Origin of the sequence: Micromonospora antibiotica, assembly GCF_017599305.1 — a bacterium.
GTDB classification, from domain to species: domain Bacteria; phylum Actinomycetota; class Actinomycetes; order Mycobacteriales; family Micromonosporaceae; genus Micromonospora; species Micromonospora antibiotica.
The window spans coordinates 1-57,671 of sequence record NZ_JAGFWR010000017.1 but is presented as its reverse complement, the minus strand read 5'-3'; the positions used below and the strand labels follow the sequence as shown (position 1 = coordinate 57,671).

Sequence of the window (57,671 nt, the reverse complement as noted above, 5' to 3'; positions counted from 1 at the left end):
TGGGTCCAGACCAGACCGTGCCCGGCGGCGGCCTCCGGTTCGAGCCGGGACCGGCCCAGCACCTCACCGAAGAGCCGGACCGCGCCGAACGGCCGGGTGTCGAAGACCTCGCGGGAGATGTCACCGGGGCGCAGGCCGGTGGCGAGCAGCCGGGCGGCGAGCCGGTGCACCTCCGGCGTCGTCGCCGCGTACCGGAACGAGCCGGTGTCGGTGGTCAACGCGACGTAGAGGCCGGCCGCGATCTCCGCGTCCAACGGCACGTCGAGCCGGGTGAGCAACTGCTCGGCCACGACCGAGGTGGCCGCAGCCGTCGGGTCCACCAGGTGCACCGCACCGAAGCCGGTGTTCGAGGCGTGATGGTCGAGGACCACCGAGGTGCCGGCGGTGTCGAGCCGGTCCACCAGGTCACCGAGCCGCGACTCACTCGCGGCGTCGAAACAGACCACCAGATCCGGATCCGGGTACGCCTCGGCGGCCGGCACCAGCAGGTCGATCCCGGGCAGCCAGCGGAACGGCTCCGGCACCTCGGGCGGCCCCGGGAAGGTGGCCTGCAACCGGTGTACGCCGAGCCGGCGCAGACCCAGCCCGAAGCCGAGCATGCTGCCCAGCGCGTCGCCGTCCGGGTTGATGTGACAGATCAGCAGCACCCGGGCGTCGGCCGGCAGGCCGCGTACCGCAGCGACGGCGGCAGCCCAGTCGTCCTCGCCGGGGCCGGCGGACGGCGACCCGACGCGGAGCTCACCGGCCGTGTCCGGGGCGGCCGTCACCGCCGGTCCGTCGTCGAGGCGTCGGCGTCGGCGGCTTCGTCGTCGACGTCATCGTCCTCGTCGTCGACCCGGTAGGGCTGGGCGTCACCGGCATACTTCGCCTGGGCGGCCAACCGCTGCACCTCGGCGTCGGCGTGCCGGGCCTGGGCGAGCAGGTCGTCGATCTGCTTGACCTGGTCCTGCACGTCGTCGAGGACGAAGGTCAGCGAGGGCGAGTGACGCAGCCCCAGGGCCTTCCCGACGGTGCTGCGCAACATCCCCTTCGCGCTCTCCAGCGCGGCGGCGGTGCTGGCCTGGGCCGTCGCGTCACCGAGCACGGTGTAGAAGACGGTGGCGTCGCGCAGGTCCGCGGTGATCCGGGCGTCGGTGATGGTGATCATCCCGAGCCGGGGGTCCTTGATCTGGCTCCGCACCACCGAAGCGACCAGCTCGCGAATCCGCTCGGCGTGCCGGCGAACCTTGGCCGGATCAGACATGTCCCCCACCTCCAGGGCGTTCCCACCGCAGCCGGATCGGCGACGCCGAAGCCCACCGAACCCAACCACCCCAACATCTCGAACACTACCCGCGCCCCACCCCCACCCGCCCGCCCCACCCCGCCCGACCCCTCTCCCCACCCCGTCCCCGCCCCACCCCCACCCGTCCCCGCCCCGGTGATCAAGAGGTTTGCGTCAGCCTGGAGATCAAAGCTGACGCAAACCTCTTGATCACCGGGGGCAGGCGGAGCTGGAGGGAGCCCGGGCGGGGGTGGGGAGCCCCGGGCGGGAGGGAGGGGTGGGTCAGTCTTCGGGGGTGTGGAGGGTGCGGCGGACGGAGAGGAGGTCCAGTTCGGGGCGGGCGGCGACGAGGCGTTCGCAGGAATCGAGCACCTCGCGGACGTGGGCCGCCTCGGCAGCCACCACGGCCACCCCGATCTCGGCCCGACCGTGCAGGTCGAGCGCGCCCACCTCGGCCGCCGACACGTCGAAGCGGCGCAGCGCGGCCACGATGGGCCGGACGTAGGAGCGCTTGGCCTTGAGCGAACGGGAGTCGCCGGGCAGGAGCAGGTCGAAGAGTGCGGTTCCGGTATACATCGCCCAGGACGTTACGGAAGCCCCCTGGACATGCTCAAGGGGTTTACGCCGGGTGGCGTAAACCCCTTGAGCGCTGTTGTCAGCCTCGGATCAGGCGCGCGGCTTCTCCCGCATCTCGAAGGTTTCGATGGTGTCGCCGACCTGGACGTTGTTGAAACCGGCCAGCGTCAGACCACACTCGAAGCCCTCGCGGACCTCCGTCGCGTCGTCCTTGAACCGCTTGAGCGAGCTGATCGTGAGGTTGTCCGCCACGACCGCCCCGTCCCGCAGCAGCCGCGCCTTGGCGTTGCGGCGGATGATGCCGGACCGGACGATACAACCGGAGATGTTGCCGATCTTGGACGAGCGGAAGACGTCGCGGATCTCCGCGCTGCCCAGCTCGACCTCTTCGTACTCCGGCTTGAGCAGCCCCTTGAGCGCGGCGTCGATCTCCTCGATGGCCTGGTAGATGACCGTGTAGTACCGGATCTCCACGCCCTCGCGGTCGGCGATCTCGCGGACCTTGTTGGCGGCCCGCACGTTGAAGCCGATGATCGTGACCGCCTCGGACGAGGCGCTCGCGAGCATGACGTCGCTCTCGGTGATCGCACCCACACCCCGGTGGATGATCCTGAGCTGGACCTCCTCGGGGATGTCGAGGTTGAACAGCGCGTCCTCGAGGGCCTCCACGGAACCGGAGACGTCGCCCTTGAGCACCAGGTTGAGCGAGGTCTTCTCGCCCTCCTTGAGCTGCTCCATGAGCGTCTCGAGGGTGGCCCGGCCGCGGGAGTTGGCGAAGGACGCCGCCCGCCGTCGTGCCTGCCGCTGCTCGGCGATCTGCCGCACCGTGCGGTCGTCCTCGGCGGCCAGGAAGGTGTCACCCGCACCCGGCACCGCGGTCAGACCGAGCACCAGGACCGGACGGGCCGGACCGGCCTCGGCGACCTGGTTGCCGTTCTCGTCGAGCATGGCGCGGACCCGGCCGTGGGCCCCACCGGCGACGATCGAGTCGCCCGCCCGCAGGGTGCCCTTCTGCACCAGCACCGTCGCCACCGCACCGCGACCCTTGTCCAGGTGCGCCTCGATGGCCACACCCTGCGCCGGTCCGTCGATCGGAGCGGTCAGCTCCAGCGACGCGTCGGCGGTCAGCAGGACCGCCTCCAGCAGCTCGTCGATGCCGATGCCCGGCTTGGCCGCCACGTTGACGAACATGGTGTCGCCGCCGTATTCCTCGGCGACGAGACCGTATTCGGTCAGCTGCTGGCGGACCTTGTCCGGGTTGGCCTCCGGCTTGTCGACCTTGTTGACCGCGACCACGATCGGCACGTCGGCCGCCTTGGCGTGGTTGAGCGCCTCGATGGTCTGCGGCATGACGCCGTCGTCGGCCGCCACCACCAGCACCACGATGTCGGTGACCTGGGCACCACGGGCACGCATGGCGGTGAACGCCTCGTGGCCCGGGGTGTCGATGAAGGTCACCGCGCGGTCGATGCCCTCGTGCGGAACGTGGACCTGGTATGCGCCGATGTGCTGGGTGATGCCACCCGCCTCGCCGGCCACCACGTTCGCCTTGCGGATCGCGTCGAGCAGCTTGGTCTTACCGTGGTCGACGTGACCCATGACGGTCACCACCGGCGCACGGCTGACCAGCCGGTCCTCCGCGACCTCGGCGTCGAGGTCGATGTTGAACTGCGCGAGCAGCTCGCGGTCCTCGTCCTCCGGGCTGACGATCTGCACGTCGAAGCCGAGGTGCTCACCGATCAGCAACAGGGTCTCGTCCGAGCAGGACTGGGTCGCGGTGACCATCTCGCCCAGGTTGAACATCTCCTGGACCAGCGAACCCGGGTTGGCGTTGATCTTGTCGGCGAAGTCCGACAGCGAAGCGCCACGGGAGAGCCGGACGACCTGACCCTGACCCCGGGGGGCACCCGAGCTCATAGTCGGAGCCGACAGGTTGTCGAACTCCTGTCTGCGCTGCTTCTTGGACTTGCGACCACGGGTCGGCCGACCACCGGGACGCCCGAAGGCACCCGCGGCGCCGCCGCCACGGCCACGACCGCCGCCACCGGGACGACCACCGCCACCGGCCGGGGCACCCGGGCGGAAACCGCCACCGGGAGCACCACCGCCGCCACCGGGGCCACCACGGTAGCCACCGCCGCCGGCACCAGCGCCGCCACCGGGACCACCACGGAAGCCGCCACCGCCGCCACCGCCACCGGGACGGAAGCCACCGCCACCGCCACCGGGACGACCGGCACCGCCGCCGGGGCCACCACGACCGCCACCGGGGCCGCCGGGGCGACCCGTGGTGGGCCGCTGGCTCGGCATCGAGGCCGGGCTGGGACGCGGCGGCATCGAGGCCGGGCTCGGACGCGGCGGCATGCCGGCCGGACTCGGCCGGGGACCGCCACCACCGGCGGCCGGGGGCCGCTGCTGCTGGCCACCCTGGATGCCGAACGGGTTGTTACCGGCACCGCGCGCCGGCGGACGACCGCCGGGACGGGCACCCGGGCCGGCCGGAGGGCCACCCGGACGACCGGCGGCCGGGGTACCCGGACGGGGCGGTACGGCGTTCGGACCGGGACGCGGACCCGGACGGGGACCACCCTCGGTCGGGGGCTCCCGTCGGACGTTGTCCCGCTGCTGCTGCCGGGCGGCCTGGGCGGCCTTGACCGCCGCCTCCTGCTCGGCCTTCAGCGCGGCGGCGCGCGCTTCGGCGGCCGCCACCTCGATGTCGTGTGCGCTCGCCGGCTTGGCGACCGGAGTCACCGGCTGCGGCGGGCCGGGGACCGGGCCCTTGGGCTTCGGTCCAGGGGTCGGCGCGGTCGGCCGCCGGGGCGGCATCGGCCGGGCCGAGACCCGGGGGGCGCCCGGGGTCGGGGACGGCGTCGGGGTCGGTGCCGGGCTCGGGGCCGCCGCCGGAGCGGACGGTGCCGACGAACCACCGGCGGACGCGACGAATGCGCCACGCAGACGTCGGGCGACGGGCGCCTCGACGGTGCTGGACGCGGACTTCACGAACTCGCCCATTTCCTTCAGCTTGGCGAGCACTGTCTTGCTTTCGACCCCGAGCTCCTTAGCAAGCTCGTGTACGCGGGCCTTACCTGCCACTGCACTCCTCACTCCGAGGTCGTGCGGGCAGCACCCGCAGCGACCTCACTCGTGCACTTGAAGCCTGGTCATTTCAGGGACTTCATCGTGTGCTCATGTCGGTCGTCCTACCTTGCTAGCGACCCTCGCCCGGTCGGGTTGACCGGACGTAGTGGTTGACGCATCGACGTGCTCCGCGACGGCACCGTGGTCAGGGACCTCGGTGAGTCGCAGCGCCCGCCCGAAGACGCGACGCCGCACCGCCAGCGCGAAGCAGGCCGGATCCGGGTGCATGTTCGCTCCCCGACCCGGCAGACTGCGGCTCGGATCAGGTCGGAGACTGTGACCATCCTCGTCACCGACCGCGACGATCCGCAGCAGTTCGCTGGCCGGCGCACGTTTCCGGCAACCCACACAGGTGCGTTCCGGATGCGCGCGTCGTACCACTGGAAGAAGTCTACCCCTAGCCGCCCGAGATCGCTCCGCCCGGCTCCGAGACGGACTCGGCACCGCCCCGGCCGCCGGGCCCCGCCTGCTCCGCGTCCGACCGGATGTCGATCCGCCAACCGGTCAAACGCGCAGCAAGCCGGGCGTTCTGCCCCTCCCGCCCGATGGCGAGGGAGAGCTGGAAGTCCGGGACGGTCACCCGGGCCGTCCGGGTGGCCAGGTCGACCACCTCGACCCGCAGCGCCTTGGCCGGCGAGAGCGCGTTGCCGACGAACGCCGCCGGGTCGTCCGACCAGTCGATGATGTCGATCTTTTCGCCGTGCAGCTCGCTCATCACGGCGCGGACCCGCTGGCCCATCGGGCCGATGCAGGCGCCCTTGGCGTTCACGCCCTGCACGGTGGAGCGCACGGCGATCTTGGTGCGGTGACCTGCCTCACGGGCGATCGCCCCGATCTCCACCGTGCCGTCGGCGATCTCCGGCACCTCCAGCGCGAAGAGCTTCTTCACCAGCGCCGGATGGGACCGCGACAGGGTGATCTGCGGCCCACGCATCCCCTTGGTCACGTGCACCACCACGCAGCGGATCCGCTCGCCGTGGTGGTAACGCTCGCCGGGCACCTGCTCGGACTGCGGCAGCACACCCTCCAGCTTGCCGAGGTCGACGCTGACGATGCCCTTCTCGCTGCGCGCCTCGTGCGCCTGCACCACGCCGGTGACCAGGTCACCGTCGCGGCCGACGTACTCACCGAAGTGCACCTCGTCGGTGGCCTCCCGCAACCGCTGGAGGATCACCTGCTTGGCGGTCATCGCCGCGATCCGGCCGAAGTCGTGCGGGGTGTCGTCCCACTCCCGCACCACGCTGCCGTCGTCGTCCAGCTCCTGGGCGTAGACCTGGGCGGCCCCGTTCTTACGGTCGATCTCCACCCGGGCGTGCGACTCGGCGCCGTCGGTGTGCCGGTAGGCGGTCAGCAACGCGGTCTCGATCGCCGCGAGGATCGTGTCGAACGGGATCTCCCGCTCGCGCTCCAGTGCGCGCAGCGCCGCGAGGTCGATGTTCACCTCTCCTCGTCCTCCACATCATCGTCGTCATCGTCGGCGGCGTGTTCGTCGTCGCCGATCTCGTCGTCTTCGTCGGCGCCGTCGAACTCGTCCGCCTCGTCGATCTCGTCGAGGCGGTTGAACTCGACCTGCACCCGGCCGGGGCCGAGCTCGGCGTAGCGGTGTTCCACCCGGCCGGCTTCGGTCTCCAGCACCACACGCTCGTCGTCGGCCGCCACCACCCGGCCGGTGACCTGACGGTCCACCGTGGGCTGCGCGTCGGGCCGCTCGACCCGGACGGTCACCTTCACCAGCCGGCCGGCGTTGCGTCGCCAGTGCCGGGGCAGGGTCAACGGGCGGTCCACCCCGGGGGAGCTGACCTCCAGCTGGTACTCCCCCGCCACGATGTCCCCGCCGGACTCCTCGGCCGCGTCCAGCGCCGCCGAGACCACCCGGGAGACGTCCGCGACGGCGTCCAGGTTGATCCCGCCGTCGGCGTCCACGATCACCCGGACCACGTGCCGCCGGCCGGCCCGGGACACGGAGACGTCCTCCAGGTCGTAGCCCGCCTCCGTGACCACCGGGGCGATCACGTCGCGCAATCTGGTACGCCGGGCGGCCAGGTCGCCCCGGGATGCGCCCGCACGGTCCCCGCCCCGGGCGCCGTCGGTGCGACGGGATCGTCCCGCCGGCGCCGTCGGCCGGGTGGCACGGCCACGCTGCGTCATCTGGGCACCCTCCTGCTGGTCGGCTGCGGTCGTCGGACCGGCACGCCGGGACGCCACCGGGGCGGCAGCGCCGGTGGCTGCGCAGAGCGTAACGCGCCGCCGGGACGGCGGCCCCGGCGGCGCACCGACGGCGGTCGCCCGGCGGTCGGCGCGGATGGTGTTGACTTGTCCGGTGGCCACGGGCAGAACGACGACACACCCCGACGGAACGGGGCAATCCCGACGTACGGTGCTGCGCTCCGGTGCACTTCTGGCGGTCGGTGCCGCCACGGTGCCGCTGACCGGTTGTGCGCTGTTCGACCGGGACGAGCCCAGCCCGCCGCCCGACCCGCTGGAACCCCTGGCGGACGAGGCCCGGGCACTGGCCGCCCGGCACCGGGCCGCGATCGCCGCCGACCCGGGGCTCGCCGACCGGCTCACCCCGATCGCCGAGGCGCACACGGCGCACGCCGACGAGCTGCGCCGGCTGATCGGCCGCCCCGGGCCGTCCGGTCCGGCGACACCGGCTCCGAGCGCCGGGGAAGGCACCCGCAGCGCCCTCCTGGCCGGGTTGCGGACCGCCGAGCAGAGCGGCCGGGACAACGCGGCCAAGGCGTGCGCCGCCGCGCCGGGTGACCGGGCCGCACTGCTCGGTTCGATCGCCGCCGCCCGGGCCACCCACCTGGAGGCACTGAAGTGAACCGCCGCACCGCCCCCGCCACCCCCGGCGACGCGCTCGCCGGGGCGTTGGCCGCCGAGTACGCCGCGATCTACGCCTACGGTCCGATCGGGGTACGACTCACCGACGCCGACCGGCGGGCGGCCCGCACTGCCGAGGCGGCCCACCGGTCCCGACGCGACGCGCTGGTGCTCCAGCTCAGCGCCACCGGCGGCACCGTCCCCCCCGACCAGGCCGGCTACGCCCTGCCGTTCCCGGTCACCGACCGGGCCGCCGCGTTGCGGCTGGCGGTGCAGGTGGAGGAGCGCACCGCGGCGTTCTGGCGGGCGGCGCTGCCGGTCACCACCGGCGCGGACCGCACCCGGGCGCTCAACGCGCTGACCGACTGCGCGGTACGGGCCACCCGCTGGCGGCGCAGCGCGGGCCTCACCCCACTGACCGTCCCGTTCCCCGGCAGTCCCACCTGACCCACCGCCCGTACCCTGCGGTTGCGGTCCGCATACGGGGTATGCATACTCCGTCGCATGTCCATCCGTCACGGCCTGCTCGCCCTGCTGGAGCGCGGCCAGATGTACGGCTACCAGCTCCGGGCCGCGTTCGAGGAGTCGACCGGCTCGACCTGGCCGCTGAACATCGGTCAGGTCTACACCACCCTCAACCGGCTGGAACGCGACGGCCTGGTCCGCTCGCTGCCCGAGCACGAGGGCGGGCAGCGGCCGTACGAGATCACCGACGCCGGGCGGGCGGACCTGGCGCTGTGGTTCGTCACCCCGATCAGCCGCAACGACCGCCCCCGCGACGAGCTGTCCATCAAGCTGGCCCTGGCGTTGACCACCCCCGGGGTGGACGTGCGGGCGGTGGTGCAGACCCAGCGTGGCGCGACCATGCGCACGTTGCAGGAGCTGACCCGGCTCAAGTACACCAGCGACCGGCCGGAGGACCTGCCCTGGCGACTGGTGCTGGACGCGATGATGTTCCAGGCCGAGGCGGAGATCCGCTGGCTCGACCACTGCGAGACCAGCCTGGTCCGGCACCGGCCGGCGGCCCCCACAGCCCGCAGCGGGTCACCGCCGGAGGTGGTGGAGCGGGCCGACGAGGAGGCACACCGGTGACCGGCCCGGACGACGGCGCGGTGCTCGAACTGCGCGACGTCCACCGCACCCACGGGGGCGGGGAGGCCGCCGTGCACGCGCTGCGCGGGGTGAGCCTCACGGTACGACCGGGCGAGCTGGTGGCCGTGATGGGTCCCTCCGGCTCGGGCAAGTCGACCCTGCTCACCCTGGCCGGTGGGCTCGACCGGCCGACCGGCGGGGAGGTACTGGTCGAGGGGGAGGCCCTCGGCACGCTCGACGGGCGGGGGCTGGCCCGGTTGCGCCGTCGTCGGATCGGCTACGTCTTCCAGGATCTGAACCTGCTCGGCAGCCTCACCGCCGCGGAGAACGTGGCCCTCCCGTTGGAACTCGACGGGGTCGGCGTACGGCAGGCCCGGCGGGCGGCCCTGGCGGCGCTGGAGGAGGTCGGCCTGGGCGGGCTCGGTGCGCGCTTCCCCGACCAGATGTCCGGGGGTCAGCAGCAGCGGGTGGCGATCGCGCGGGCGCTGGTCGGTGAGCGGCGGTTGGTGCTGGCCGACGAGCCGACCGGGGCGCTGGACTCGCAGACCGGGGAGGCCGTGCTGCACCTGCTGCGCCGCCGGGTCGACGCGGGGGCCGCCGGGGTGTTGGTGACCCACGAGGCCCGGCACGCGGGCTGGGCCGACCGGGTGGTCTTCCTCCGCGACGGTGTCATGGTCGACTCCACCGCGCCGTTGGCCGGGGTCGAGCACCTGCTCTCCGGAATCGGCCGGTGAGCGCCCCGCCCCACCCGGACGGACCCTCCGGCCCCGACGGCCTGTCCGCCCGTACCCCACCGGCCCGGCCCGACGACCCGGCCCGGCCCGCTCACCCGGCCCGGCCCGACAACCCGGCCCGGCCCACTCACCCGGCCCGGCCCGACAACCCGGCCGGGCCCGCTCACCCCGAGAACCCGGCTCACCCCGAGAACCCGGCCCGACCGGCACGAGCCGGCAGCGCGACCCGGCCGGCCCGCCCCGACGCGGGGGGCCCGGTGGGACTGCCCGGTCGGCTCGCCGGGACGCTCGGGTCCTGGCGGGCCGCGCTGCGGATCGCCCGGCGGGAGGCCTGGCGGGCGCGGGGGCGCACCGCGCTGGTGCTGACGATGATCGCGCTGCCGGTACTGGTGCTGAGCTTCGTCGCGGTCACCTACGACATGGCCGACCTCACCCCGGAGGAGAGTTTCGTCCAGCGGGTCGGTGCCGCCGACGTCGAGCTGCACTGGGTGGCGGAGAACCCACTCCACCAGGACTCCCGGGGGGACACGAACTGGGCCCGCACGGGTGAGCTGGTGACCCGGGAACGGCCGGTGGGTCGGGCGGAGGTCGAGGCGCTCCTGCCGGCCGGCAGCCGGACCAGCCGGGTCACCTGGTGGGTGCCGTTCGAGGTGCGGATCGGCGACCGGACCAGGACCATCGACGGTCGGGCGTTGGACCTGACGGACCCGCTGGCCCGCTCGATGGTGCGCCTGCGGTCCGGGCGGGTCCCCACCGCACCCGACGAGGTCGCGGTCAGCGCGCAGGCCGCCGCCCGGATGGGCGTACGGGTGGGCGGGTCGGTCGACGCGGCCGACGGCACCCGCCGGTGGCGGGTGGTCGGTGTGGTGGAGTTCCCCGACCAGCTCGGGGAGATCGCCGCCCTGACGCAAACCGGGTCGTCCCGGGACGGGCGGAGCTACGACGAGAGCTGGCTGGTCGACCTTCCCGGCCCGTTGGACGCCGCGCTGGTGGACCGGCTCAACGCGCACGGCATCCTGGTCAGCGCCCGGGACCCGGTGCCGGGTGCCCAGTCCCCCGACGGGTCGGCGCTCAACCTGCCCGATCCGGTGCTGGCGAGCAACACGGTGTTGGTCGGCGGTCTCGGTCTGCTGGAGGTCGTCCTACTGGTCGGCCCGGCCTTCGCGGTGGGGGTCCGGCGGCGGCGGCGGGACCTGGCGCTGGTCGCGGTGGCCGGCGGTGATCCGGTGCACCTACGGCGGATCGTGCTCGCCGACGGGGTGGTCCTCGGTGGGCTCGGGGCGGCGTGCGGGCTGCTGCTCGGGGTAACCGCCGCGCTCGCCGGTCGGTCGCTGGTCGAGGAGCACCTGCTGGGGGCGCGCAGCGGGGGCTACCGGGTCTTCCCGGCGGCGCTCGTCGCGATCGCGGCGGTCGCGGTGCTTGCCGGGGTGTTGGCCGCGCTCGCCCCGGCGCTGGCCGCGGCCCGGCAGGACGTGGCGGCCGGGTTGGCCGGTCGCCGGACCGCACCCCCGCACCGCCGCCGCTGGCTGCTCCTCGGGGTGGCGCTGACCGCGCTGGGCAGCGGGGCCGCCGCCGTGGGTGCCGCGAGGGGCGACACCCCGGTGATCCTCGCCGGGTTGGTCCTGGGTGAGCTGGGCCTGGTCTTCTGCACGCCCACGCTGATCGGTCTGCTGGCCCGGCTCGGTCCGCTGCTGCCGCCCGCGCCCCGTATCGCGCTGCGCGACGCCAGCCGCAACCGCTCGTCGGCCGCCCCGGCCATCTCCGCGGTGATGGCCGCCGTCGCCGGCAGCGTCGCCCTGGGCGTATACGTGGCCAGCAACGACGCCCGCGACCGGGCCGACTGGCAACCGGGGATGCCGCCGGGCCAGGTGCTGCTGCTGCGCGCCGACCGGGACGGCACCGGCCCGCTGCCCCCGTTACCGCTGATCACCGAGCGGGTCCGGGCCGAGCTGGGCACCGACGCGGTGCTGCCGGTGGCGGTGCCCAGCTGCGTCGACCCGCAACGCCCGGAGGACTACTGCACGGTCACGGCGGTGCTGCCCGAGGACCGGGCCTGCCCGTACGACGCGGAGTCCTACGGTACGGCCGAGGTCCGCCGTGCGGCGCTGGCCGACCCGCGCTGCGTCCCGCCGGTCCGCATCGTCAGCGGCTTCTACCTACCCGCCATGGTGGACGACGGCGCCGTCCTGGGGGTGCTCAGCGGTGCGCCGGCGGCCGAGGTGGCGGCGGCGGCCGTCGTGCTGCGCGCCGGTGGCGTGGTGGTGACCGATCCCCGTTACCTGGTCGACGGTCAGGTGACGGTCCGGGTCGAACGGTGGGTCGGCGGCTCCCGCCCGTCGGTGGCGACCAGCGTCACCCTCCCCGGTCACCTGCTGCGCGACGGGCTGCCGGTCGACCGGATGGTGCTCTCCCCCGCCGCCGCCGCCCGGGTCGGCCTGCGCACGGAGCCGGCCGGTTTCGCCGTCGACACCCGGACCACGCCGACCACCGCACAGCTCGACCGGGTGGTCACCGCCCTGCGGCCGTTGCTGCCGGTGTCGGTGCAGATCGAACAGGGTCCGCCCCGCTCGCAGCAGCGGCCGGTGCTGCTGTTGCTGGCCGCCGGCGCCGGGCTGATCACCCTGGGCGCGGCCGGGGTGGCAACCGGTCTCGCCGCGGCGGAGGGCCGCCGGGACCTGTCCACGCTCGCCGCGGTGGGGGCCAGTCCCCGGGTACGCCGGGTGCTGTCGCTCTGCCAGGCCGGGGTGATCGCCGTGGTCGGCTCGGTGCTCGGCATCGCGGCCGGGCTCGGCTCCGCCCTGATCATCCTGACCTCGATGAACCGCCAGTACGCGCAGACCTGGCCGGCCCAGTCGCCGTACCCGGTGGTGGTGCCCTGGCAGACCCTCGGTGTGCTGGTGGTGGTGCCGCTGGTGGCGATGCTCGGTGCCGGTCTGTTCACCCGGTCCCGCCTCGCGGTCGAACGCCGGTTGGACTGAGCGGCCCGCCGGGAGCCGGTGGCCGGATCGGTGGGTGCGGACACCGCGTCGACCAGGCAGACTGTCCGGGTGCCCGTCATCGGAACCCTCACCCGCCGGCTCGGTCACCACGAGTGGTTCGGTGCCACCATGCGCCTACTGGTCCCCGTCGACCGGATGGTCGGGCGGCTCACCCGGGGTCGGGTGGTCGCGCTGGGCCTGGTCCCTTCGCTGATCATCACGACCACCGGGCACCGCTCCGGCCTGCCGCGCAGCAACCCCCTGCTGTACGTGCCGGACGGCGAGGGGTTCGTGGTGATCGGTTCCAACTGGGGCCAGCCGCGCCAGCCGGGCTGGGTGCTCAACCTGCGTGCCCGGCCCCGGGCGGAGGTGGCCGTCAAGGGTCGTCGGCTCACCGTGCGGGCCGATCTGGCCACCGGGGCCGAGCGGGAGCGGCTCTGGCAGCTGCTGGTCACCGAGTGGCCGGCGTACCGCACGTACGTGCAGCGGGCCGGTGGCCGGGAGATCCACATCTTCCGGCTGGTCCCGACCGGTGCCGACCTGCCGTGACCGGGCCGGAGCCGGCGGCCGGGGTGGACCTGGACGATCCGCGCTGGCAGGTCGCCGGGCGGACGGCCGACGCGGCGCGGCGACGTTTCCCGGCGGACGTCCTCGCGGTGGCCGTGCACGGGCCGTTGGCGCACGGCGACGACGACGGCGGTGGGGACGCCGAGGTCGGGCTGCTGCTGGTCACCTACCGGGCGGGCGGTGGGCCGCCGACGTCGACCCGACGGATCGACGGGGTGCTGGTCGGGTTGACCGTCACCGACGCCGACGAGCACCTGCGGCGGGCCCGGACGCTGACCCCGGCCTGGCCGCTGACCGCCGACCGCTACGTCACCACCGTCGCGCTGTACGACCCGACCGGCTGGCTGCGCACCCTGCGCGACGAGCACCTGGGCCGGTTGGCGCGGGCCCGGCCGGCGGAGTTCAGCACCGCCGCGCGGGACGCCTGGTTCCGGGGTTGGGCGGCGCACGCCCGGGCGGCCCGGCTCGCCGAGTGGTACGAGACCGATCAGGCGCTGGTGATGCTGGGCGAGGCCCGGTTGGCGGCGGCCACGGTCAGCGGCCTGCTCGGCCGCACCTACTTCCGGGACCCGGGTGACGCGGTGCGGCGTACCGGGTTGGCCGGCGCGGACATGACCGAGGTGGGTCGGGTGCTCACCGGGCAGGCCGAGGAGTTGGCCGCCCGGGGCCGTCCGGTCGACGGCACGGTGGACGACCTGCTCACCCGCTGAGCCGGGCACCGGGCACCAGGCCGGGCACCGGGCACCGGGCACCGGGCACCGGGCACCGGTGGATCAACGGGCCGGCCGCGACGAGCGACCCTGCCGGCCGCGATGGTCTAGCCGAGACCGCCCTGGACCCCGATGAGCATCCCGATCAGGTAGGTCGCGCCGGCCGCCGCCGCACCCAGCAGCAGCTGCCGCAGCCCACCCGCCCACCACGGGCGGTGGGTGAACCGGGCCACGACCGCACCGGCCACGAAGAGCCCCACCCCGCCGACGGCGAGCGCCAACGCGAGGCTGGTGGAGCCGAGCAGGTAGCTCAGCAGCGGGATCAGCGCGCCGACGGAGAAGCAGAGGAACGACGAGATCGCCGCCGCCCAGGGGCTGGGTTGTTCGTCGGGGTCGACGCCCAACTCCTCCCGGACGTGCACCCGCAGCGCCTCCTCCGGGTTGCGGCGTACCGCCTCGGCGACCTGGTTGGCCAGGTCGCGGGGCAGGCCCCGGGCCACCCAGGCGTCGGACAGCTCGCGGGCCTCCGCCTCCGGGTGGCGTTCCAGCTCGCGGCGCTCCTTGGCCACCTCGGCGGCGACCTGCTCGTTGGCCGAGCGGACACTGGTGTATTCGCCCAGGCCCATCGAGATGGCACCGGCGACCAGGCCGGCGGTGCCGGTGAGCACGATGCTGTGCGCGGACACCCCGCCGCCGCCGACGCCGGCGATCAGCGCGATGTTGGTGACCAGCCCGTCCATCGCGCCGAAGACGGCAGGCCGCAGCCATCCGCCGGACACGTCCGCGTGGTGGGCCTCCCGCAGGGCGGCCGGGGTGTCGGTCACGGCAGGGTGAGGATCTCGTGACCGTCGTCGGTGACGACGATGGTGTGTTCGAACTGGGCCGTCCACTTCCGGTCCTTGGTGACGACCGTCCACCCGTCGTCCCACATGTCGTACTGGTAGGTGCCGAGGGTGATCATCGGCTCGACGGTGAAGGTCATCCCCGGCTCCATGATGTCGGTGGGCCGGGGGCTGTCGTAGTGCGGCACGTAGAGGCCGCTGTGGAACGCCTCGCCGATGCCGTGGCCGGTGAAGTCGCGCACCACCCCGTAGCCGAACCGCTTGGCGTACGACTCGATGACCCGGCCGATCACGTTGATCTGCCGGCCGGGGCGGACCGCCCGGATGCCCCGCATCATCGCCTCGTGGGTGCGTTCGACAAGCAGCCGGGCCTCCTCGCTGACCTCGCCGACGCAGAAGGTGGCGTCGGTGTCGCCGTGCACCCCGTCGAGGTAGGCGGTGACGTCGACGTTGACGATGTCGCCGTCGGCGAGCACGGTGGAGTCGGGGATGCCGTGGCAGATGACCTCGTTGACGCTGGTGCAGCAGGACTTGGGGAAGCCCTTGTAGCCCAGCGTCGAGGGGTAGGCGTCGTGGTCGACGAGGAACTCGTGCACCACCCGGTCGATCTCGTCGGTGGTCACCCCCGGCTTGCAGTGTTCACCGGCGAGCTGGGTGGCCTGCGCCGCCAACCGGCCGGCGACCCGCATCTTCTCGATGGTCTGCGGGGTCTGCACGTGCGAGCCGCGCCACTGCTGGGGTTGCTTCTTGCCCACGTACTCCGGTCGGGCGATGTGGCCAGGCACCGCTCGCCAGGGGGAGAGCGTGCCTGGGGTGAGCGGGGCACGAACGGTCATGACGACAGCCTATCTCCGGGCGGTCGGCGGGCCGTGGCGTGGCCGACCCGTCGGTTGTTGCCGTGCCCACCGGGCTGTGCCATTGTGGCTTCGTGGATCTAGGGGGCGTACCTCCCGTTTTCTCCGCGAGCGCGGAGCTGGCAGGTGACCACGTCCACGTCACGGTGACCGGTGAGGTCGACATGGCCACCGCCGACACCATGGTGCAGACCGCACTGCGGGAGCCGGCCCGGCAGGTCACCCTGGATCTGCGCGCGGTGACCTTCTTCGACTCCGCCGCCATCCACGCGGTGGTCCAGCTCGCCCGCCGGTTTCCCGGCGCCCTGACGGTGTTCCCGTCCCGGCAGGTCAACCGGGTGTTGGAGATCTCCGGCCTCGGCGACCAGGAGTGGCTGCGCCCGGTCTGACCCGGGGCCGCGCCGGGCCGGCTCAGTCGGCCAGCCGGCGGCGCAGCGACACCTCGGTCCCCTCCGCGGTACGACGTACCGTCAGCTCGCCCAGCGCCTCGATCAACGCGAGGCCCCGGCCCCGGAACCCGGCCCCGGTCGACTCGCGCCAGCGACCGCTGTCCCGCACCGTCGCCACCACCGTGTGGTCGACGATCGACACCTCGACCCCGATCGTCGGCTCCACCGGCGCGACCGGGTGCTCGATGGCGTTGGCGGCGGCCTCGGAGACGGCGACGATCAGGTCGAACAGGTCGTTCTCCCCCACCCCGTGCGCCACCAGGAAGTCCTCCAGCCGCTTGCGCAGCACGCTGAGCCGGGTCGGGTCGGCGGGCAGCCGCAGGGTGAAGCGGTTCAGCTCGGCGGCTTCCAGCGCCAGCACCGCCACGTCGTCGTGCCGGTTGCGCCCGTCGACCCGTTGCACCACCGCGTCCACCAGGTCGGTGACGTGCTCACCGCCGGTGCCGGCGTCCGCCCGCAGCTGGGCCAGCGCCGCGTCGATGCCGGCATGCCGGTCCTCGATCAGCCCGTCGGTGTAGAGCAACAGCCGACCGCCGGGGGCGAGTTCACCCTCGACGGTGCGGTAGTCGGTGCCGGCGATCGCACCGATCGGCGGCCCCAGGGCCCGCTCGTGCAGAAATGCCACGTCGTCTCCTCGGATCAGCAGGGGGGACGGATGACCGGCGCTGGCGTACCGCAGCCGGCCGGTGCGGGGAGAGAAGGAGAGGCAGAACACGGTGGCGAACGACTGCCGTTCGGTCGAGCCGACCAGCCGGTTGAGCCGGGTCAACGACTGCCCCGGGTCGTAACCCTCCAGCAGGTACGCCCGCAGGCCGTTGCGCAGCTGACCCATCGCCGCGGCGGCCCCGACCCCCTTGCCGACCACGTCGCCGATGACCAGCACCACCTCGTCGTCGCCGATGCCGATCACGTCGTACCAGTCGCCGCCGACCTCGACGTCGGTGCTGCCGGGCAGGTAGCGGCTGGCCACCACCGCTCCGGGCAGTTGGGGCAGCGACCGGGGCAGCAGGCTGTGCTGCAGGGTGGTGGCGATCCGGTGTTCGGCCTCGTAGAGCTGGGCGTTCTCCAGTCGTACCCCGACCAGCCGGGCCAGTTCCGCGACGGCCGCCTGGTCGGTGCCGTCGCCCTCGCGACGCCAGACCCGCAGCTCGCCGAGCTGCCCACCGGTGGTGCCGGTCAACGGCAGTACCTGGGACGGCTGGTCGGGCGCCCTGCCGCCGCCGTCGGCCTCGTGCCGCGCGCCGGTGACCGTGGTGACCGACACCCGGGCCGCCTCCGCCAGGCGCAGGGCGTGCCGGGCGGCGACCTGGACCACCTCCGCGGTCGACTTCGCGGTGTTGACCGCCACGGCGGCGTCGGCGAGCGCCCGCAGCCGGCGGATGATCTGCCCCCGCAGCTGACCCAGCTGGACGTTGGCCCGGACCCGGGCGATCAGCTCCGCCCCGGAGAACGGTTTGGTGAGGTAGTCGTCGGCCCCCACCGACAGGCCGGCGACCGCTTCGGCGGACCCGGCCCGCGCGGAGAGCAGCACGATCGGCACGTGCCGAGTGCGCGGGTCGGCCCGCAACGCGGTGACCAGGCCGAAACCGTCCAGCCGGGGCATCATCACGTCGGTGAGCACCAGGTCGAACGGGCTCCCGGTGGCTTCCTGGAGGGCCACCACGCCGTCCGGTACGGCCACCACCTCGTACTCGGGGCTGAGCAGCCGGGTGACGTGTTCGCGCAGGTCGGCGTTGTCGTCGGCGAGCAGGACCCGGCCCGCCCGGCCCGGGTCGCCGGTGACCGGAGCGGACCGCCCGTCGCCGGCCGGGTCGGACCCGTCGGTCCACAGGGCGGTCTCCGCGACGTAGAGCGACGCCTGTGACGACTCGGTGGTGGGCAGCGGCGCGGCGGAGGCGACCCGGTCGGGCGGCAGGTGCGCCGAACCGAACGGGACGGTCACGGTGAAGGTGGTGCCGTGGTCGACCCGGCTGGTGGCGGCCACCGCGCCGCCGTGCATGTCGACCAGTTCACGCACCAGGGCCAGGCCGATCCCGGTGCCCTCGTGGGTACGCGAGCGCACCCCCGGCACCCGGTGGAACCGCTCGAAGACGTGCGGGACCTCCCCGGCGGCGATGCCGACCCCGGTGTCGGTCACCTCCAGCCGCGCCGCGCCGGCGACGGCGACCACCCGGACCCGGATCTCGCCGTCGAAGGTGAACTTCAGCGCGTTGGAGAGCAGGTTGAAGACGATCTTTTCCCACATGTCACGGTCCAGGAAGACCGGCGCGGGCAGCGGCGGGCAGTCGACCACGAGCCGCAGCCCGGCCCGCTGGGTCGCGGAGCGGAAGGTGCTGGCCAGCCGGGAGGTGTATTCGGCGAGGTCGGTGGGCTGGTAGTGGGCGGCCAGCCGGCCGGACTCCAGCCGGGAGAAGTCGAGCACCGTGTTGACCAGCTTGAGCAGGCGCAGCGCGTTGCGGTGCATGACGGTCAGCCGGTCGAGGTGCGCCGTGGGCAGCGTCGGATCGGCCAGCATGTCCTCCAGCGGGCCGAGGACCAGGGTCAGCGGGGTACGGAACTCGTGGCTGACGTTGGCGAAGAAGTTGGTCTTGGCACGGTCCAGCGCGGCCAGTTCGGCGGCGCGCGCCCGCTCCTGCTCGTACGCCCGCTGCTGGCCGACCACCCGGGACACCTGCGCGGCGATCAGGCCGACGAAGTCGCGGTACTCGTCGTTACACGGCAGGCGGGAGCAACGGCCGACGACCAGTGCCCCGGCGGGCTCGCTGGTGGCCGTCAGCGGCAGCACCAGGGCCCGCTCGGCGACGCCGTCCGGTACCGCACCGAACAGGTCGGCCACCTCGATCTCGGTGCCGGCCCCACCGGCGGCGACCCGGGACAGCACCGCCGGCAACTCGGCCGGCACCTGGTCCGGGTCGACGCCGCTGACCCCGGCCGGCACCGGCCGACCGGTCTCGTCGGTGAGATAGATCAGGGCGAACGGAACGTCGGCCCGGTGCCCGTCGAGCACGGCGGCGGTGGCCTGCCCCAGCTCGGTCATGCTGCGCGCCGCGCCGAGCCGGGAGCCGAGTTCGGCCAGGGCCCGCAGCCGGCGTTCCCCGATGACCCGCCCGGTGGTCTCGTTGACGAAGCAGAAGACACCGTTGACGCTGCCGTCGTCGTCCCGGATCGGGTCGTAGGAGATGTCGAAGTAGACCTGCTCGACGAAGCCGTGCCGGTCGAGCAGGAACGGGTGGTTCTCCCCCCGGTAGGACTCGCCGGTGCGGCGTACCCCGTCGAGCAGGGGGCCGAGCACGTCCCAGGTCTCCGCCCAGTGCTCCCGGGCCGGCCGGCCGAGCGCCTGCGGGTGCTTGTCGCCGATGGTGGGCCGGTAGGTGTCGTTGTAGAAGGCCAGCTGGTCGGGGCCCCAGAACAACACGATCTGGGCCCGCGAGGAGAGCATCATGCCGATGGCGTGGCTCAGCGCCGCCGGCCAGGTGTCCGGGGGGCCGAGCGGGTTGTCCGACCAGTCGTGCCCGCGCAGCCGGCGACCCATCTCGCCGCCCGCCGTGAACGCCCCGGCCAGCCAGGGCGGGAGTGTGCGATCGGCGGACAGGGCGGACAGCCCTCGTCCGTCCTCGCCCCCACGGGCCGAGCTCATCCGCGCCCCCTGCTTCGGCCGGTCGTGCCCCCCAGAACGCCTCGGCTGACGCCGGTCGCGTCCGTCTTCTACCCCGACGGATCAGGAACGTAACGCACGGGTTCGGACGGACGCTGGTAACTCGTGCCTCATCCTGCCGTCATCTGCCCGACAGCGCACGGTGAGGGGGTGGGCTCAGAAGACCGGGAGTCCGTCGATGCTGGCTGCGTTCTTGGTCGCGCGGTAGGCGACCAGATCCTCGGCGGTCCGTCGGGAGTGTGACGTGAGCAACAGGTCGCGGTCGCCGCGATAGTCCATCAGGGGCACCGCGTAGCCGCAGGAGTCGCTGACCCGTTGCACCGTGACCCCGATCACCGCGCGGACGGCGTGCACGTCGGGCGGCTTGGGGAAGTCGGCCAGCAGGGCCGCGAAGCCGGGGTCGGTGACCGGGGTGGCGACGCCCCGCCCGTGCAGTCGGACGATCTTCGGTGGGCCGTCGAAGGCGCAGAACATCAGCGTGATCCGGCCGTTGTCCCGCAGGTGGGCGATCGTCTCCGCGCCGCTGCCGTGGTAGTCGAGCCAGGCAACCCGGTGCGGGCCGAGCACGACGAAGGTGCCCCGCATGCCCTTGGGGGAGAGGTTGACGTGCCCGTCGCCGCCGGTGGGCGCGGTGGCGACGAAGAACATCGGCTGCGCCTCGACGAACTCCCGCAGTCGCCCGTCCAGCGCCGGATACACGGTCCCCATGCGGCCATCCTCCCGCCGCCGACCGCATTTCGAGACAGATTTCCCACCTGGCAGGAAGCGTCAGCGGTCCCGGGCCGCCCTCACCAGGGCGGTCACCGGGCGCGGGTCGTCGTCGTTCTCCGGATGCCACTGCACCCCGAGCAGGAACCGTCGCGCCGGGTCCTCCACCGCCTCCACCACCTCGTCGTCGGCCCAGCCGGTGACCGTGAGCCGCCCCGGATCGGCCACCGCCTGGTGGTGGTACGAGTTGACCCGGTCCACCCCGGCCAGCACCGACGCCGTCCGGGTCCCCGACGCGAACCGCACCGGATGCGCCCCGTACACCCCCGGGGCGGGGCGGTGCCGGTCGTGACCCACCACGTCCGGCAGGTGCTGGTGCAACGACCCGCCGTACGCGACGGCCAGCAACTGCATGCCCCGGCACACCCCCAGCACCGGCAGGTCCACGGCGAGCGCGGCAGCCAGCAGGGCCGACTCCCCGGCGTCCCGGTCGGGGCGGGGCTCGGTACGCGGGTCCACCGGCTGGCCGTAGCGCTGCGGGCCGACGTCCGCGCCGCCGGCCAGCAGCAACCCGTCGAGCACGTCCACCACGTCGGCGTCCAGCTCGTCCGGGGGCAGCACCACGGCCCGACCCCCGGCGGCGGTCACCGAGCGGACGTACGCCTGCGGGACCAGCGACGCCGGCACGTCCCGCCAGACGGCCCAGCTCGCCGGCTCGACGTACCCGGTGATGCCGATCAGCGGACGCGCCCGCCGGCCGGTCCCCGCAGGCCGGAGTGCGCGGGCCGGCGGGTGGCCGGGGTGGTCGCCGACCGGGCCGGGCCGGGCGGAACCGGTCACAGCGGGGTGACGTACGCGCCGGTGATGCCGCCGTCGACCACGAACTGCGCGGCGGTCATGAACGACGCGTCGTCGCTGGCCAGGAACGCCACCGCGGCGGCGATCTCCTCCGGTGCGCCGAACCGGCCCATCGGCACGTGCACCAGCCGACGGGCGGCCCGCTCCGGGTCGGCGGCGAACAACTCCATCAGCAGCGGGGTCGCGACCGGGCCGGGGCACAGCGCGTTGACCCGGATGCCCTCCCGGGCGAACTGCACGCCCAGCTCCCGGGTCATCGCCAGCACCCCGCCCTTGCTCGCGGTGTACGCGATCTGCGAGGTGGCCGCCCCCATCAGTGCCACGAACGAGGCGGTGTTGACGATCGAGCCCTTGCCCTGCCGGCGCATGTGCCCGATCGCGTACTTGCAGCACAGGTAGACGCTCGTGGTGTTGACCCGCAGCACCCGTTCCCAGGCGTCCAGGCCGGTGTCGAGGATGGAGTCGTCGTCGGGCGGGGAGATGCCGGCGTTGTTGAACGCCACGTCGACCCGGCCGTGCCGCTGCACGACCCCGTCGAAGAGGTCCCGCACGGCCGCCTCGTCGGCGACGTCGGTGTGCACGTACTCGCCGCCGACCTCCTCGGCGGCCCGCCCGCCGGCCTCGTCGTCGATGTCGACGCAGACCACCCGGGCCCCCTCGGCGGCGAACCGCCGCACGGTGGCCAACCCGATCCCGCTGCCCGCCCCGGTCACCACGGCGACCCGGTCCTGTAACCGACCCTGCACGCGCCTCACTCCTCTGTGCTGATGAAGACGTTCTTGACGTCGGTGAAGGCGTGCAGCGCGTCCGGTCCCAGCTCACGGCCGAGCCCGGAACGCTTCATCCCACCGAACGGGGTCCAGTAGCGCACCGAGGAGTGCGAGTTGACGCTCAGGTTGCCGGCCTGCACCGCGCGGGCCAGCCGCAGCGCCCGCCCGACGTCCCGGGTCCAGATCGAGCCGGACAGGCCGTACTCGGTGTCGTTGGCGAGCCGGACCGCGTCGGCCTCGTCGTCGAAGGGGAGCACCGAGACGACCGGCCCGAAGATCTCCTCCCGCCAGTGCCGGTCGGCCGGGGAGTCGGCGAGCAGCACCGTCGGGGCGTGCCAGAAGCCGGGGCCGTCGGGCCGGGTGCCGGTGAACGCGACAGTCGCGCCGTCGAGGTAGCCGGCGACCCGGTCCCGGTGGGCTGCGGAGATCAGCGGGCCCATCTCGGCGGTCTCGGCGGCCGGGTCCTCCACCCGCAGCGCCCGCACCGCCGGTTCGAGCAACTCCAGGAACCGGTCGTAGACCGGGCGCTGGACCAGGATCCGGGAGCGGGCGCAGCAGTCCTGCCCGGCGTTGTCGAACACGGCGTACGGCGCGGTGGCCGCCGCCTTCTCCAGGTCGGCGTCGGCGAAGACCAGGTTGGCGCTCTTGCCGCCCAGCTCCAGGGTGACCCGCTTCACCTGGGCGGCACAGCCGGCCATGATCCGGGTGCCCACCTCGGTCGAGCCGGTGAAGCAGACCTTCCGCACGGCCGGGTGGGTGACGAACCGTTCGCCGACCACGTCGCCCCGGCCGGGCAGCACGGTGAACACCCCCTCCGGCAGGCCGGCTTCGCGCCCCAACTCCGCCAGGCGCAGCGCGGTCAGCGGGGTCAACTCGGCCGGTTTGAGCACGACCGTGTTGCCGGCGGCCAGCGCCGGGGCGAAACCCCAGGCGGCGATCGGCATCGGGAAGTTCCACGGCACGATCACCCCGACCACGCCGAGCGGTTCGTGGAAGGTGACGTCCCAACCCCCGGGCACCGGGATCTGCTGCCCGGTCAGCCGCTCCGGCGCCCCCGCGTAGTAGTCGAGCACGTCACGGACGTTGCCCGCCTCCCACCGCGCATTACCGATGGTGTGCCCCGCGTTGCGCACCTCCAGCTGGGCCAACTCCTCCAGGTGCGCGTCCACCAGCCCGGCGAACCGCCGCAGAACCCGCCCCCGCTCCCCCGGCGCAACTTGACACCACCCCTCGAACGCACCAGCCGCCCGAGAGATAGCCGCATCCACCTCCCCCGCCCCGGTGGCCCCCACCTCCGCCACCACATCCCCGCTGGCCGGATCGACCACCCGCGTCACGCCCCACCCCTTTCCCCGTCGATCATGGAGTTGTGGTGGCCCGCATAGACCACATACCGCCACACATCGTCCACCACAACTCCAAGATCGACGCAGACGGGGGGTGGGGGTCAGAGGCGTTCGAAGCCACGGGTCAGTTCCCAGTCGGTTACCGCGGCGTCGAAGGCGGCCAGCTCGACCTTTGCCTGGTTGGCGTAGTGGGCGTGGACCTCTTCGCCGAAGGCCGACCGGGCGATGTCGGAGTTCTGCCAGAGGGTCAGGGCGTCGCGGAGGGTGGGTGGGACGCGCTCGGCGGCCGGGTCGTCGTAGGCGTTGCCGGTGCACTCGTCGGCCAGCTCCAGCTCCTGCTCGATGCCGTGCACCGCCCCCGCGACCAGGGCGGCGATCGCCAGGTACGGGTTGACGTCCGCGCCGGGCACCCGGTTCTCCACCCGCATCCCCTGCCCGTGCCCGACCAGCCGCAGCGCGCAGGTGCGGTTGTCGGTGCCCCAGCGCAGCGCGGTCGGCGCGAACGAGCCGGGCTGGTAACGCTTGTAGGAGTTGATGTTGGGGGCGAACAGCACGCTCATCTCCCGCATGGTGGCGAGCAGCCCCGCCAGCACCCGCTGCCCGGTGACGCTGAGCTGCGCCGGCCCGTCGCCGAGCATCGCCGAGCGGCCGTCGACGTCGCGCAGCGAGAAGTGGATGTGGCAGGAGTTGCCCTCCCGCGCGTTGGGCTTGGCCATGAACGTGATCGACACGCCCTCCTGGGCGGCGATCTCCTTCGCCCCGTTCTTGTAGATCACGTGGTGGTCGGCGCAGGCCACCGCCTCGTCGTAACGGAACGCGATCTCGTGCTGGCCGAGGTTGCACTCGCCCTTGGCGCTCTCCGGGGTCAGCCCCGCGCCGGCCATCTCGGTGCGGATGCGCCGCAACAGCGGCTCCACCCGGGCGGTGCCCAGCAGCGAGTAGTCCACGTTGTACTGGTTGGCCGGGGTGAGGTCGCGGTACCCGCGCCGCCACGCCTCCTCGTACGAGTCGCGGTAGAGGACGAACTCCAGCTCGGTGCCGGCGTACGCGGTCAGCCCGTGGTCGGCCAGCCGGTCGAGCTGCCGGCGCAGGATCTGCCGGGGCGAGGCGACCACCGGGCCGGAACCGTCGAGCCACTCCAGGTCGGCCAGGAGCAGCACGCTGCCCGGCTGCCACGGCATCCGGCGCAGGGTGGACAGGTCGGGGCGCATGGCGAAGTCGCCGTAGCCGCGTTCCCAGCTCGACATGGCGTACCCGTCGACGGTGTTCATGTCGACGTCCACCGCGAGCAGGTAGTTGCAGCCCTCGCTGCCGTTGGCCACCACCTGGTCGAGGAAGAACGGGGCGTGGAACCGTTTGCCCTGCAGGCGGCCCTGCATGTCGGTCAGGGCGAGCACCACCGTGTCGATCTCGCCATCGGCGACGGCGACCCGGAGCTGTTCCAACGTGAGCGGGGCTTTCCTCATCCGTGCGCCTCCATCACCAAGGTCTACCGGGCCTAGCGGATCACCGTCAATGCCCCGTCCGGGCGGGCCGGCAAACCCCTGACCCGGGGTGCCCGGTCGGACCCGGTCCGGAGACGGCGGCCCGGCCTGCGAGGGCCCGCCCGTGGCCCGGAGCCGGACGCGACCCCGACGCGCGAAACGAGCGGAAATTGTCGTACGCACAACGACGGAAATGCTCTTCCCAAAGGCGGGAAAGAAGCGCCGCGACACGCCACTCATCCGTTCGGACACATAGCCGGCCACACCGATCGGTAATCGCACGGCGACCTTGCGTGAAAGTTGGAACCCTTGCCAGAATTTGAGCCGGCCGGTGCGACGCACGGCACTTCGTCGGCCGATCCGCACGACCACTTCCCCTGACCTGCCGCGTATTCGCGCGCAATGCGTCGACAGGTCACCGGAGCGTGGATGTTCGGCCCCTCGGTCGCACCGGGCCGGCCGACCCAGAAACACCCGAACTGCTCCATCACGACGCACCAAAGGACGCGTAATGACGAGAGTACGTCCCAGTGGGAAGCCCCGGGCCCTCGCCGCCCTGGTGGCGATCGCCGTTTCCGCCGCGCTGCTCGCGGTGGCCGGCCCGACCCAGGCAGCCCCCCGCACCGCCGGTGCCGACGCCGCGCAGCCGGCGGCGGGATCGTCCGCCACCGGTGGCACGCGGGCCGGTCGCCTCGCGCCGCTGTCCACCGGAGCCACCGGCGTGTCGGCGGGTTCCTCCGGCACCCTCGCCTCCACCTCGGTGACGGGGACCGTCGGTTCCATCACCGTCACCTGCACGCTGACCCCGAGCACCCCGTTCGTCTACTACGGCGGCCCGTACGGCGGCGGTGAGGAGGGCCTGGCGTCGGTGCAGTGCACCTATCCCGTCTACGCGATCCAGGTCGAGGTCGCCCTGTTCCGCTACAACACGCAGGTCACCTACAACACCAAGACGGCCTACAGCACCGTCCTCGGCACCGTCGACACCGAGTACCCCCGGTCCACCGGCGAGTACAAGACGGGCGCGGACGCCTTCATCACCTGGAACTACGGCGGCCCGACCACCTTCATCCCGCTCACCCTCAGCAACAGCGCGTACCTCTGACGGTCGCCGGGCGGCCCCCGGCCGGAACCCTTCAGGGCTCCGGCCGGGGGCTGTCCGTCGTCGCCCCGGAGGGCTGGTGGTCAGGCCGGCCCGTCGACCCGTGCGGCGTCCGCCGCCGGTGCCGCCGGTACGTCGACCGTCCGGCGCGGGCCGGTGAACCACGTCCGGGCCGAGGCGTACCACCAGATGCCGACCCCGAGCAGCACCCCGCCGACGGCCAGCGGCGCGTAGTTCACCGCCGACCAGCTGAACTCCGGGTTGCCGGGCACCCCGGCCGGCACGATCGGCAGCACGAAGTAGACCGAGATGATCACGATCTCGACCACCGCGATCCAGCCGAACAGTTTGTATTTCCGGCCCAGGGTCCACGGCCCAGGCTCGAACCGGTCGCCCATCCTCAGCCGCAGCGCGATCGGGATGACGAAGGACAGGTAGAGGCCGATCACCGCCACCGACACCACCGCGTAGAAGGCGACCGGGACGCCGTCGCTCTGGTAGAGCGCCGGCAGGGTGAGCACCAGGCCGGCCAGCGTCGCCCCGATGATCGCGTTGGCCGGGGTGCCGTTGCGGTCGACCTTGGACCACAGCCGCCAGCCGGGCACCGCGCGGTCCCGGCTGAACGCGTACGTCATCCGGCTCATCGAGGTCACGCAGCTCATTCCGCAGAAGAACTGCCCGATGGTGGAGATGATGATGACCGTCTTGAAGAAGAACGGGGTCAGCGCGGATTCGAAGATGGCGCCGGAGAATCCGCCGGCCGCGTTGATCGCGTCCACGTCGGTGGCGGCGAACAGGAACGCCAGCAGCAGGATCCACCCGCCCACCGCCGAATAGAAGATCGACCGCCACAACCCCTTGGCGGCGGCCTGCGACGCGCCCCGGGTCTCCTCGGACACGTGCGCGCAGGCGTCGAATCCGGTGATCGTGTACTGGGTGAGCAGGAATCCCAGCGGCAGCACGTAGAACCAGAACGTCAACCCGCCGGTGTCGCCGTCACCGAACCCGGAGTTGTTGAACCGCTCGGTGAACACGAACTGGAAGCTCTGGTGCCGGTCGGGCACCAGCAGCAGGATGGCCACCACGGCGGCGGCGCCGGCCACGTGCCACCAGACCGACACGTTCTGGAGTACGTCGATGATCCGGTGCCCGAAGATGTTGATCAGCGCGTGCAGGGCCAGGATGATCACGAACAGGACGAACGCCTGCCGCAGCGTCCCCTCCCACCCGTCGAAGAGCGCCGACAGGGTCAGGTTGAGGAAGGTGGCGCAGCCGTAGTCCACCGACGCGGTGACCGCGACCAGGCCGATCAGGTTGAGCCAGCCGGTGAACCAGCCGTGCACCGGCCTGCCCATCTTGGCCGCCCACCAGTAGATCCCCCCGGCCGTCGGGTACGCCGACACCAGCTCGGCCAGGCAGAACCCGATGATCAGGATGAACAGCGAGATCAGTGGCCAGCCCCAGGAGATGGCGACCGGCCCGCCGTTGTTCCACGCCTGCCCGAAGGTGGTGAAACAGCCGGCCAGGATCGAGATGATCGAGAACGAGATGGCGAAGTTGGAGAAGCCGCTCCACGTGCGGTGCAACTCCTGCTGGTAGCCGAGTTCGGCGAGTCGTCGGGCGTCGTCGTCCGGCGCGTGCGGTTGCCCGGTGGTCGGCGGTTGCCCGTTCCCGGCGGTCGGCGGTTGCCCGGTGGTCGGCGGGGGCGTTGTGGCCACAGCACACCTCCCTGAGGTGGTACCCGGTACTGCCCGGGTGGTCCCGGTGCGAGTGCGCCCGAGTCTCGTCCCGCCGATCACCACGGTCAATCCGTCGCCGGTGCCGAACTCGTTAATTCGCGTCACCCCTGGCGGGGCGGTGGTCAGGTCGCCCCGGCGGGCGGTAATCGGGTTGCCCCGGGGCCGGCACCGACGGATGCTTGAGCCCGTGACCAGGCCCGATCGCGACGGGCCGACGCCGGGCGCTCGGCAGGAGCCCGGCACCACGGCGGCGCGGGGCGTCCACCTCTCTCTCACGTACGGCGTCGTGCCGTACCCGACGGGCGTCCCGCTCCGCCACCCACTCCCGCCCCGATCCACCCGCCTGGGTCGATGTTGCGGAATCCGCCGGGCACGGACAGCACCACTTCGGCCCACGCGAGTCGCTCTTGCCGCCGACCGCCCCTGGTAAATCCCTCAGCCCCGGGCCCTGGCCCAGGACAGGAAGCGTTCGGTCATGCCGGTGGGCGGGTGGGCCGGGTGGAGTTGGGTGAGCTGGTTGGTGGCCTCGTGCATCAGGGTGCCGAGATAGATCAGCAGGGACATCCGGTCGTGCCGGTACTCGGTGAGCAGCGCGAGCTTGGCCGGCTGGCAGGGCCACTGCCGGCCGCAGTTGCGGCAGCGCCACAGCGGACGCATCGCGACGTGCGGGACGGGCGGACGGACCACCACCATCACCGCCCCCACGGCGCAGCGGCCTGCGTCTCATTGTCGATCAGGTCAGGCGACCGCAGGAACCGCTTGACGCTCCCGAGCACCCGGCGGGGCGGCGTCCTCATGATCCTCCACCACATGACCGAACCCTTCATGTCGACCTCCTCGCGTGCCTGGGAAGGGGCCGCTCCCACTGGCCAGAAAGGGAGCGGCCCCCGCGAAGTCGGCCCCGACACCGTCCCGTCAGAGCCGACCCACCTGAGGCAACCTTGCCCAGAGCGACGGGATCAGTACACGACGTTAATCTATGCTCAGGGACGTTCGTGACATCCACGATGGAGGCGGGATGAACCACGCGCTTCAGGAGGCCATGGCCGAGGCCGGCGAGACAGCAGAGAGTCTTGCCGCTCAAACAGGGGTCGACCCCAAGACGGCAGCGCGGTGGATATCCCCGGGACGTGTGCCGCAACCGCGCCGACGGGTGACCGTGGCCGCGATCCTCGGCCGGGACGTTGGTGACCTATGGCCCGATGTCCTCAAGCGCCGCGAGCCACAGTGGCTGAGAAAATGGGTCGACTGGGAGCGCGAAGCCTTGGCCCTGCGCTGGTTCGAACACTGCTGGATACCGGGCTTACTCCAAACCGAGGCGTACGCGCGGGCGACCCTCGCCGGGGAGGCGCTGACCACTGGAGAGATGGACGATCTCGTGGCTTCGCGCATCGAGCGACAGGCCGTCCTACGCAGGGACCGACCACCCCTGTTCGTCGCCGTGATCTTCGAAGGCGTGCTGTACCAGTCGGTCTACGGCGACCGTGGGCTGATGCGGGAACAGATCGAGCAACTTGCCCACTGCGCAGCCCTCCCCATGGTGCAGGTGCACATCGTGCCAAAAGACATCGGCATGTATCCAGGGCTTGGGGGTGGCTTCATCATCGCTGAGCTGCCCAGCGGCGAGCACGTTGCTCACGTCGACAGTCAGGCACCCGCGCAGATCCTCAATGAGGCTACGGACGTTGCTACCCTCAGTCGAAGGTGGGAACGGATCAGGGGAGAGGCCCTCTCCCGAAACCAATCTCTAAACCTGATCAGGGAAGCGGCAGAATCATGGACCTGACCGGCGCACAATGGCGCAAGAGCACCAGGAGCGGCAACAACGGCGGCTCGTGTGTCGAAGTGGCCGACAACCTGCCCGGCGTCGTCCTGGTGCGGGACACCAAGGACCGCGACGGCGGGACCCTGACCTTCGCGCCGGACACCTGGCAGGCGTTCGTCGACCTGGCCAAGCAGATCGACCCTGCTGCCTGACCTTCTCCCGACCATCGCCGGCCCGCCGCATCTTGATCGACTCAGTTGGGTCGATCTTGTCGGCCGCCCCCCGTGGGTGGTCAGGTGAGCAGGAGGCCGGCGACCCAGAGGGCGGCGATCACCAGGCCGGCCAGGAACTCCACCATCATCGACAGGCCGGCCGCTTTCAACGCCTGCACCGTGGCCGGCCAGGCGAGCTGGTTGCTGCCCAACCGCAGCCGCTCGGCCCCCCACACCCCGCCGACGAAGCCGATCACCAGGCCGATCACCGGGATGACGAAGAACCCGACCAGCCCGAGCAGGCCCCCGACGAGCAGCGACGACGTCGGCACCCCGGTGCGCTTGAGGTTGCGCCCCGGCCAGGCGTACTTGATCACGGCACCGGCGGCGGCGACCACGGTGGCCGCGCCGAGCACCGCCCAGCGGCCCGGCCCGGCGTCGCCGAAGACCGCCCAGAGCAGCACCCCGCCCCAGCACAGCGGCAGCGCCGGCAGACCGGGCACCACCACCCCGGCCAGTCCGGCCACGATCGCGATCGCCGCGACCACCGAGACCGCCGCCCCACCATCGGTCAGGCTCACCCCGCCACCTCTCCCCCACCCGGTCCCGTCCCGGTCACGTCGCTCACCATGCCAGAGCAGCGGGTTCCCCGCCGGCCACCCGTACCCGACCGGCCGCTCCCGGCCGCCCCACCCCGAACGACCACGCCCCATCCCGAACGACCACGCCTCACCCCGGACGACCACGCCCCGCCGGGCACCACCGCGCCGCCGACGACGCCCCCGAACCGGCCGGGGAGCAGGTCACTCCGTCGTCGCCCCGCGCAGGCGGGCGGTGATCTGGTCCGCCGGGGCGGGTGGGCCGAACCAGCGGCCCTGCCCGGTGTCGCAGCGCAACGCCCGCAACCGTTCGGCCTGCTCCCCGGTCTCCACCGCCTCGGCGGTCACCCACAGCTCCAGCGCGTGCGCCAACCGGACCAGGGCGTCGACGATCCGTTCGTCGCGGTGGTCGGGCGGGGAGTCGTCGCCGCCCCGGATGCCCTCGACGAACGGGCCGGCCAGCTTCAGGCAGTGGATCGGCAGCCGCCGCAGGTAGACCAGGTTGGAGTAGCCGGTGCCGAAGTCGTCGATGGCCAGTCGTACGCCCAGGTCCGCCAGCCGGTGCAGCGACCGTAACGGCTCCCCGGCGGTGCCCATCACGGCGCTCTCCGTCAGCTCCAGCTGCAACAGCTCCGCCGGCAGGCCCGTGCGGCTCAGCGCGCTGGCGACGGTGTCCACGATGGCCGGGTCGTCGGCCTGCCGGGCGGCCAGGTTGACGCTGACCACCAGTTTCGCCTCGGGGAACTCGCGGTGCCAGGCCCGGGCGTCGCGGCACGCCTGCCGCAGCACCCACTCGCCGAGCCGGACGATCAGCCCGGTCTCCTCGGCCAGCCCGATGAAGCGGTCCGGGCCGACCAGGCCCAGCTCCGGATGGGCCCACCGGACCAGGGCCTCCACCGCGATCATCGAGCCGTCCAGCAGGGAGACGATCGGCTGGTAGTGGACCACGAACTCGCCCCGGTCCAGGGCCGCCGGCAGGCCGGCGGCCAGCGCGGACCGGGCGATGTCGGCGGCGCTGCGCTCCGGGTCGTACACCGCCCAGCGGCCCCGGCCCTCGGCCTTGGCCCAGTACAGCGTGGTGTCGGCGGCCTTCATCAGCTCGGAGACGCTGGTCTCGCTGGCCGGGCACTCGACCACCCCGATGCTGGCCGAGACGGCGAGCTGGTGGTCGCCGACGAGCACCGGGGCGGCCACCGCGGCCAGCGCCAACTCGGCGACGCCGACCGCGTCGTCGATGCCCTCGCCCTCGTTGACCAGGATGACGAACTCGTCGCCGCCCATCCGGGCCACCAGGTGCCCCTGACCGATGACACAGTCGGAGAGCCGCCGGGCGATGGTGATCAGCAGCCGGTCACCGAGGTCGTGGCCGAGGCTGTCGTTGACCGCCTTGAAGCCGTCGAGGTCCAGGAAACACACGCCGATCCGCTGCTCCGGCCCGGCGTCGGCGAAGACCTGACCGAGGGTCTCGAAGAACAACGTCCGGTTGGGCAGGCCGGTCAGCGGGTCGTGCAGCGCCTGGAAACGCAGCCGCTGCTGGAGTTCGTACCGCTGGGTGATGTCCTCGATCATCGCGACCGTGAACCGGGGGCGGCCGTCGTCGTGCCGGATCAGCGAGACGGCCAGGTCCGTCCACACGACGGTGCCGTCCTTGCGGTAGTAGCGCTTCTCCACCCGGACGGTGTCGTGCTTGCCCTCGATCAGCTCCTGGTACAGCTCCCACATGCCGGCCGCGTCCTCGGCGTGGAACAGCGACGACACGTTGGTCTGCCGCAGCTCCTCCCGGCTGTAACCGAGCATGTCGGCGAACGACTGGTTGACGTCGATGATCTGGCCGTCGATGCCGGCGATGCCGATGCCGATGGCCGCGCCGGTGAAGACCGCCCGGAACCGGGCCTCGCTGTCACGGAGCGCCCGCTCCACCGCGTCCCGGGCCTGCCAGGCCGACCGGGCGATCCGCTCCTGCTGACTGAAGGTACGGTCGCGCAGCGCCCGACCGAATCCGGCGGCCAGCCCACCCTGCACCGCCGCCACCCGGGCGGGCAGATCGGGCGGCAGGTCCACCGGGGGCAGCACCCGCTGCGGCAACTGCTCGCCGAGCGCCCGCACCGACCAGTCGAGGATGCGCGGCTCGGTCAGGTGCGCCTCCACCAGCGCCCGGCCCACCTCCTCCGCCGGGGTGGCGGAGAAATCCTCGGCGAGCAGGGCCTGCGCCAGCCGTACGGTGTGCACGAGCAGCAGCCGCTCGGTCTCGTCCGCGCTCATCGGCACGAACCCGAGCCGGCGTACCGCCCGGGCCCAGTCGGCGGCGTAGCCCTGGGCACCCGGACGGGCCGCGTCGGTGCCGCCGGGGTCCGGAACGGCGGACATGGTCGACTCAGCCGGCTGTGCGGTCGTACCGGGCGACGCCGCCGAACGCCCCGAACCGCTCGGGGTGCTCGTCCACGTCGGACGGAGAGTCGGGCCGCCACAGCGGCATGTGCACCACGCCGGGCTCGAGCAACGTCCAGTCCCCGAAGAAGCCGGTGATCTCGGCGCGGGACCGCAGCGTGATCTCGGTGTCGGTACGCGCCGAGAGGCGCTGTGCGTCGAGCATCTCCTGGGGCTGGTCCTCGAAGGTGGAGTGCGAGACGACCAGGAAGCTGCCGGGTGCGGCGGCGGCCCGGAGGGTGGCGAGAATGTCGGCCGGCCGGTCGGCGTCGGGGACGAAGTGCACGACCCCGGCGAGCAGGATGCCCAGGGGACGGTCGAAGTCGATCAGGCCGCTGGCGCGGGCCTCGTCCAGGATCAGCTTCGGTTCCCGCAGGTCGGCGTGCACGGCGACGGCCCGGTCGTTGCCGGCGAGCAGTTCCCGGCTGTGCGCCACGGCGACCGGGTCGATGTCGACGTAGACGATCCGGGCCTGCGGGTCGGCGGCCTGGGCGACCTCGTGGACGTTGCCCACGGTGGGGATGCCCGAGCCGATGTCGAGGAACTGGTCGATGCCGGCGTCGAGCAGCACCCGGACCGCGCGGCGCAGGAATTCCCGACCGGACCGCATGGTGTCGGCGAGGTTCGGGGTCATGCTGGCGATCTGCTCGGCGAGCCGCCGGTCGATCTCGAAGTTGTGCGCGCCGCCGAGGAAGTAGTCGTAGACCCGGGCGGCGCTGGGCCGGCTCAGGTCGATCTCGGCGGGAAGTCCGTCCGGCGTCTGCATCGCTGTCTGGCCCCCAGTTCGTCGCCGCGGTGCGGGAGGGCACCGGTGTCGACGGCGTGCGCGGGCACGCGGAGCCGTACCGGCCGACCCGCGGATCGTGTGGTGCTGACCACTCTAGGCCCGTCCGCCCAGGTACGGGAGATCAGCTGACCCCGATCTGTGGCCGGCCGGGCGGCGCGAACAACCCGGACGCCCCGCCGTCACCCTGGGCTGCCACCCGCACACCCGACGGTGACACCTCCACCTCCCGGCTCGGCCAGCCGGCCGGGCACCCGGCGCCGCCCGGGCACCCGGCGTCGGCCGGTCGGCCGGTCCCCGGGCATTCCCACCGGCCGGTGGCCCGGTCGACGGGCCCACTCGACGCCGGTCGACCCGCCGGGCTCAGTCCACGGATTCCAGCAGCAGCGAGATGCCCTGGCCGACCCCGACGCACATGGTCGCCAGGGCCCGCCGGCCACCCCGGCGACGCAGCTCCAGGGCGGCGGTCAACGCCAGTCGGGCCCCGCTGGCCCCCAGTGGATGCCCCAGGGCGATCGCGCCGCCGTTCGGGTTGACGTGCTCGGCGTCCTCCGGCAGGCCCAACTCGCGCAGCACCGCGATCCCCTGCGCGGCGAACGCCTCGTTCAGCTCGACCACGTCCACGTCGGCCAGGGCGACGCCGAGCCGGCCGAGCAGCCGACGGGTGGCCGGCACCGGACCGATCCCCATGATCCGGGGCGGTACGCCGGCCACCGCCGCGCCGCTGATCCGGGCGAGCGGGGTGAGGTCGTACCGGGCCACCGCCGCCTCGGACGCGACCAGCAGGGCCACCGCGCCGTCGTTGAGGCCCGAGGAGTTGCCGGCGGTGACGGTGCCGCCGGACCGGAACGGGGTGGGCAGCGCGGCCAGCTTCGCAAGCGAGGTCTCCCGGGGGTGCTCGTCGACCTCGACCAGCTTCGTCTCCCGCCGGCCGGCGGGCACGGTCACCGCCACGATCTCCTCGGCGAACCGGCCGTCGGCCTGCGCCTTCGCGGCCCGCTGCTGGGAGCGCAGGGCGAACTCGTCCTGGGCCCGCCGGTCGACGCCGAACTCGGCGGCCACGTTCTCGGCGGTCTCCGGCATCGAGTCGGTGCCCCAGCCGGCCGCCATCAGCGGGTTGACCAGCCGCCAGCCGAGAGTGGTGTCGTACACCTCGGCGGCGCGGGAGTAGGGGGTGGTCGCCTTCGGCATGACGAACGGGGCCCGGCTCATGCTCTCCACGCCACCGGCGAGCACCAGGTCGGCCTCGCCGGCCACCACGGCGCGGGCGGCGATGGCCAGCGCGTCCAGGCCCGAGCCGCAGAGCCGGTTGACGGTGCTGCCCGGCACCTCCTGTGGCAGGCCGGCCAGCAACGCCGCCATCCGGGCCACGTTGCGGTTGTCCTCACCGGCCTGGTTGGCGCAGCCCAGCACCACGTCGTCGACCCGGGACCAGTCCACCGCCGGGTGCCGGGCGACCAGTTCGCGCAGCACGTGGGCGGCCAGGTCGTCGGGGCGTACCCCGGCGAGGGCGCCGGCGTACCGGCCGATCGGGGTACGGACTCCGGACACGAGGTAGGCCACGGTCATCGACGCACGTCCTTCGGGGGTGGGAAGGGGCTGGCGGTGCCGGCGTCGCCCGGATCACAGGGACGCCGGCCGTCAGGATATCCACGCCCGTGCCGGACGGCCCCCGGCCGGGGGTTGCGCCGACCCTCCCGAGCCGGATGGCGGCCGGGGCGGCCCGTGACGCCGGCCCGGCGGGCGGACGCCGGATAGGTTGGCGTCATGACCCGGGCCCAGTTCAGTGCAGAGACCTCCGGTGGTGGGGCGTTCGTCCGCCAGCCCAACCGGTTCACCGGCCGGGTCACCCCGCACTCCACCTCGCCCGAGGGCGGTGGGCCGGACGACCAGGGGCGCTGGCCGTTGGAGGCCGGCCGGTACCGGCTGATCTGGTGCCGGGCCTGCCCCTGGGCGCACCGGGCCATGATCGTGCGCGGTCTGCTCGGCCTGGACGGGGTGATCTCGCTGGGCACTGTCGACCCGATCCGCGACGAACGCGGCTGGCGGTTCACCCTCGACCCGGACGGCTTCGACCCGGCGCTGGGCATCGGCTTCCTGTCCGAGGCGTACCTCGCCACCGACCCGGACTACACGGGCCGGGTGACCGTGCCGGCACTGGTGGACACGCTCACCGGCCGGGTGGTCACCAACGACTATCCGCAGCTCACCCTCGACCTTTCCACCGAGTGGCGACGCCTGCACGCCCCGGACGCCCCCGACCTGTACCCGGTGACGCTGCGTCCCGAGCTGGACGCGCTGATGGCCGAGATCCACACCGACGTCAACAACGGCGTGTACCGGTGCGGCTTCGCCACCTCCCAGCAGGCGTACGACGAGGCGTACGCGGCGCTGTTCGCCCGGCTGGACGCGTTGTCACAGCGGCTGGCCGGGCAGCGGTACCTGATGGGTGACGCGATCACCGAGGCGGACGTGCGGCTGTTCACCACCCTGGTCCGCTTCGACGTGGCGTACCACGGGCACTTCAAGTGCAACCGGCAGAAGCTGACCGAGATGCCGGTGCTCTGGGCGTACGCCCGGGATCTGTTCCAGACCCCGGGGTTCGGCGAGACGGTGGACTTCGACCACATCAAGCGGCACTACTACGCCACGCACCGTGAGATCAATCCCACCGGGGTGGTGCCGGTGGGCCCGGACACGTCCGGCTGGCTCACCCCGCACGGCCGTGCCTGAGGCCGCCCGCGCCGTCGCCGGCCGGGTCGCCGCCGGCTGTGTGCTGCTCGGCGCGGTCGCGGTGACCGTCGCCGTCGGGGCCGGTCCGGGTGGCCCGTGGCGCGGGTACGTCAGCGAGGCCGGTGTCAGCGACAGCGCCTTCGCCTCGACGTACCGGATGGGGGTGTTCGCCCTGGCGGCGGCGCTGTTGTCGCTGGCCGCGGCGCTGCCGGTGACGTTGCGGCTCGCGGCCGGCCTGCTGCTGGCCGGCGCGGCCGGCACGGTGGTCTCCGGCGCGGTGACGTGCAGCGCCGGGTGTCCGCTGCCGCCGTTCGAGGCGGCGACGCGGGCCGACCTGGTGCACGCCGGGGCGAGCATCGTGGCGGCCGGGGTGACGGTGCTCGCCATGCTGGTGGTCGGGTTCCTCCGGCCGGCGACGCCGGGGCTGCGCCGGGTGGGCCGGATCGCCGGGGTGGTGGCGTTGCCGGTGGCCGGGGTGGTCGCGCTGGGCCTGCTGACGGTGGGCCAGGGCGACCTGGTGGCCGGGCTGGAACGGGTGTTGCTGGTGGTCTGTGCCGGCTGGGGCCTGTGCACCGCTCTGCTGCTGGCCCGGCACCGGCCGGCCGCCCCCGGACCGGACGACCGGGCTGTGCCCGGCGCGCGGGAGTACGCCGTACGTGACGAACGGATCACCAGGTCGAGAACCTCCGTGTAAGGAGCCTCACGGGGATCGCTCCTTCCACCTGTCGGCCGGCCGGGAGTAGCGTCGACAGGCGATGACCAATGTCTGGCACCTCACCGTGCGCCTGTACGTCGACCTCCGACGCCAGGCCAGTGGAGTCTGTCCGGCGCAGCCGCGCTCCTGACGCGCCCACCGACCGACCCCTACCGACCTTGGACTCATCCTGATGGCTTCCACCCTGCGCAAATTCCCCTTCTCCGCCCAGATCCTGCTCGGCCTCGTGCTCGGCGCGGCGCTGGGCTTCCTCGCCCGCGAGGGCGACCTGGCCTGGCTGGCCGGCACCCTCGACACCGTCGGCGGGCTCTTCGTCCAGTTGCTCAAGCTGGCCGTCCCGCCGCTGGTCTTCACCGCGATCGTGGTCAGCGTGGTCAGCCTGCGCGGGGTGGCCAACGCCGCCCGGCTGGCGCTGAGGACGCTGCTCTGGTTCGGCGTCACCGCGCTGATCGCGGTGAGCCTCGGCATCGGCATCGGTCTGCTCACCAACCCGGGCCGGGGGGTGAGCCTGGACGTCGGTGGCGCGACCGCCCCGAAGACCACCGGCTCGTGGACCGACTTCCTCACCGGCATCGTGCCGACCAACCCGGTGGGCGCGTTCGTCGAGGGCAACGTCCTCCAGATCGTCTTCCTCGCCCTGGTCGTCGGTGCCGCCGCGCTGCTGGTCGGTGCGGCTGCCGAACCGTTCGTCGAGCTCAACCGCGCGGTGCTGGCCATCGTGCAGAAGGCGCTGTGGTGGGTGATCCGGCTCGCCCCGATCGGCACCCTCGGGCTGATCGGCCACGCCGTCGCCGCGTACGGCTGGGACCTGCTGGCCCCGCTGGCGAAGTTCACCACCGCCGTCTACGTCGGCTGCGCCATCGTCCTGTTCGTGGTCTACCCGTTGCTGCTGGTCACCGCCGGCCGGCTCAACCCGCTGCGGTTCTTCGCCGGAGCCTGGCCGGCGATCGAGTTGGCCTTCGTGTCCCGCTCCTCGGTGGGCACCATGCCGGTCACCCAGCGTTCCGTCGAGCGCCTCGGCGTCCCCCGCGAGTACGCCTCCTTCGCGGTGCCGTTCGGTGCCACCACCAAGATGGACGGCTGCGCCGCGATCTACCCGGCGCTCGCCGCGATCTTCGTGGCCCAGGTCTTCGGAGTGGACCTCGGCGTCGGCGACTACCTGCTGATCGCCTTCGTCTCGGTGGTCGGTTCGGCCGCCACCGCCGGCCTGACCGGTGCCATCGTCATGCTCACCCTGACCCTGAGCACGTTGGGCCTGCCGCTGGCCGGAGCCGGTCTGCTGCTGGCCATCGACCCGATCCTGGACATGATCCGCACCGCCACCAACGTGGCCGGGCAGGCGGTCGTGCCGACCATCGTGGCCGCCCGCGAGGGCATCCTGGACCGCGACGCCTACGCCAACGCCGGCCGGCGCGACCTGACCGACGCCGACCTGACCGACGCCGACGGCACCGCCGACCGGCCGGTCCGCCGCGACGACCTGACGCCGGCACCCGCCTGACCACGACGGCTGCTGTCCCTCCCCCGTCCTGCACCGCCATCAGCCCCTACCGGAGGATCACTCGCATGAGTGCCCTGTTCACCCCGCTCGCCCTGCGCGGCGTCACCCTGCCCAACCGGATCGCCCTGGCCCCGATGTGCCAGTACAGCGCCGGCCCGGACGGCCTGCCCACCGACTGGCACCTGGTGCACCTCGGCTCCCGGGCCGTCGGCGGTGCCGGACTGATCGTCACCGAGGCCACCGCGGTCGTCCCCGAGGGGCGGATCAGCCCCCAGGACACCGGCATCTGGTCCGACGCGCACGTCGACGCGTGGCGTCCGGTCACCGCGTTCGTCGCCGGCCAGGGGGCGGTGCCCGCCGTGCAGCTCGCCCACGCCGGCTTCAAGGCCAGCACCTGGCGGCCGTGGGCGGCCGAACGCGGCGGGGTGCCCGACACCGAGGGCGGTTGGACGCCGGTCGGGCCCGGGACCGAACCGTTCCTGCCCGACTACCGGCAGCCGACGGCGCTCGACGAGGCCGGGATCGCCGGGGTGGTGTCGGCCTTCGCCACCGCCGCCGGCCGGGCCGTCGACGCCGGCTTCGCCGTCGTGGAGATCCACGCCGCGCACGGCTACCTGCTGCACGAGTTCCTGTCCCCGCTGACCAACCACCGCACCGACGGGTACGGCGGCGACCGGGCCGCCCGGATGCGGCTCACCCTGGAGGTGGCCCGCGCGGTCCGCGCCACCGTCGGCGAACAGGTGCCGGTGCTCACCCGGATCTCCGCCACCGACTGGGTCGACGGCGGTTGGACGGCGGACGACAGCGTCGCGCTCGCCGCCGAGCTGGCCGCGACCGGGGTGGACCTGGTGGACGTCTCCTCCGGCGGGGCGTCGGCCCGGGCGGCCATCCCGGTCGGTCCCGGCTACCAGGTGCCGCTGGCCGCCCAGATCCGCCGCGAGGCGGGCGTGCCGACGGGTGCGGTCGGCCTCATCGTCGAGCCGGAGCAGGCCGAGGAGGTCGTCGCAGCCGGTGAGGCCGATCTGGTGCTGCTCGGTCGGGAACTGCTGCGCGACCCGTACTGGCCGCGCCGCGCCGCCGCGAAGCTCGGCGTCACCCCCGACTGGCCCGACCCGTACGCCCGCGCCTTCTGACCGTCTGCCGACCGGCCTGCGTCGACCACTGCGGGGAGAGTTGTTGTCGCTCCAGCGACAACAACTCTCCCCGATCCCGGGTGGCGCGAGCGGGCGGGCGCGGGATGCAGGACGCGGGTGACCTGGTCAGCCGGCCAGGTGGCCCCAGTCGTCCTCCAGGTCACGCCACGGACCCTGGGCGACGGCCGTGCCGTCGATGAGCACCACCACGTGGTCGGCGCGGACCAGCGCCGCCCGTTTCGAGGTGGAGCCGACCACCGTCACCCCGTGCTCGCGCAGCGCCGCCCACAGGGCCAGCTCGGTGGTGACGTCCAGGGCGGACGACACGTCGTCGGCGACCAGCAGTTCGGTACGCGGGGCGAGCGCCCGGGCCAGCGCCAGCCGCTGCAACTGCCCGCCGGACAGCCGGGTGCCCTTGTGCCCGATGAGCAGCCCCAACCCACCCCCACCCGCCAGGTCGTGCTCCAGTTGGGCGGTGCTCACCGCCCCGGCCGCGTCCACGTCGTGCCCGAGGGCGATGTTGTCGGCGACGGTGCCGGAGAGCACCCGGGGCAGCTGCCCGACGTAACCGACCTGCTGGGGGCGCAGGAACAGCTCCGGTTCGGTCACCGGGTCGCCGTTCCAACGCAGTTCACCGACGTGGTGCACGATCCCGGCCAGCGCCCGCAGCAGCGACGACTTGCCGGACCCGACCGGTCCGACCACCAGCACCAGCTGGCCCCGGTCGACGGTCAGGTCGACGTCCCGCACGGCGAGGGTGCCGTCGGAGTGCAGTGCCCCGTAGCCGGTCAGCTCCAGCCGGCGCAGTGGCCGGCGCGGCGGCGGCTCCGGCGCGGGAGCGGTACCGGCGGCGATGTCCACCCCGGGCACCTCCGCCGAGTACGCCCCGATCCCGGTCATCGCCACCGTCCGCCGGGTCCACACCCGCGCCGACGGGTACTGCGAGACCAGGGACGCCGTGGTCCAGGCGAACCAGCGGGCCGCCCCGAGGGTGGAGACGGCGACCAGGGTGGCACCGGCGGAGAGCCCGCCGGTCAGGTAGAGCGCCCAGGCGGCGATCGGCAGCAGGCCACTGGCCACCGACGGGGTGGAGCGGGCCCACACCTGCGCGGCGATCTCCCGCCGCTGCCGGTCGCTGCGGACCAGGTCCAGGGCGGAGAGGTGGTCGAGCACCGGGCGGGTCGCACCGGCCAGTTTGACCGTACGGGCTGCCGACAGCGAGGAGACCAGCGCGGTGGCGAAGGCGGCACGGGCGGCCACGGTGTCCCGGGCGGAACGCTCCAACCGGGGGCCGAACAGGGTGGCGGCCAGCCCCGATACGGCCATCGTGCCGACGAAGAACAACGCCGGCACCAGGCTGCCCGTGACCAACGTCATGGTCACCAGGGTCACCAGGGCGATGAGCTGGTCCATCAGGTTGTCGGCGAGCTGCACGACCCGTTCGGTGTCGCCGCTCTGGGCCACCACCTCGGCCGGGGTGTGCCGGCTGGACCGGCGCGGGCCGGTCTGCCCGTGCACCAGCCGCAGGCTCATCCGCAGCATCTGCCGTACCCACCACTGGGGGAACCGCAGGTTGGTCCAGTAGGGCAGCGGCAGCACGATCACCAGCGCGGCGGCGATGCCGATCGCCGGCAGCCAGGGGTCGCCGCCGTCGACGACGTCCGCCCAGAGCCAGGGCAGCACGGTGCCGTCCAGGCCGAGCACGGTGATCACCATGAACAGCGCGACCGAGAGCAGGCCGAAGCGCGGGTCGTTCAGGCCCAGCCGCAGGATCTCCCGCATCGTCCGGGTGGGCGGCAGGGGTGGCAGCGGCGGCGGGTCCCCCTTGGGTACGGCCACCGCCGCCCGCCCGGACACCCCGGCCCCCTCGACACCGGCCCGCCCCGGCCCGTCGCCACCCGTCCCGGTGCCGTCCGCCGTGATGCCGCCATCCGGCCCGGTGCCGTCCGGCCCGGTGCCGCCCGGCCCGGTGCCGCCCGGCCCGGTGCCGCCCGGCCCGGTGGCCTCCATCGTGATGCCGTCCGGCCCGGTGGCCTCCGTCGTGATGCCGTCCGGCCTGGTGGCGTCCGCCGTGATGCCGTCCGTCTCGGCCCGGTTCGGCGCGGCCCGGTTCGGCGCGGCGGCGTCCGCCCAGGGGGTGTCGGGCCCGTCCGGGTACAGGTCGCCCGGCCGGCCGGGCTGCGGCCAGGCTGGGCCGGAGGCGTCGGCCTGCGGCCAGGCGGGGCCGGAGGCATCGGCCTGCGGCCAGGTGCCGCCGGAGACGTCGGCCTGCGGCCAGGCGGGGCCCGGGCCGTCGAGCAGGTCCACCCCGCCCCGGGCGGTACCCGTCGGGGCCGAACCCACCGGGGTGTACGCGGCGGCACGGCTGCTGGCGAGCAGCTCGGCGAAGCGGGCCGAGGAGTGCAGCGGCCCCGCCTCCAGGACCGCCCCGTCGGCCATCACCACCACCTCGTCGCAGCGCCGCACGGAGGAGAGCCGGTGCGCGATGATGATGCCGATCCGGTCGGTGAGCAGGCGTTCGGTGGCCTCGCGTACCCGGATCTCGGTGACCGGGTCGAGTCGCGCGGTGGCCTCGTCGAGGACCACCACGTGCGGATCGCGGACCAGGATCCGGGCGAACGCCACCAACTGCTCCTGGCCGGCGGAGAGCACGTACCCGCCCTCACCCAGCCGGGTGAGGATGCCGTCGGGCAGCTCCGCTACCCAGCCGGTGAGCCCCAGCTCGGCCAGCGCCCGGGGGGCGGCGTCGAGCAGGTCCGGGTCGAACAAGGCCACGTTCTCGGCGAGGGTGCCGGCGAGGATCTCGGTACGCTGCGGCACCACCGCGATCCACCGACGCAGTTCCTCGACGTCCAGGTCACACAGGTCGGTGTCGCCGAGCAGTACCGTGCCGCGCGGCACCTCGACCGCCCGGGTGAGTACCTTGGTCAGGGTCGACTTGCCCGAACCGGTCCGCCCGACCAACGCGTACGACCGTCCCCGGACGAAGCTGAGCCGGACGTCGCGCAGCGCGGGCGCCCGCTCGTCCTCGCCGGTGGCCGGGTAGCGGAAGGTGAGACCGCGCAGGGTCAGGTCGCCGTCGGTGGGGGTGACCCCGCCGGAGGGTTCCTGCGGGGCGTCGGAGAGCAGCAGCACCCGGGCCCAGGCGCCGAGGGCGTACTGCAGGTGCGGCACCCAGCGGGCGAGATGTTCGACGGTCGCGCCGAAGCTCAACGCGAGCAGCCAGATCGCGGTCAACCGGGCCCCGTCGACCCGGCCGGTGGTCAACGCCCACGCCCCGGCGAGCACCACCCCGGCGATCCCGACCCGGATGGCACCGGCGGCGACGGCGGTGACCCGCGCCGACATCAGGAAGACCCGGCGGCAGCGGTTCAGCACCTCGGCCGCCCGGCGGGCGTACAACCGCAGCACGTACGGCTGGGCGAGGCTGGTGCGGACGTCGTCCTGGCCGTGCACCGCCTCCTCCATCACGGCGGCCAGGTCGGACCAGGCTTCCTCCTCGAACATCCGGGCCGGGGCGATGGCGGCGGTGGGACGGCGCAGCAGCACGATGAGCAGCACGGTGAGCAGCAGCATCGCCACTCCGGCCGGCCACCAGACGAACAGCGCGCTGAGCGTGGCGAGCAGGCAGAGCACCAGACCCTGCACCAGCCGTACGCCGGTGTTGCGCAGCTCGGAGGCGACCTGGTAGACGTCGTTGTCGATCCGGTCGAGCAGCTCGCCGACCGGGGTGCCCTCCAGGGTCGGCAGGTCCTGCCCGAGAGCGACCCGGCAGAGCCGGCGACGCACGTCGGCGGACCAGTCGGCGGTGATGCCCGCCATCAGCAGCGCGATCACCAACTCGCCGAAGACTGCCACGACCAACGCGACGACCAACGCGACGAACCAGCCGGCCGAGCGGTGCACCAGCACCGGGCCGGCGACCGCCGAGGCGGCGGCCTGACCGGCTGCCCCCAACACGACGAGCACGATCACGACCGTCATCCGACGTGGCGCGGACGCCCAGAGATCACGGAGCAGGCGCATGGCGATTCCCTCCGGAACTCGGGGTGGCGGTACCCCCCAGCCTGACCCCCCGCCCCCCTCCCCTCAACGCATTTACCACCCACCCTCCCCTCCCCTCTCCCCCCAACCCCTTCCCACCCCGCCCTCTCCCCACCCCACCCCCCACCCCACCCCGGTGATCAAGAGATTTACGTCAAAGTTGATCTTCAAAATGACGCAAACCTCTTGATCAACTGACCTAAAGCTCTTGATCACCGGGACGAGCCGGTGAGCGGCGGGGGCGGGGGCGGGACGGGGCTAGAGGGTTGGGGGTGGGGGGCTAGAGGGTTGGGGGTGGGGTGTTCGGGGAGGTGGGAGGGGTGGGGCGGTCAGAACAGGATGGTGGCGAGGGTGCCTACGGGGCGGAAGCCGCAGTGTTGGTAGACCCGGCGCGCGGGGAGGTTGAAGTCGTTGACGTAGAGGCTGACCGTCGGGGCGACCCGGAGCAGCGCGTCGCGTACCACGGCGGCCATCGCGGCGGTGGCGATGCCACGGCCCCGCCACTGCGGTGCCACCCAGACCCCCTGGATCTGGGCGGTCCGGCGGGTCACCACCGCCAGCTCGGCCTTGAACACGACCTCCCCGTCGATCATGCGGGCGTACGCCCGACCGGCTCGGACCAGGTCCTCGACCCGCCGGCGGTAGGCCCGGCCGCCGTCGTCGGCCAGCGGTGACACGCCGACCTCCTCGGCGTACATGGCGACCGCCGCCGGGAAGAGGCGGGGCACCTCGTCGGGCCGGACCCGGCGCACCTCGGGGTCGGCCGGGATGGGGGGCGCGGTGTCGGTGGCCAGTAACGGCTGGTTGGGGCGTACGTCACGGGCCGGCCCCCAGTGGTCGGCGAGCCGGTCCCAGAGTCCGAGCACCGCGTCGGCCCGCCCCACGATGGACGAGCAGAGCCGCTCCTCGCCGGAGAGCTGCTCGGCGAAGGCGGCGACCGCCGACTCGGTGGCGAGGATCGGGGTGAGGTTGCCGCCGAGCCAGCAGATCGACTCCAGGTTGCGACGGGTGCCGTAGCCGAGGATGCGCCCCTCGGCCCGCCACCAGGCCAGCCCTCGGGCGGAGACCCGCTCGGCGACCTGCGCGCCCGCGAACGGGTCGAGGTCGAGCAACCGCTCGACCGCGCGGCGCTCCGATTCTCCCAGTTGGCGTACGGGCACCGTCAGCACGGTTCCAGCCTGCCAGATGCGGGTGGTGGTCCGCCGGGCGACCGGCGCAGCCGCACGACAGTCGACCGGAACCGGGCCTCATCGTGAACACTCTTGCCGACGACACGTTGGCGATATATCGTTGATGCATCAGCGACACTCCACGGAAGGAACGACACGATGGGATTCCACCGACGGATGCAGGCCCTGCAAGAGGCACGGCAACGCGGCTTCGGCTTCCCGCCCATGCCACCCGGCCCGCACGGGCACGGGGGTTGGGGCGGCGTCCGGGGTGGTCGCGGGCGCGGCCGGGGACGCCGCCCCAACGTCCGGGCCGCCGTCCTGGCCCTGCTCACCGAGCGGCCGATGCACGGCTACGAGATGATCCAGGAGATCGACTCCCGCACCGGCGGGGCCTGGCGGCCCAGCCCCGGGTCGATCTACCCGACCCTGCAACTGCTGGAGGACGAGGGCGTCATCGCCGCCAGCACCGACCCGGCCGGCGGCGGGCGTAAGCGGTTCGGCCTGACCGACGCCGGCCGGGACGAGGCCACCACGGCCGCGCAGACCCCGCCCTGGGCCGAGTTCGCCGAGGACACCGTCAACAGCTGGCACGACATCCGCGACGCGGGCGCGCAGGCCATGCACGCGCTGCGCCAGGTGATGATGACCGGCACCGACGACCAGCGGGAACGCGCCGCCCAGGTGCTCGACGAGACCCGACGCAAGCTGTACGCGATCCTCGCCGAATCCGAGTGACCGCCGGGCACGACCCGGCGACCCGGCCACCCGGCGACCCGGCCACCCGCCACCGGCCAGCCGCGACGTCCGGGCCCGGCACGGCGAACCCCGCCCGCCGGCCCGGACCACCACCATCAGCCCGGACCGGGTCACCACGACTTGGTGACCCGGGCCGCCACAAAACAACCGGCCCGGGTCACTACAGCCCCAGCCTGGGCACCACGACCCGGTGGCCGAACCACCACCAAACACCCGGCCCAGGCCGGACCACCACGACCCCGACCCGGACCACCACGACCCCATGCCGGATCACCGGGCATCCCGACGACGCTCGACCCCGTACCCGAAAAAGGCGGCCCTCCCGGTGGGAGGGCCGCCTTCGTCGACGGTGGATCAGTGCACGGTGACGGTGGCGCCGGGGACGAGGTCGCGCAGCTCCTCGGGGATCTCCGCGCCCATCTCGTCGGCGATCCGCAGCGCCTCCTCGATCAGCGTCTCGACGATCTGCCCCTCGGGGACGGTCTTGACGACCTGCCCCTTGACGAAGATCTGCCCCTTGCCGTTGCCGGAGGCGACACCCAGGTCGGCCTCGCGGGCCTCGCCGGGCCCGTTCACCACACAGCCCATCACGGCGACCCGCAGCGGGACGGGCAGCCCCTCCAGGCCGGCGGTGACCTCCTCGGCGAGCTTGTAGACGTCCACCTGGGCCCGGCCGCAGGACGGGCAGGAGACGATCTCCAGGCCGCGTTCGCGCAGGCCCAGCGACTCCAGGATCTGGTTGCCGACCTTGATCTCCTCGACCGGCGGGGCGGACAACGACACCCGGATCGTGTCGCCGATGCCCTCGGCGAGCAGCGCGCCGAAGGCGACGGCCGACTTGATGGTGCCCTGGAACGCCGGGCCCGCCTCGGTCACCCCCAGGTGCAGCGGGTAGTCGCACTGCTCGGCGAGCTGCCGGTACGCCCGGATCATCACCACCGGGTCGTTGTGCTTGACCGAGATCTTGATGTCCCGGAAACCGTGCTCCTCGAACAGCGAACACTCCCACAGCGCCGACTCGACGAGCGCCTCGGCGGTGGCCTTGCCGTACTTGGCGAGCAGCCGCTTGTCGAGCGAGCCGGCGTTGACGCCGATCCGGATCGGCGTACCGGCGGCGGAGGCCGCTGCGGCGATCTCCTTGACCTTGTCGTCGAACTGGCGGATGTTGCCCGGGTTGACCCGGACGGCCGCACAACCGGCGTCGATCGCGGCGAAGACGTACTTCGGCTGGAAGTGGATGTCGGCGATCACCGGGATCTGCGACTTGCGGGCGATCGCCGGCAACGCCTCCACGTCATCCTGGCTGGGCACGGCCACCCGGACGATCTGACAACCGGACGCGGTCAACTCCGCGATCTGCTGGAGCGTGGCGTTGACGTCGGAGGTGAGGGTCGTCGTCATCGACTGCACCGAGACGGGGGCACCCCCACCGACCGGCACCGAACCGACCATGATCTGGCGACTGACCCGGCGCGGGGCGAGCGGCGGGGGCGGTACGGCGGGCATACCGAGACTGACAGCGGTCACTTGGGCACTCACCTCGTGAAGAGCGTGATCGGGTTGACGATGTCCGCGGTGGCGGTGAGCAGCGTGAACGCCCCACCGATGAGGATCACCGCGTACGTGATGGGCATCAGCTTGAGGTAGTCGACCCGGCCCGGGTCGCGCCGGCCGATCCGGGCGTAGAGCCAGGAGCGGGCCCGTTCGAACCAGGCGATGGCGATGTGGCCGCCGTCCAGGGGCAGCAGCGGCAGCAGGTTGAACACGCCGACGAAGAAGTTCAGCGAGATGAACAGCAGGACCAGCAGTTGCCAGACGCCGTTCTCCAGCGCTTCGCCGCCGAGCCGGCTGGCCCCGACGACGCTGATCGGGGTGTCCTTGTCGCGTTCACCGCCGGTGACGGCGGTCCACAGGGCGGGGATCTTGTCGGGGATCCGCTTGAGCGCCTCGTAGGTGCCGACGGCCAGGTCCTTGGTGTAGCCGGCGGTGGCCGGGATGGCCTCGACGGGGCCGTACGTGACGTTCGCCGGGACACCGGGCGGGAGCATCGGGCCGGCGACGCCGAGGGCGGAGACGGTGACCGGGGCCCCGTTGGGGTCGTCGAGCGGCTTGCGTTGCACGGCGGCGAGATCGGCGCGGACCTCACCGGCCACGCCGTCGCGCTCGTACCTGATGGTCGCGGGCTGGCCCGGCGGGAGGTCGCGGACGGTCTTGACCAGCGCGGTGTAGTCGGCGACGGCGACCCCGTTCACCGCGACGATCTTGTCGTCGTCGCGCAGCCCGGCCTGTTTGGCGGGGCTGACCGGGTCACCGGGGGCGCACTCGCGGGCGGCGTCGGTGGTGATGACGCAGTCGACGACCTTGACGTGCGCCGGCAGCGGGTTGGGCAGGTCCTTGTTGGGCAGGCCCATGAACATGGCGGCCAGCCAGATCGCGATGATCGCCAGCGCGAAGTGGGTGACCGAGCCGGCGGACATCACGATCGTCCGCTTCCAGACCGGGTAACGCCACATGGCCCGCTTCTCGTCACCGGGTTCGACGTCGTCGTCCTGCGGCGTCATACCGACGATCTTGCAGAAGCCGCCGAGCGGGATGGCCTTGAGGCCGTACTCCGTCTCACCCCGGCGGAACGACCAGATGGTCGGCCCGAAGCCGACGAAGTAGCGGGTGACCTTCATGCCGAACGCCTTGGCGGTCAGCATGTGACCGGCCTCGTGCAGGCTCACCGAGATGAGGATCGCCAGGGCGATCACCACCACCCCGAGCAGATAAAGCATCAGGCTTCCTTCCCCGACCCCGCGATGATCTCCTGCGCGTGCGCGCGCGCCCACGATTCGGCGGCGAGTACGTCCTCGACCGTACCCGGTTCACCGAAATCGGGGGCCTCCTCCAGCACCCGTTCCAGGGTGTCGACGATGCCGAGGAACGGTAACCGGCCGGCGACGAACGCCGCCACGCACTCCTCGTTGGCCGCGTTGTAGACCGCCGGTCGGCTGCGACCCGCCTCGCCGGCCGCCTTGGCCAGCGCCACCGCCGGGAACGCCTCGTCGTCGAGGGGGGCGAACTCCCAGGTGTGGGCGGTGGTCCAGTCCACGGCGGCGGTCGCGTCGGGCACCCGGTCGGGCCAGCCGATGCCGAGCGCGATGGGCAGCCGCATGTCCGGTGGGCTCGCCTGGGCCAGGGTGGAGCCGTCGACGAACTCGACCATCGAGTGGATCACCGACTGCGGGTGCACCATCACGGTGATGTCGGCGTAGGGCACGTCGAACAGCTCGTGCGCCTCGATCACCTCCAGCGCCTTGTTGACCATGGTGGCCGAGTTGATCGTGACGACCGGGCCCATGTTCCACGTCGGGTGGGCCAGCGCCTGCTCCGGGGTGACAGCGGTCAGCTCGTCGCGCCGCCGCCCCCGGAACGGTCCGCCGCTGGCCGTGACGACCAGCCGCCGTACCTCGCCGCGGGTGCCGCCGCGCAGGCACTGGGCCAGCGCCGAATGCTCCGAGTCCACCGGCACGATCTGCCCCGGCCGCGTCACCGCGGCCTTCACCAGCGGGCCGCCGGCCACCAACGACTCCTTGTTGGCCAACGCGAGGGTACGACCACAGCGCAGCGCGGCCAGCGTCGGCGCGAGCCCGAGCGACCCGACCACCCCGTTGAGGACCACGTCGCCGGGCCACTGCGCCAGCTCGGTCATGGCGTCCGGACCGGCAATGATCTTCGGCAGCCTGAAGTCCCCGGTGGCCCAGCCGCGCCGACTCGCCTCGGCATAGAAGGCGAGCTGGAGATCCTGCGCGGCGGACGCCTTGGCCACCCCGACCGCGTCCACGCCCAACTCGAGGGCCTGGGTGGCGAGCAACTCGACGTTGCCGCCGCCGGCACCGAGCGCCACCACCCGGAACCGGTCCGGGTTGCGCCTGACGATGTCGATCGCCTGGGTGCCGATCGAGCCGGTGGAGCCGAGCAGTACGAGATCCCGGGGAGTTGTCACGCGGCCATTCTGCCCCGGCCCCGCTGTACTCCCGCTGGGAGCCTCACCGCTCGACGTCCCCCTCCCCGGCCGCCTCATCCCCGCCGATCGGCCCCACCTCCCCGCCGAGAGGTGCCGCTTCGTCCAGGAGCTCGGCCGGATCGAGAGAAAACGCGAATGGCCGTGTCATGACAAAAGTCGTCCCCGCTGCGGCAGCGGCCGTCGGTCGGTACTCCCCGTCGGCCAGCTCGTAGAGCGCCAGGGTGGGGACGCGGTTGCGCAGGTCGACCCGGAGGAAGAAGGGAACCCCGACGGCGGCGTACTCCCGGGGTCGGTCGATCACGTCCTTGCGCCGGTTGCCGGGTGACACGATCTCCCCCAGCAGCACCGCCTGCCGAATGTCGATCGCCGCGCGCCCACCACCGGAGGAGCGCAGCACGGCGATATCCGGGATGTAAAGGTCCTTGCCCGAGATCAGATTGATCTCGGGGTACACCCAGTAGCCGGCTCGGCGTGCCGCACGGTGCAACAGATAAGGCAGTTCTCGCTCGACCGACTGGTGGTCGATTCCGGCATGTGGGGTCACGATCACGCTTCCGCTCAGGACTTCAACCTTGGGACCGTTGGTCTCCGGCAACAGGTCGAGGGCGAGCTGGGCGGTCCACGGCTCGTCGTGCCAGCGCAGCACATCGAACGACGGCCCGGTCGGCCGGTCGGTCGGCCCCTGCGACTGGCCGCTGGACTCAGGCGACGGGGACGTCGGGTCGGGTGCCTGCGGTGCCGGCTCGGGCGCGAATGCGGCCTGGGCCATCCGGGCTCACCCCCTCAGCGGAACATCCTGCCGGCCCCAGCCTAATCGCCGCAGCCCTGCCACCGGGCCGTCGCACCACCGGTGCGTCTCGGTCAGCCCGTCCCCCACCCGGTCCCGCGCCCTGGTCGACACAACGGGGCCGACATGGGGGTGTCCGCGCCAGTCGACTACCCCCACATCGACCCACTGGGTCGATCACCACGCCGGGAGCCAGCACGGCGGACAGGCTTGTCCAGATGAAACCGTGTCATGTTGAACGGCATCTCCGTGGTCAGCGGCAGGTAACCGCGACAATCCCGCCCATTACGACACCACCGCCCCGCACCCACGCTCCTGTGCCCACACCACGCCACGCCCCTGCCAAGATCGTGCTCGATCCATGTTGTAGTGGCCTCGTAGCGCAGGGATGCCACTACAACATGGAAATAGCACGACCTTGGCGGGGGCGCGGGGGCGCGGGGGCGCGGACGCGGGGGCGCGGACGCGAAGGGGCGCGGACGCGAAGGGGCGCGGACGCAGGGGGGCGGACGCAGGGGCGTGGACGCGAAGGGGCGCGGACGCGGGGGCGCGGACGCGGGGGCGCGGACGCGAAGGGGCGCGGACGCGGGGGCGCGGACGCGGGGGCGCGGACGCGGGGGCGCGGACGCGGGGGCGCGGACGCGGGGGCAAGGGGGCGGGGGCAAGGGGGCGGACGCGACCGCGCGGGCGCGACGCGATCAACGATGCGCTGCGGGTCGGCACCGGCACGGTCGACCCGGCCGCCTACCTCGCCCGGTTTCTCGCGTGTACCCGCCACGGCCGGCCATCGACCGGCTCCTCGGCCGCACCCGCCGACGCGGGTTGATCAACACACCGGGGCCGAGGTAGCGGTGTCCACGCCGACCGGACACCGCCACCTCGGCCCCACTGATCACCCTCCGGGCACGGCGATCACCCCCAGGACGGCGATCACCCCCGGGACGGCGATCACCCTCCGGGCACGGCGATCACCCCCGGGACGGCGACCACCCCCCGGGACAGCGACCACCCCCCGGGGCGGCGATCACCGCCCCGGGCGGCGCGGGAGCAGTGGTCAGGCGTAGGTCTCGAACTCGGCGACCTTCGGGGTGGCAGCAGAGCTGTTGATCCGGAAGGTGACCTTCTTGAGCGAGGTCCGGGCGAAGGTGATCACGCCGGCCCGGCTGCCGGAGGCCAGCACCGCGCCGGTGTCGCCGTTGAGGACCTGCCAGGAGGTGATGCTGCCGGCCGAGCCCGACGCCTCCCGGATGTTGATCGAGGAGATGCCGGTCGCCGAGCCCCACTTGATCGAGATGTCACCGGTCGACCCGGCCGGCGACCAGAAGGTGCCCATGTTGCCGTCGCGGACGTCGCCGTAGCTCGTACCGCTGGCCTTGCTGGAGCCGTCGGAGCCGGCGCCGATGCTGAGGTTGGTCCCGCCGGGGTTGCTGGTGGGCGGCGGGGTGGTCGGGGCGGGGGTGGTGGGGGCCGGCGTGGTCGGCGCGGGCGTGGTCGGTCCCGGGGTGGTCGGGGTCGGCGTGGTCGGCGAGCAGCTTCCGTTGGACTCCTTGAGGCCGGTGTTCGCGCCGGCCGTCTGCCGGACGATGTCCGGCACGCAGCTCGCCCCGTCGAGGCGGTAGGAGTACGGGATGCTGACGCTGGTGTTGGACGGCATTCCCGGGCCGGCGGGGTTGGTCTCACTGCCGGGGCTGGACCAGGTCACGTTGTCCAGGATGTTGCCGCTGGCCTGCCAGTAGCCGGCCTCGCTGGTGTAGAAGGTGCCCAGCACGTCCCGGGAGTTCTTGAAGTAGTTGTTCTCCACTTTGGCCCGCGCACCGGCCCGGGAGTTGATCCCCGACTCGTTGAGCTGCACGTACGAGTTGTTGTAGATGTGCGCGATCCCGCCCCGCAGCAGGGGCGTACGGGAGTCGATGTTCTGGTAGAGGTTGTGGTGGAAGGTGACGAAGCCGTTGCCCCGGTCGCTCTCGCTGGAGCCGATGAGGCCGCCCCGGCCGGAGTTGCGCAGGATGCTGTACGACAGCGTCACGTACTGGACGTCGTCCTTCATGTCGAACAGCCCGTCGTAACCGGCCGACTCGCCGCCGGACGCCTCCAGCGTGGTGTGGTCGACCCAGACGTTGCGCACGCTGCTCTCCATGCCGATGGCGTCACCGCCGTTGGAGATGGGCGAGCCCGACTTCTTGACGTTCCGCACGGTCACGTTCTGGATGATGATGTTGCGGGAGTCGCGGATGTGGATGCCGAGCTGGTCGAAGACCGCACCGCTGCCGACCCCGACGATGGTGACGTTGCTGATCTCCTTCAGCTCGATCTTGTCGGCTGCGGTGTTGCAGCTGTTGCCGGAGACCTTCGTGGTGTTGCCGTGGTTGATCGTGCCCTGCACCTCGATGACGATCGGGGTGCTGCTGCTGGCCCGGTTGCACAGGGCCGCGTGGATCGCGGTGCCCGTGCTGGCCCGGACGGTCTGGCCGCCCGCGCCGCCGGTGGTGCCGCCGTTCTGGGTGGCGTAGCCGCTGGCGCTGCCGGCCGCCGCCGACGCCTGGTGCACCGGCAGGGCCACGCAGATCGCGGCACCGACGGCGGCCGTGGCCAGCCCCGCCTGGACTCGTCGTGCAACTGGTCGTCTCATCCTCGCGTCACCTTTCTCAGTACCTGGTGGTGGTGCCGCTGCCGGGGGGTGTGGTGCCTGGTGTGGTGCCCGGCCGGGCGGCGGTGATGGTGGTGGTCCTGCGAACCTCTGCGCGCCGGGGACGGGCCGGGCCTTCGCGGCCGTCGGGCGGAGTCGCCGGTCGGCCAGGGTGGTTGCGCCGGGGTACCGGATCGACCCGCTCACCGTGCTGCCGCGCACGGCGAACTGGTGCCTCCGGCGGCAGCAGAACTCGCCGGGACACCCGCACTGAGCATCTGGAAAGCGCTTTCCACAAGCGAGAATAGGACGACGTCAATCAATACCGCAAGATGTCGTCCGGATTGCGGGCTAATGACCGCCTGAGGTGGCTATCGGCCACCTGGGGAGCCCGGGAGCGCCCGGCGCACGAAGGTCTCCAGTTCCTCACCGCCGTACCAGTCGGTGCGCCGACCCAGGTGGGTCATCCCGAGCCGGCGGGCCACCGCCATCGACGCCCCGTTGCCGGGGGCCACCACCGCGTACACCCGCCCGGTGCCGGTGGCGAGTTCCCGGTCGACCAGGACGCGGGCCGCCTCGGTGGCGTAGCCGTGGCCCCACGAGTCGGGGTGCAGGTGCCAACCCACCTCGATGTCGGCGGTGGGCACCTGCTCGTCCCGGCCGGGCAACGGCTTGAGCAGGATCGTGCCGACCACCAGGCCGGTGTCGCGCACCTGCACCGCCCAGGTGCCGTACCGGTCGCCATGGTCGGCGTGCCGGGCCCGCCAGAGCGCCAACCGGTCGGCCGCCTGCGCCGGGTCGGTCAACGGCAGACCGGGGGCCGCGCCCAGCCAGCGCACCACCTCGTTGCGGGAGTAGATGTCGAAGATCCGGGCCAGGTCGGCCGGCGAGTCGGTCCAGTTCCGCAGGATCAGCCGGTCGGTGGTGAGCACGGTCATGTCGCGGGATCGTAATGCGTGCCGACGGACGTGAGGGGGAAGAACACCACGATGGGCGACGCATGGCAGCGTACGAAGCGGATCACCAGTGCCGCGTTCCGGCCGGTACGCGGGCGGGACCTCTCCCTGCACGCCGCCGCGATCACCTTCTACGGGGCGATCGCCGTGGTGCCGGTGGCCCTGCTGGCGATCTGGCTGACCTCGCTGCTGGCCGGCGCGGACCGGGTACGCCGGCTCACCGCGTACGCCGTGGAGACGCTGCCGGACGCGATCGGTGCGCCCGAGGCGGTGGACGCGCTGGTCAACGCCGGGGTGCAGTTGACCCCGCTGCTGGCGCTGGCCTCCCTGCTGCCCGCCTCACTCTACGGTGAGGGGTTGCGCCGGGCGTTCGTCTCCGTGGCCGTCGCCCCCAACCCGGACGAGTCGCTGGTCGGCTGGCGGGGGCGGTTGCTGCTGCTGCCGCTGCTCGCCCCCGCCCCCGCCCTGCTGCTGTCGATCCTCATCGCGCTGCCCACCACCACCCGGCTGATCCGGCAGGGCGGCTGGGTCGCCGCCCTCGGCATCGTGCTGTCGTTCCTGGCGGTGTGGCTGGTGCTCACCCCGGTGCTGATGTGGGTGTTCCGGGTGGTCGGGCCGGCCTCACCGGACTGGTTGTCGACGCTGGCGGTCGGCTCGTTCACCGCCGCCAACCTCTCCGGCTTCCTGCACGGCTTCGTGCTGTTCTGTTCGCTCCCGCTGGACCTCGGTGTCCCGTTCGGCGGCTTCGACCCGGTGGGGGCCGGCGTCGCGGTGCTGCTGTGGCTCTACCTGTTCCACGTGATCGTGCTGGCCGGCTACTCGGCCACCCTCGCGTTGTCCCGCTGGCGGGTCCGCCGCGCCGCCGCCTCCGGGTCGACGTCCGCCTCCGGGTCGACCGCCGGCTCGGGGTCGACGTCCGGCTCCGGGGGCGCGTCCGCAGGCGTCGATGCCGCGTCGGCCACGGTGAACCAGCCCGAGGCATCCGCCGACCCACCCCGGGTGCCCGCCGCCGGGGCGGGCGGCACCGGCGGGGCGGGCGGCGACGGCACGGGCGACGCCGACGCGGACGTGTCCGGGGTCGTCGGCGGGTCCGCCGGGTCGTCGGTCTCGCGCAGGCCGTAACGGGCCCAGAGCCGGGCCAGGGGTGCCGGGGCCCACCAGTTCCACCGGCCCAGCAGCCGCATGGTCGCCGGCACGAGCAGCGCCCGGACCAGGGTCGCGTCCACCACGATCGCCACGATCATGCCGACACCGATCAGCTTGATGTAGGCCATCCCGCCGGTGGTGAAGCCGGCCACCACGATGATCAGCAGCAGCGCGGCGGCGGTGATGATCCGGCCGGTGCGTTGCAGGCCGGTGGCGACCGAGGCGCTGTTGTCGCCGGTGCGGTCCCACTCCTCGCGTACCCGGCTCAGCAGGAACACCTCGTAGTCGGTCGCCAGCCCGAACAGCACCGCGAGCATGAGGATGAGGTTGCTCGGCTCGATGAACCCGGTGGAGGTGAAACCGAGCAGACCGGCCAGGTGGCCGTCCTGGAAGATCCAGACCACCACGCCGAACGACGCGCCGATCGACAGCAGGTTCATCAGCACCGCCTTGACCGGCAGCACCACCGAGCCGAAGGCGAGGAACAGCAGCAGCAGGGTCGCGCCGGCCATCAGCAGGGCCATCCACGGCAACCGGTCGCCGAGGCTGTCCAGCAGGTCCACGTCGGCGGCGGGCCGCCCGCCGACCAGCACCTGCGCCCCGGCCGGGCCGGGCAGGTCGCGCAGCGTCCGGACCAGGTCGCGGGCGTCGTCGCCGGTCGGCTCCCCCGGGTAGCTCACCGACAGCAGGGTCGACTCCCCCTTCGCCGCCGTGACCTGGACCCCGGTCACCCCGGGCAGCGCCGCGATCCGGTCGGCGAACGGTCGCACCGCGTCGGCGGCAGCCCCGGAGACCAGCACCTCGATCGGGGCGATCGTGCCGCCGGGGAACTCGGCGGCGATCCGCTCGGAGACCACCCGGGGTGCGGCGTCGGCCGGCAGCACCCGCTCGTCGACCCCGCCGAAGGTGATCCGCGCGAACGGGGTGGCCAGCACGGCGAGCAGCACCGCGACCCCCACCAGGTAGAGCGCCGGCCGGCGCATCACGCTGCGCGCGATCCGGGCCCAGGCACCACCCTCGTCACCCAGGGCCCGCCGCGCACCCCGCGTCCCCCGCCGCCACGGCAGCGGTACGCGCACCGCGTCCACCCGGTGGCCGAGCACCACCAGCAGGGCCGGCAGCACGGTGAGCGCGGCCAGCATGGCGATCAGGACGGCGGCCATCCCGCCGAAGCCCATCGACCGCAGGAACGGCTGCGGGAAGATCAGCAGGCTGGCCATGGCGAGCGCGACGGTCAGCCCGGAGACGAACACGGTACGGCCGGCGGTGAGGATGGTGCGCCGGATCGCCTCGGCGGTGCCGTGCCCGGCGGCCAACTCCTCCCGGAACCGGCTGACGATGAACAGCGCGTAGTCCACCGCCATCCCGAGCCCGATCAGGGTGATCACGTTGATCGCGAAGATCGACACGTCGGTGACGAGGTTGACAAGGCGTACCGCCACGAATGCGCCGAGGATGGCCAGGCCGCCGACGAGCAGCGGGGTGCCGGCGGCGACCAACCCGCCGAAGATCAGCACGAGCAGCACCAGTAGCACCGGCATGGACAGCAACTCGGCCCGGGTGATGTCCTCGGTGCTCTGGGTGGTGGCCTCCGCCTGGAACGCCACCAGCCCGCCGACGTCGGTACGCAGCCCGGGTGCGTCCAGCGCGGGGCGCAGCGCCGTGAACTGCGCCGAGCGGGCGTCCTCGTCACCGCCGGTCAGCTTGACCAGCGCGTAGGTGGCCCGCCGGTCCTCGGCGACGAACGCGGGCGCGGGCGTGTCGTACCAGGTGGTCACCTCGGCCACCTCGGCGCGCTGGCGCAGCCCGGCCACGGTGGAGGTGACCGGGTCGCGGAACTCCGGGTCGTCGACGGACGCGGTGCCGCTGGACCAGAGCACGATCACGTCGGCACCCTGCCGGCCGAGTTCGGCGGTGACCCGCTGCACGGTACGGCTCGACTCGCTCGACGGGTCGTCGAACCCGCCCCCGGTCAGCTCCCCGAACACCCCGGCGCCCCAGGTGGCCCCGACGGCCACCAGCACCCCGGCGGTGGCCAGCACCACCCACCGGGCACGCACCACCACCCGCCCCCACCAGGCGAACATCGACCTCTCCCCTCGTCGACCCACCGAACCACCGACCTGCCGAACCACCGACCCGCCGCCCCACCGACCCGTGGACCGTGGACCCACCGCCCCGCCGCCCTGCCGAGCCGCCGACCCGTCAAGCCGCCGCCCCGCTGCCCACCGCCCCGTGGACCCACCGCCCCACCGCCCTGCCGCCCTGCCGCCCTGCCGAGCAGTCGACCCGTCAAGCCACCGCCCACACCCGGGCCACCCACCCACCGACGGGAGCCGGCGTCGACCCCACAGCGATCGCCGTCAACTATCGCAACAACCGTTCACGTTCGACGGGTCGACCCGGCCTTCCCCGGCTGCCGGAGCGGGGGAGCACGCTTCCCGTAGTGACCGGTATGCCTGTGAGGCATATTTATGCCTCACAGGCATACCCTCGTGTTTTGACCGTCGGGGGGATTCGTGGTGGTGGAGGTCTAGCGGAATGGGGAGGACCCTGTCCATGATCTGAGTTCTCACACAAAGATCATCAATGGGCAGGGTCCTCGATGAGGAGC

The 57,671-nt window shown here is 72.9% G+C and carries 47 protein-coding genes and 1 pseudogene (1 of these 48 running past the window's edge); 17 read left to right on the top strand and 31 right to left on the bottom strand.

The window, feature by feature from the left end:
- From JQN83_RS23455 to rimP, 7 genes are all read right to left on the bottom strand, one after another.
- Positions 1-767: the 5' portion of a DHH family phosphoesterase gene (locus tag JQN83_RS23455; RefSeq protein WP_208569309.1), read on the bottom strand. The gene continues 334 nt to the left of window position 1, outside the view; only the first 767 of its 1,101 coding nucleotides appear in the window; its start codon is at positions 765-767; its stop codon lies off the left edge, out of view.
- Complete coding sequence (rbfA, locus tag JQN83_RS23450; protein ID WP_208569308.1) at positions 764-1,243, bottom strand: 30S ribosome-binding factor RbfA; 480 nt, start codon at positions 1,241-1,243, stop codon at positions 764-766. Before rbfA ends, JQN83_RS23455 begins: the two co-directional genes overlap by 4 nt.
- A 303-nt stretch (positions 1,244-1,546) precedes the next feature.
- On the bottom strand, positions 1,547-1,840 hold the full coding sequence (locus JQN83_RS23445; RefSeq protein WP_208569307.1) for a DUF503 domain-containing protein: 294 nt from the start codon (positions 1,838-1,840) through the stop codon (positions 1,547-1,549).
- A 90-nt stretch (positions 1,841-1,930) separates the two neighbouring features.
- Positions 1,931-4,933 (bottom strand): translation initiation factor IF-2, encoded by a 3,003-nt coding sequence (gene infB / locus JQN83_RS34380; protein ID WP_208569306.1) that lies wholly within the window; start codon positions 4,931-4,933, stop codon positions 1,931-1,933.
- Between the two features lie 93 nt (positions 4,934-5,026).
- A complete protein-coding gene (locus JQN83_RS23435; RefSeq protein ID WP_208569305.1) occupies positions 5,027-5,359 on the bottom strand; it encodes a YlxR family protein in 333 nt (110 codons plus the stop codon).
- 16 nt (positions 5,360-5,375) lie between these two features.
- Positions 5,376-6,419: a transcription termination factor NusA gene (nusA, locus tag JQN83_RS23430; protein ID WP_208569304.1), complete on the bottom strand. Its 1,044-nt coding sequence runs from the start codon at positions 6,417-6,419 to the stop codon at positions 5,376-5,378.
- Positions 6,416-7,126, bottom strand: a complete 711-nt coding sequence (gene rimP / locus JQN83_RS23425; RefSeq protein ID WP_208569303.1) for a ribosome maturation factor RimP — start codon at positions 7,124-7,126, stop codon at positions 6,416-6,418. The genes nusA and rimP overlap by 4 nt, the downstream gene beginning before the upstream one ends.
- 229 nt (positions 7,127-7,355) lie before the next feature.
- Between rimP and JQN83_RS23420 the strand changes: the two genes are divergently transcribed.
- The 7 genes from JQN83_RS23420 to JQN83_RS23390 all read left to right on the top strand — a co-directional run bounded on the left by JQN83_RS23420 (position 7,356) and on the right by JQN83_RS23390 (position 13,885).
- Positions 7,356-7,805: a hypothetical protein gene (locus tag JQN83_RS23420; protein ID WP_208569302.1), complete on the top strand. Its 450-nt coding sequence runs from the start codon at positions 7,356-7,358 to the stop codon at positions 7,803-7,805.
- Positions 7,802-8,251: a ferritin-like domain-containing protein gene (locus tag JQN83_RS23415; RefSeq protein WP_208569301.1), complete on the top strand. Its 450-nt coding sequence runs from the start codon at positions 7,802-7,804 to the stop codon at positions 8,249-8,251. The genes JQN83_RS23420 and JQN83_RS23415 overlap by 4 nt, the downstream gene beginning before the upstream one ends.
- A gap of 57 nt (positions 8,252-8,308) precedes the next feature.
- The gene (locus JQN83_RS23410; RefSeq protein WP_088645558.1) at positions 8,309-8,896 is read left to right on the top strand and encodes a PadR family transcriptional regulator; all 588 of its coding nucleotides are present in this window, start codon (positions 8,309-8,311) and stop codon (positions 8,894-8,896) included.
- Positions 8,893-9,630 (top strand): ABC transporter ATP-binding protein, encoded by a 738-nt coding sequence (locus JQN83_RS23405; RefSeq protein ID WP_208569300.1) that lies wholly within the window; start codon positions 8,893-8,895, stop codon positions 9,628-9,630. Before JQN83_RS23410 ends, JQN83_RS23405 begins: the two co-directional genes overlap by 4 nt.
- Positions 9,627-12,608 carry an FtsX-like permease family protein gene (locus JQN83_RS23400; RefSeq protein ID WP_307799622.1) on the top strand — a complete coding sequence of 994 codons (2,982 nt, stop codon included), beginning with the start codon at positions 9,627-9,629 and terminating at the stop codon, positions 12,606-12,608. Before JQN83_RS23405 ends, JQN83_RS23400 begins: the two co-directional genes overlap by 4 nt.
- 69 nt (positions 12,609-12,677) lie before the next feature.
- Complete coding sequence (locus JQN83_RS23395; protein ID WP_208569299.1) at positions 12,678-13,157, top strand: nitroreductase family deazaflavin-dependent oxidoreductase; 480 nt, start codon at positions 12,678-12,680, stop codon at positions 13,155-13,157.
- Positions 13,154-13,885: a nucleotidyltransferase domain-containing protein gene (locus JQN83_RS23390; protein WP_307799619.1), complete on the top strand. Its 732-nt coding sequence runs from the start codon at positions 13,154-13,156 to the stop codon at positions 13,883-13,885. The genes JQN83_RS23395 and JQN83_RS23390 overlap by 4 nt, the downstream gene beginning before the upstream one ends.
- A gap of 107 nt (positions 13,886-13,992) precedes the next feature.
- Here JQN83_RS23390 and JQN83_RS23385 read toward each other — a convergent pair whose 3' ends face one another.
- Together JQN83_RS23385 and map are read right to left on the bottom strand one after the other, a co-directional pair.
- Positions 13,993-14,709, bottom strand: coding sequence for a VIT1/CCC1 transporter family protein (locus tag JQN83_RS23385; RefSeq protein WP_208569298.1), 717 nt, complete (start codon positions 14,707-14,709; stop codon positions 13,993-13,995).
- The gene (map, locus tag JQN83_RS23380) at positions 14,706-15,563 is read right to left on the bottom strand and encodes a type I methionyl aminopeptidase (RefSeq protein WP_208569297.1); all 858 of its coding nucleotides are present in this window, start codon (positions 15,561-15,563) and stop codon (positions 14,706-14,708) included. Before map ends, JQN83_RS23385 begins: the two co-directional genes overlap by 4 nt.
- Before the next feature lie 92 nt (positions 15,564-15,655).
- Between map and JQN83_RS23375 the strand changes: the two genes are divergently transcribed.
- Positions 15,656-15,970: an STAS domain-containing protein gene (locus JQN83_RS23375; protein ID WP_307799617.1), complete on the top strand. Its 315-nt coding sequence runs from the start codon at positions 15,656-15,658 to the stop codon at positions 15,968-15,970.
- A 22-nt stretch (positions 15,971-15,992) separates the two neighbouring features.
- Here the strand turns inward: JQN83_RS23375 and JQN83_RS23370 are convergent, their stop codons facing one another.
- The 6 genes from JQN83_RS23370 to JQN83_RS23345 all read right to left on the bottom strand — a co-directional run bounded on the left by JQN83_RS23370 (position 15,993) and on the right by JQN83_RS23345 (position 24,833).
- Positions 15,993-19,667, bottom strand: coding sequence for a SpoIIE family protein phosphatase (locus JQN83_RS23370; RefSeq protein WP_208569296.1), 3,675 nt, complete (start codon positions 19,665-19,667; stop codon positions 15,993-15,995).
- 174 nt (positions 19,668-19,841) lie between these two features.
- Positions 19,842-20,393, bottom strand: coding sequence for a pyridoxamine 5'-phosphate oxidase family protein (locus JQN83_RS23365; protein ID WP_208569295.1), 552 nt, complete (start codon positions 20,391-20,393; stop codon positions 19,842-19,844).
- A gap of 60 nt (positions 20,394-20,453) precedes the next feature.
- Complete coding sequence (locus JQN83_RS23360) at positions 20,454-21,134, bottom strand: gamma-glutamyl-gamma-aminobutyrate hydrolase family protein (RefSeq protein WP_208569366.1); 681 nt, start codon at positions 21,132-21,134, stop codon at positions 20,454-20,456.
- A 95-nt stretch (positions 21,135-21,229) separates the two neighbouring features.
- The gene (locus JQN83_RS23355) at positions 21,230-21,997 is read right to left on the bottom strand and encodes a 3-oxoacyl-ACP reductase (RefSeq protein ID WP_208569294.1); all 768 of its coding nucleotides are present in this window, start codon (positions 21,995-21,997) and stop codon (positions 21,230-21,232) included.
- Between the two features lie 5 nt (positions 21,998-22,002).
- Positions 22,003-23,349, bottom strand: a complete 1,347-nt coding sequence (locus JQN83_RS23350) for an aldehyde dehydrogenase family protein (RefSeq protein WP_307799636.1) — start codon at positions 23,347-23,349, stop codon at positions 22,003-22,005.
- Between the two features lie 119 nt (positions 23,350-23,468).
- Entirely contained in the window at positions 23,469-24,833 is a 1,365-nt protein-coding gene (locus JQN83_RS23345; protein ID WP_208569292.1) for a glutamine synthetase family protein, read from the bottom strand.
- Between the two features lie 529 nt (positions 24,834-25,362).
- Here JQN83_RS23345 and JQN83_RS23340 point away from each other — a divergent pair.
- Complete coding sequence (locus tag JQN83_RS23340; RefSeq protein WP_208569291.1) at positions 25,363-25,956, top strand: hypothetical protein; 594 nt, start codon at positions 25,363-25,365, stop codon at positions 25,954-25,956.
- Positions 25,957-26,036: 80 nt separating this feature from the next.
- Here JQN83_RS23340 and JQN83_RS23335 read toward each other — a convergent pair whose 3' ends face one another.
- The 3 genes from JQN83_RS23335 to JQN83_RS33295 all read right to left on the bottom strand — a co-directional run bounded on the left by JQN83_RS23335 (position 26,037) and on the right by JQN83_RS33295 (position 28,519).
- Positions 26,037-27,671 (bottom strand): amino acid permease, encoded by a 1,635-nt coding sequence (locus tag JQN83_RS23335; RefSeq protein ID WP_307799615.1) that lies wholly within the window; start codon positions 27,669-27,671, stop codon positions 26,037-26,039.
- A gap of 456 nt (positions 27,672-28,127) precedes the next feature.
- Entirely contained in the window at positions 28,128-28,385 is a 258-nt protein-coding gene (locus JQN83_RS23330) for a flavin reductase (RefSeq protein WP_208569290.1), read from the bottom strand.
- Positions 28,385-28,519, bottom strand: a complete 135-nt coding sequence (locus tag JQN83_RS33295; RefSeq protein ID WP_244253045.1) for a valine--tRNA ligase — start codon at positions 28,517-28,519, stop codon at positions 28,385-28,387. The genes JQN83_RS23330 and JQN83_RS33295 overlap by 1 nt, the downstream gene beginning before the upstream one ends.
- Positions 28,520-28,710: 191 nt before the next feature.
- On the opposite strand from JQN83_RS33295, the gene JQN83_RS23325 reads away from it, so the two are divergent.
- Together JQN83_RS23325 and JQN83_RS23320 are read left to right on the top strand one after the other, a co-directional pair.
- The gene (locus tag JQN83_RS23325; RefSeq protein WP_208569289.1) at positions 28,711-29,478 is read left to right on the top strand and encodes a DUF5753 domain-containing protein; all 768 of its coding nucleotides are present in this window, start codon (positions 28,711-28,713) and stop codon (positions 29,476-29,478) included.
- Positions 29,475-29,669: a DUF397 domain-containing protein gene (locus tag JQN83_RS23320; protein ID WP_208569365.1), complete on the top strand. Its 195-nt coding sequence runs from the start codon at positions 29,475-29,477 to the stop codon at positions 29,667-29,669. The genes JQN83_RS23325 and JQN83_RS23320 overlap by 4 nt, the downstream gene beginning before the upstream one ends.
- Before the next feature lie 80 nt (positions 29,670-29,749).
- Here the strand turns inward: JQN83_RS23320 and JQN83_RS23315 are convergent, their stop codons facing one another.
- From JQN83_RS23315 to pcaF, 4 genes are all read right to left on the bottom strand, one after another.
- On the bottom strand, positions 29,750-30,250 hold the full coding sequence (locus tag JQN83_RS23315; RefSeq protein WP_208569288.1) for a DUF456 domain-containing protein: 501 nt from the start codon (positions 30,248-30,250) through the stop codon (positions 29,750-29,752).
- Positions 30,251-30,472: 222 nt separating this feature from the next.
- Positions 30,473-32,635 carry a putative bifunctional diguanylate cyclase/phosphodiesterase gene (locus tag JQN83_RS23310; RefSeq protein WP_208569287.1) on the bottom strand — a complete coding sequence of 721 codons (2,163 nt, stop codon included), beginning with the start codon at positions 32,633-32,635 and terminating at the stop codon, positions 30,473-30,475.
- A 7-nt stretch (positions 32,636-32,642) separates the two neighbouring features.
- Positions 32,643-33,461, bottom strand: coding sequence for an SAM-dependent methyltransferase (locus JQN83_RS23305; RefSeq protein WP_208569286.1), 819 nt, complete (start codon positions 33,459-33,461; stop codon positions 32,643-32,645).
- 381 nt (positions 33,462-33,842) lie between these two features.
- Positions 33,843-35,048, bottom strand: coding sequence for a 3-oxoadipyl-CoA thiolase (pcaF, locus tag JQN83_RS23300; protein ID WP_208569285.1), 1,206 nt, complete (start codon positions 35,046-35,048; stop codon positions 33,843-33,845).
- A gap of 198 nt (positions 35,049-35,246) precedes the next feature.
- Between pcaF and JQN83_RS23295 the strand changes: the two genes are divergently transcribed.
- The 4 genes from JQN83_RS23295 (at position 35,247) to JQN83_RS23280 (ending at position 39,561) form a co-directional block, all read left to right on the top strand.
- Complete coding sequence (locus JQN83_RS23295) at positions 35,247-36,212, top strand: glutathione S-transferase family protein (protein WP_208569284.1); 966 nt, start codon at positions 35,247-35,249, stop codon at positions 36,210-36,212.
- Entirely contained in the window at positions 36,205-36,906 is a 702-nt protein-coding gene (locus tag JQN83_RS23290) for a DUF998 domain-containing protein (protein WP_208569283.1), read from the top strand. Before JQN83_RS23295 ends, JQN83_RS23290 begins: the two co-directional genes overlap by 8 nt.
- Positions 36,907-37,111: 205 nt before the next feature.
- Entirely contained in the window at positions 37,112-38,428 is a 1,317-nt protein-coding gene (locus tag JQN83_RS23285) for a dicarboxylate/amino acid:cation symporter (protein WP_208569364.1), read from the top strand.
- A 65-nt stretch (positions 38,429-38,493) separates the two neighbouring features.
- Complete coding sequence (locus JQN83_RS23280) at positions 38,494-39,561, top strand: NADH:flavin oxidoreductase/NADH oxidase (RefSeq protein WP_208569282.1); 1,068 nt, start codon at positions 38,494-38,496, stop codon at positions 39,559-39,561.
- A gap of 126 nt (positions 39,562-39,687) precedes the next feature.
- Here the strand turns inward: JQN83_RS23280 and JQN83_RS33290 are convergent, their stop codons facing one another.
- Together JQN83_RS33290 and JQN83_RS23265 are read right to left on the bottom strand one after the other, a co-directional pair.
- Positions 39,688-43,587, bottom strand: a complete 3,900-nt coding sequence (locus tag JQN83_RS33290; protein WP_244253044.1) for an ATP-binding cassette domain-containing protein — start codon at positions 43,585-43,587, stop codon at positions 39,688-39,690.
- A 347-nt stretch (positions 43,588-43,934) separates the two neighbouring features.
- Positions 43,935-44,774, bottom strand: coding sequence for a GNAT family N-acetyltransferase (locus tag JQN83_RS23265; RefSeq protein ID WP_208569281.1), 840 nt, complete (start codon positions 44,772-44,774; stop codon positions 43,935-43,937).
- A gap of 159 nt (positions 44,775-44,933) precedes the next feature.
- Between JQN83_RS23265 and JQN83_RS23260 the strand changes: the two genes are divergently transcribed.
- Positions 44,934-45,512, top strand: a complete 579-nt coding sequence (locus JQN83_RS23260) for a PadR family transcriptional regulator (RefSeq protein ID WP_208569280.1) — start codon at positions 44,934-44,936, stop codon at positions 45,510-45,512.
- Between the two features lie 375 nt (positions 45,513-45,887).
- On the opposite strand, the gene ispG is transcribed toward JQN83_RS23260, so the two are convergent.
- From ispG to JQN83_RS23230, 6 genes are all read right to left on the bottom strand, one after another.
- Positions 45,888-47,060, bottom strand: coding sequence for a flavodoxin-dependent (E)-4-hydroxy-3-methylbut-2-enyl-diphosphate synthase (gene ispG / locus JQN83_RS23255; protein WP_208569279.1), 1,173 nt, complete (start codon positions 47,058-47,060; stop codon positions 45,888-45,890).
- Positions 47,061-47,068: 8 nt separating this feature from the next.
- Positions 47,069-48,310: a M50 family metallopeptidase gene (locus JQN83_RS23250; RefSeq protein WP_208569278.1), complete on the bottom strand. Its 1,242-nt coding sequence runs from the start codon at positions 48,308-48,310 to the stop codon at positions 47,069-47,071.
- On the bottom strand, positions 48,310-49,521 hold the full coding sequence (gene dxr, locus JQN83_RS23245) for a 1-deoxy-D-xylulose-5-phosphate reductoisomerase (RefSeq protein ID WP_208569277.1): 1,212 nt from the start codon (positions 49,519-49,521) through the stop codon (positions 48,310-48,312). The genes JQN83_RS23250 and dxr overlap by 1 nt, the downstream gene beginning before the upstream one ends.
- 43 nt (positions 49,522-49,564) lie before the next feature.
- Positions 49,565-50,311, bottom strand: coding sequence for a Uma2 family endonuclease (locus tag JQN83_RS23240; protein WP_208569276.1), 747 nt, complete (start codon positions 50,309-50,311; stop codon positions 49,565-49,567).
- 1,072 nt (positions 50,312-51,383) lie between these two features.
- A complete protein-coding gene (locus JQN83_RS23235; RefSeq protein WP_208569275.1) occupies positions 51,384-52,958 on the bottom strand; it encodes a pectate lyase family protein in 1,575 nt (524 codons plus the stop codon).
- A 368-nt stretch (positions 52,959-53,326) separates the two neighbouring features.
- Positions 53,327-53,893: a GNAT family N-acetyltransferase gene (locus tag JQN83_RS23230; protein WP_208569274.1), complete on the bottom strand. Its 567-nt coding sequence runs from the start codon at positions 53,891-53,893 to the stop codon at positions 53,327-53,329.
- Positions 53,894-53,944: 51 nt separating this feature from the next.
- Between JQN83_RS23230 and JQN83_RS23225 the strand changes: the two are divergent.
- Positions 53,945-54,778: pseudogene (locus JQN83_RS23225) on the top strand (YhjD/YihY/BrkB family envelope integrity protein); the annotation flags it as partial.
- On the opposite strand, the gene JQN83_RS23220 reads toward JQN83_RS23225, so the two are convergent.
- Entirely contained in the window at positions 54,727-57,144 is a 2,418-nt protein-coding gene (locus tag JQN83_RS23220; protein ID WP_208569273.1) for an MMPL family transporter, read from the bottom strand. The pseudogene JQN83_RS23225 and the gene JQN83_RS23220 sit on opposite strands and share 52 nt — an antisense overlap.
- Positions 57,145-57,671: the final 527 nt, after the last annotated feature.

What these genes read in the sequence shown, in the direction of transcription:
- JQN83_RS33290 (WP_244253044.1), bottom strand. Translation starts at nt 43,587, where the DNA reads ATGCGCCTGCTCCGTGATCTCTGGGCGTCCGCGCCACGTCGGATGACG.
- JQN83_RS23340 (WP_208569291.1), top strand. Translation starts at nt 25,363, where the DNA reads ATGACGAGAGTACGTCCCAGTGGGAAGCCCCGGGCCCTCGCCGCCCTG.
- JQN83_RS23260 (WP_208569280.1), top strand. Translation starts at nt 44,934, where the DNA reads ATGGGATTCCACCGACGGATGCAGGCCCTGCAAGAGGCACGGCAACGC.
- JQN83_RS23235 (WP_208569275.1), bottom strand. Translation starts at nt 52,958, where the DNA reads ATGAGACGACCAGTTGCACGACGAGTCCAGGCGGGGCTGGCCACGGCC.
- JQN83_RS23330 (WP_208569290.1), bottom strand. Translation starts at nt 28,385, where the DNA reads ATGGTGGTGGTCCGTCCGCCCGTCCCGCACGTCGCGATGCGTCCGCTG.
- JQN83_RS23410 (WP_088645558.1), top strand. Translation starts at nt 8,309, where the DNA reads ATGTCCATCCGTCACGGCCTGCTCGCCCTGCTGGAGCGCGGCCAGATG.
- JQN83_RS23305 (WP_208569286.1), bottom strand. Translation starts at nt 33,461, where the DNA reads ATGCAGACGCCGGACGGACTTCCCGCCGAGATCGACCTGAGCCGGCCC.
- JQN83_RS23240 (WP_208569276.1), bottom strand. Translation starts at nt 50,311, where the DNA reads ATGGCCCAGGCCGCATTCGCGCCCGAGCCGGCACCGCAGGCACCCGAC.
- pcaF (WP_208569285.1), bottom strand. Translation starts at nt 35,048, where the DNA reads ATGACCGTGGCCTACCTCGTGTCCGGAGTCCGTACCCCGATCGGCCGG.
- map (WP_208569297.1), bottom strand. Translation starts at nt 15,563, where the DNA reads ATGACCGTTCGTGCCCCGCTCACCCCAGGCACGCTCTCCCCCTGGCGA.
- JQN83_RS23250 (WP_208569278.1), bottom strand. Translation starts at nt 48,310, where the DNA reads ATGCTTTATCTGCTCGGGGTGGTGGTGATCGCCCTGGCGATCCTCATC.
- JQN83_RS23230 (WP_208569274.1), bottom strand. Translation starts at nt 53,893, where the DNA reads ATGACCGTGCTCACCACCGACCGGCTGATCCTGCGGAACTGGACCGAC.
- JQN83_RS23345 (WP_208569292.1), bottom strand. Translation starts at nt 24,833, where the DNA reads ATGAGGAAAGCCCCGCTCACGTTGGAACAGCTCCGGGTCGCCGTCGCC.
- rimP (WP_208569303.1), bottom strand. Translation starts at nt 7,126, where the DNA reads ATGACGCAGCGTGGCCGTGCCACCCGGCCGACGGCGCCGGCGGGACGA.
- JQN83_RS23310 (WP_208569287.1), bottom strand. Translation starts at nt 32,635, where the DNA reads ATGTCCGCCGTTCCGGACCCCGGCGGCACCGACGCGGCCCGTCCGGGT.
- JQN83_RS23365 (WP_208569295.1), bottom strand. Translation starts at nt 20,393, where the DNA reads ATGGGGACCGTGTATCCGGCGCTGGACGGGCGACTGCGGGAGTTCGTC.
- JQN83_RS23370 (WP_208569296.1), bottom strand. Translation starts at nt 19,667, where the DNA reads ATGAGCTCGGCCCGTGGGGGCGAGGACGGACGAGGGCTGTCCGCCCTG.
- JQN83_RS23220 (WP_208569273.1), bottom strand. Translation starts at nt 57,144, where the DNA reads ATGTTCGCCTGGTGGGGGCGGGTGGTGGTGCGTGCCCGGTGGGTGGTG.
- rbfA (WP_208569308.1), bottom strand. Translation starts at nt 1,243, where the DNA reads ATGTCTGATCCGGCCAAGGTTCGCCGGCACGCCGAGCGGATTCGCGAG.
- JQN83_RS23325 (WP_208569289.1), top strand. Translation starts at nt 28,711, where the DNA reads ATGAACCACGCGCTTCAGGAGGCCATGGCCGAGGCCGGCGAGACAGCA.
- JQN83_RS23445 (WP_208569307.1), bottom strand. Translation starts at nt 1,840, where the DNA reads ATGTATACCGGAACCGCACTCTTCGACCTGCTCCTGCCCGGCGACTCC.
- JQN83_RS23295 (WP_208569284.1), top strand. Translation starts at nt 35,247, where the DNA reads ATGACCCGGGCCCAGTTCAGTGCAGAGACCTCCGGTGGTGGGGCGTTC.
- JQN83_RS33295 (WP_244253045.1), bottom strand. Translation starts at nt 28,519, where the DNA reads ATGAAGGGTTCGGTCATGTGGTGGAGGATCATGAGGACGCCGCCCCGC.
- JQN83_RS23280 (WP_208569282.1), top strand. Translation starts at nt 38,494, where the DNA reads ATGAGTGCCCTGTTCACCCCGCTCGCCCTGCGCGGCGTCACCCTGCCC.